We start from the raw sequence: 57,671 nt of genomic DNA, 5'->3' as shown, positions 1-57,671 counted from the left end.
CATACCGTGTGCAAGCATCAATTTACCTTTCAGGTTTTTTGCGTAGTTCTGATTTGCCTGTGCTTCGTAATTTGATTTTCCATCAGGACCGGTAGTAAGCAAGCCGATATATCTTTCACCCCAGTCATCTTCGTAGTTGCGATTTTCATGGTTACCCGACTCGGAGATACCCACTTTAAAGAACTCAGGAAAGCGGAACATTGCTGCGGCGGTTGCGTAACCACCACCAGAGTGACCCCATATACCAACTTTATCAAGATCTATGTAAGGATATTTTGCAGCCAATTGTTTCATGCCGGTAATTTGATCGGGCAACGTATTCTCTGCCATATTTCCATAGCACACGTCATGGAAACTTTTTGAACGCAAGGGATTACAACTACCTTCAATAGCTACCACCACAAAACCCAATTCTGCAAGTGCCTGGTTATCTCCGTTGGCCACTTCAAAAGACCAACTACGGATACTTCCTCCTTGCGGTCCCGGATAGATATAATTAATAATAGGATATTTTTTATTGGGGTCAAGGTTTGACGGCGTAAACATTAGCCCGTATAAATCTGTCTGCCCATCTTTCGCCTTTACAACAATTGGAGTTGGCGGCTTCCAGCCTGTTGCTGTTAATCGGGAAATATCTGCTTTCTCAAGGTGCGATACCAGTTTACCATCAGTATTTCGTAACACGATTACCGGAGGTACATCCTGCTTCGAATAGTTGTCGACGAAATAGCGACCGGAAGGGGATAAAGTAACCTGGTGGTTTCCATCCTCTGGCGTCAGTAACGTAAGCCCTTTGCCATCGAACTTCACTTTGTATAAATGACTAAAATATGGGTTTCGCCCCTGTTCTCTTCCACCTGCTAAAAAGTAAAGTGTTCTATTTTTTTCATCCACTTTAAGCAACCTGGTTATCGTCCAATCGCCTTTTGTAACCTGGTTTTTTAGTTTGCCCGTTGCCGCATCATACAAGTAAAGGTGTCCCCAATTATCACGCTCCGAATACCAAATAATTTCGTTTGAAGCAGCAAGAAATCGCCAGTTACTGCTGCCTTGTCCGGATTCAAATTGAGTTGCTACCCTTTCCTGGAAAACTTCCCGAAGATTACCTGTTGCCGCATCTGCTATAAAAAGCTTTTCTTCCTTGTGATCGCGCGAAGTAGAGACGAAAGCCAAACGGGTAGCATCGCTATTCCATTCTACATCACCAAATTCATTTCCCGCACACGAGATGTCATCGCAAAGTGTACCACGGTGAGGGTCAGGTGGTAGCTTAAGACGAATTACTTTAGGATTGTCAATTTCAATAATTACTCTATGAATGGTGGCAACGTCCTTATCCCCCGGAAGCGGGTACTTCCATGCTTCCAGTTTTGGCTTGCCTACATTCGTAGTCACCAAATACATATCACTTACATTTCTTTCATCCTGTTGATAAGTCGCAATCTTTTTCGAGTCCGGCGACCAGGCAACAATCGGGCTCTCACTCCTTTTCCATCCTGCATTATCTGTAGCATACCCAAAGTTTTTTATCCCATCTGTAGTCAGCTGGGTTTCTTTGCTTGTCTCCATGTCGCGTACCCATAAATTATAGTTTCGGATAAAAGCTGCCCGTTTTCCGTCTGGTGACAACGACATTGCGCTAGATCTTCCTGAGCGGGTGGTGGCGGCTTCAACCGGAGCACTATTTACGGCAACAGTATTAGTTTCAGGATTATATGTCCAATTTTTCCTGGCTGCTGAAAAGGTGATCGACTTTCCGCCGGGTAAATAGTTAATGGTTGAAAACGGAAGGCGCCAGGCTTCAAACTTTTCTCCGGAAGCAGCAGAAAGTGCAGCGGCAAGTTTCTGGTGATCAAAAGCAGCACTTCGGGTACCGCGAGCAGGATCGACGATCACAAATTCACTTCCTTGTGCGGTTAACACCCTATACCAAAATCGTTCACCTGGCAGCCAGTTTGGTCGTACGTTGTTGTGATCAACCAGAGGGCTTGTATTGTAAGCCATCATTTTTTCTGCGCGCTGATAGTCTGCGGCGGTTAAGACTTTTGTGGTCGATGGTTGAGCTGAGCTGGTGATGTCAGAAAATAAAAACAAAACCAGCACTAAGAAACCTGGTCGAAAAAATGTAAGCATAAAGTATTATTACCTGAACGGATAAAGAAGTTTGATATAACTTTTAAAATGAGACAAGTTGAAATAATGCTGGTTTGAACTTGGGTAAGCTCACCAATTTATTTTCTTCTCAGCCATTGTTCGGGGTTTAGGAAAACACTATGTTCATTGGTTACCATAAACACCACCTCACCTTCACCCTCATCGTTAGATGCAGCACGCCCTATAACAGTTCCGGACTTTATTTCCTGGTCCTTGTTTACATTCACAGAAGATAAATGGCTATAAGAAGTAAAGTATTTACCATGTCTAACAGTAACCACCTGTTCGCCACCCAGGTCGAAAACAGAAGAAACCTCCCCATCAGCAACAGCTTTTACTGAAGCACCTAACGGAACTGCAATCGTTAAACCGTCGCTCTTACCTCTCAATTGCGTTCCGGGAATGGTATAAGATCCAAAATGTATCGTGGGCACACCTGCGTCTACCGGCCATGGTAAACTTCCGCGGCGCCCTTCAAAATTTATTGACAATGCTCTTCCCTCGTCAGTAGTTTCAAGATCACTATATACACGGTTAGTCTTTGGCTTAGTGGTAACCACTCCAACCGAGGGGTCATCGGCAGCCTCGGATTGAGCAGCTGGAGCTTTTGTACCAGCAGTATTACTACCATTGTTAGCCGCTGCCTGCTGTCTGGCCAACCGCTCCTGTCTTTGCTGTTCTGCCACTCTTTTTCTCCGCTCATCTTCGGCAGCTCGCTTTTGTTTTGCAAGCGCCTCAGCCTTCTTTCTTGCTTCAGCAAGTTCACGTTTGATAATTGCACTTATAGCAGCCTGCATTTGCCTCCTGTCATTTTCTCTTTTCCTGATCTCTTTGGCAAATTCATTCTCCTTTGTCTTCAGCTTGTTAACTTCCTCGTTCTGCTCTTTCTTATCAACTTCCAAATCTTTCAACTGGTTGTTTTGAACCTGCAGAGCCATGCTCTTTTCATTTTTTGTAGAATTTAAAGTAGCTATCTTATCACTAATTAAGTCCTGGGTTTTCTCGATGTTGGCAACCTGCTGCTCCCTGTATTGACGGTAACTTTTTAAATAAGTGATTCTCTTAATAGCATCATTAAAAGTTGATGCAGAGAAAATAAAATTGAGGTAATCGTAATTACTCCTGTTTTTATATGCAAAAAGAAGGCTTCTTGCATACTCCCTTTTTAGCGTATCCAGCTCTTTTCTAAGGCGGCTTATCTCAAGTGTATTTTTATAAATGTTATTATCCAGTATCCGCAGATCTTTATTAATATTTTGTATCAGTTCTTCACGGGCTGCAATTTTTCTTTTTACAAGATTATAATTAGCTAAAGACCGGTTTTTGTTATTCCTGATATTTTTTAAACTCGCATTTAAATCCCTGATCTCTTTCAATAAGTCCTGCTGTTTTCGCTGCAATTCTTCCTTGGTTTGTTGAGCAAACGACAGTACAGAAAATAAAGAGAAAAGAAACAGGAAAATTACTTTTTTGATCATGCCTAATTTTTTTTATTCCAGGTTTAACAATATAAAAAACCTACAATTATATCCTTTTATAGTTTCTAGGAATATTAAATGGAAAAGTCAAAGATTGATTAAATGAATATTGTTTGAAATCAAGATTGATCTCTAGCTTTGATTGTGCTGCAACCGATATTTTTCTTACAGTAGAAAACCAACCGCCTGTATCGTTTTTATAGTCACTATAGGTTATATCACAAGATCGGTTTCTATTGGCCACATTATCATCTAGCTTACTATGAAGTATTTTTAAGTCACTACTGTCAAGAGAAAGTAAGTGCTTAAAAATTCTCCCATTCATTAATATTTCTAGTTCGTTGTTTGCATTTACTTTGTTAGATACAATATTGCTATCAATAAAAATGGGGTTGCCAACAATAAGATCTTGAAGCGTAACAAAGTCTAAAGGAATTCCGCTAATTTCCTCCAGGTAGTTAATGCTTCTGTAAGCAATATTCTTCTTCTGAAAATTCATCATCTTAATGCTATCTCTCGTTATTAAGATTCGCGCGCCTTCTATACCGAGCGTAAACCGCAACGAAAGCCAAATAGTCGAATCTTTCTTTATGCGGATAAAAGCGGTTGCATTGCCGCCCTCTTTACCCTGTTGAAATTCGGCGCTTGCTTTTGCGCTAAAAGTGGAGAAGTCGATATTGTTTTTTAAAACCTTTTCAAAAACATCTTTTGTGGTTGCTACAGCCTCCGGTTTAATTACCGGCTTATGCGCTGGTTTTGTTTCTGCTTCAACAGCTACAGTTGTATCAACCTTTACAGCAGGTTGTTCAATATTTTGAACTTTTCGTGCAGTTCCACACGCACACATTATTATTGATAGAAAAAGAAAAATTGGTACAAGTCTCATTTTGCTGTTTTACTGTTTACCTGTATGTCCAAAGCCTCCCTCACCCCTTACTGTTGAGCTTATTTCATCTACCTCTGTCAACCGGGCAATCTCAACTTTCTGAATAACCATCTGAGCGATGCGGTCACCGTTGCAAATAGTTTGAGGCTCATTTGAAAGATTGATTAATACCACTTTCAATTCTCCCCTATAATCAGCGTCAACGGTACCAGGACTGTTGAGACAAGTAATCCCTTGCTTTATAGCAAGGCCACTTCTTGGGCGCACCTGCGCTTCGTAGCCTAACGGCAATTCAATAAATAAACCTGTCGGCACCAATGTCCGTTCCAAAGGGTTTAAAACTATTTCTTCTTCAATATTGGCTCTTAAATCCATCCCCGAAGACCCTTCTGTTGCGTAAGATGGTAGTGGGTTGGCAGACCTGTTGATTATGTTAATTGAAACTTTATGCACTTGAGGCAAATGTAATTACTGAGATTAAGAGATGATTTGTAAGTTATACAGCAGAATGTTAAAAATCAGCCTTACGAAGCAAGGCTGTGGCATAAGCAACCACCCCTTCTTCTCTGCCAACAAACCCCATTTTTTCAGTCGTTGTGGCTTTAATAGAAACATCTTTTTCTGTAACCTGTAATATTTCGGCTATTACTTTCTGCATGTCGCCAACATAAGGTTTTATTTTGGGAGCCTCCAGCGTAAGGGTAGTATCAACGTTTACCAGTCGATATCCTTCTATCAATATAAGGTCATAGGTACGTTTCAATAAAATCTTACTATCAATATTTTTGAATTCAGAAGACGTATCGGGAAAATGTACACCAATATCACCGAGGCATAACGCGCCCAACAAGGCATCGCAGATGGCATGTAACAAAACATCTGCATCGCTATGGCCTAGTGCGCCTTTTGTGTGAGGAATTAAAACACCACCAAGCCAAAATTCTCTGCCCTCAACTAATTGATGAAAATCTATTCCTGATCCTATTCTAAACATGTCTCCAATTTTTTAAAATTCACCCAATATCGTTTTTTTGCCAAAACCCTTAACCAAGGGGACTTTTTTAGCCCTTAGCTATCGCCTGCTATTAAGCTTCGGTTGCGTCGCACTCTTGTACTTTTTTTTCTTTCCCGGTCTTTTTTAAAAAGCCTTTACAATTTGCACAAACAAAAAAAGCGAAGGTAATGTACCCTCGCTTTTATGGTTGCGAATTTTATTTCATCAGTTATTGAGGCGTCGTAGTTGCGCTTCCGTTAGTATTGTTATCAAGATCAAATACAAGACTAAAACGTAAGGTGTTCGACAATGGGTTACGATTAACACCGTTACCAGACGGTACGAGATAAGAGAAATTTAAACCAAAAACATTGTATTTAAGACCTGCCCCAAGGGTAAAATATTTACGATTTCCTTTTAGTTTGTCCTCGTAGAAATAACCTGCGCGCAAAGAAAACTGGTCATTGTAGGTATATTCACCACCCACTGAGATCTGGTATTCTTTCAATTCGTTGCTAAAACCACCTGCATCACCAAAGCTGCTGAACCAACTTGATAGCACCGCTTTATTTCTGTAGATCTGTAATGAGCTGTCAGGATTATTAGATGCCTGTGGCGGTGTAGGAACCATTAATTTATTAATATCAAGACCTGCTGTAAACCTGCTCGTTTCATCAAGTACCCAGGTGTAAGCGGCACCGACGCCGAGGTTTGCAGGTATATAATCTTTTTGTTGTGCATCACTGGTATACGAAATTTTAGAACCGAGGTTACTTAAAGTAACTCCCCAGTTTAGTCCTTGTCCAGCGGTGTTTAACCCATTATGAAACAGTGAAAAGTCTGCGGCAACAGCATTACCTGTTTTATAAGAAACTCCATTTACCGCCTGCCCGCCTGCCAGGTTGCTGTTGATATAACGCAAGGCCACGCCTACCCCTAATTTTTCACTAAGTTTTCTGCTATAACCAAAATCGACGGAGAACTCTCGCGGACGAAATGACTGCAAATCGTTTCCGGCAAAGTCAGTAAACTGGATATTGCCAAGGCTGAAATAACGGATAGATGCTGATATAGCATTCTCGTCATCTATCTTATGATAACCCGCAAGAGATGCCAAATACACATCATTTAAGCCAAGGTCTTTTAACCAGGGAGTATAGGTGGTAGATACACTTGTACGGCTTGCGGCAAAAGGTGTTTTTGCAAGGTTCCAGAAGGCAGAATTAGCATCGGGCGTAGTTGCGATACCTACATCGCCCATACCACCTGCACGTGCGTCAGGAGAAATGCGTAAAAAAGGTACGGCTGAAGTAACTACATTAATTGTATTGTCAGTTTGAGACTTTGCTTTGGTAGCTAAGGAAAGAGCAAGTAATAGAACGACAGAAATTCTAAGCGTTTTTGGTTTCATCCCCACAGAATGTTTAAATTATTAATTGTAAAAATAGAAGAATATTCTAAACGTTGAAATAAATGTGCTTGTTATGCCAATGCCGCAAAACACATCATCGCATCTTTAAAATAAAAATCTTGAGTAACCTTCTATTACATACTTCTCTTAATTCGTTATTTAAACATCTAAACCCAAAAACGACCACCAATTAAGCTTGACGGAGAACCAAGTTTCAATCAGAAATCGAACAATAGTGTGGTAAAGACCCCATATATCCCGATACCGCTGCTTCAAATAAATTTTAATCCGTCTCTGGCAGCTCGTTTCAACGGTTGTTAATGAGCAAACATGAAACAAAGACGAGTAAAAATAAATAAGTACAAGCGAGTGACACAACGATGGCGCTGCATGTTATATTGCCTATGCCCAAAAAAGACATTTAAAAAAAAACTTATTTTTTAAAAAATTTATTGCCCGCTTTCCTTGTTTGTAAACATCAAATCTTTGTATTTATTATAAAGAAAAGAAGCCAGCAAAAGTAGTATTCCTAAAAGCACCAATACAATTGTTTTTGAGATGGTGGATAAAGAAGCCAGGTCGTAAAAAAATAATTTTAACAGCGTTGCGGCAAACAAAATGATGGCAGAGATGCGCAGGTGTTTTTTATTTTTTTTCATACCGATGAAAAGTAATGCCAGGGCATAGCCTCCACAAATAAGGCTGAGGCCCAGCTTGTATTGGTTCTGGTAGCCTGCCAGGTCCATCCAATGAATGAATTCGTTTGAAATAATAGCAAGTAGCATTACATTAAACACAGTGGAAAAGCCTCTCTCTAAATTGTTTGAAGGTTTGAACACTTTTAAAGCATCTTTTGCACTTAGCCACAGCCCCGCAACACAGGCAAAAGAGAGATACCGGATAATAAGAAGTGTTTTTGAAGCGCTCTCACCATTTGCGATATAAATCGTTCTAAGCTCACCAATATTACCGAGCCCGCCTAAAAGAAAGGCTACGCCGGGAAACAATGCTAACACTAATAACAGGTGATGAAAGTTTTCTCTTTTTACCTTTCTGCTATTAACAAAAAACCAGCAAGAAAGATATATGCATGAGAACATGATAAGTGTAAGAGACTGATAATGCAAAGAAGCTTTGTCGTTAGGGGTTATTGCTTTATCCCACGCAAAATGAACTTCGTTGTAAAAGGTAAAATATAGAATAGCCAAAAAAGCAAGCGGTAAAGCTTCTGAAAAAAACTTACCAGTAAAAGCACTTGCATCAGGTTTAAATCTAATAATTCTAAAACTCATAAAACCGAAACAGGCGCAAACAAAGAGTGAAAGCGAGAAGTTGACATTTACAAAAGGAGTTTTGTTATATGTGGCACTGTTTACAACAGAGGTTTGAATGAAAGGATAATTTTGAGACCAGTCCTGCAACAGACTTATTACTGAAATAATAACTACAGGCAGCGCAATTTCTAAGTACAAACCACGATGGGTGTTTGTTGCAACAAAAAGTAAAGCAGTGGCTTCAATTGTCCATAGAATAGTGACCCAATTTCCATCCAACTCTATTGGAATAGCGACTGTAATAAATAAAAGACCGAGACCTAAAATAAATTGAAAAACACTTTCATCTACTAAACGCAGCCGGTAAATAAAATAACCTACCGCCAAATGTATTACTGCATTAGCAATAGTGAACCACGTAAGACCGTGAACATTTTTAAATTCCTGCTGTATTAGAAATGCACCAATAAAGAAAAAAAGCAACGCGTTTAACAGCAATACGCCGATCTCGCGTACCTGGTACAATTCCTTTTTAAAAATTTTGTAGGAAAGAAAGGCAACATAAAAAGTAAAAAAGTTAATGGCTAAGAAAGCCATTCCGGCAGCAAAGCTTGCATCGGCTTTATCGTCTACTACTATTGAAAACAGGTAAACAAGCGCCGTTAAAAAAAAAGCGAGATGGTATATCAACTTCCAATCTTTCCGGAATGACAATAGTAAAAGGCCGAAATTAATAACAGAGATATAGGCCAATAAAATAAAAACATTACCATCCCCATTGCTCAACAAAAACGGGATGGCATAGGCGGCTACCTGGCCCAGAAATGCTATAACCCTTTGATTGTACCATAAGGCAATGGCAACAGCAACAGCAGTTGTTATTACCATTAACGCAAAGGCCGCAGCTACCGGAAACAATGCGTAAAAGCTATAGGCTATGTATGTAATAAAATAGGTAACGGCGAGTCCACCTCCAATTAAGACCGAACTGAAATATTCATATTTCTTCTTTAATCGAAAAGCAATAAAAATCAATACTCCTGCAGAAAGATACCCTGCCATTATTCGCATTAACGGGCTAATCAGCTCATTATCGATCGCGTACTTTGCGCCAATAAAAACACCTATGATAGTTACCAGGATACCGACTTTACTAATAACGTTGGTCCCTATAAAATCCTCCATTTCGTGGTTCACATGGTATGACTTCTTCTGCGGCAGTTTTTTCTTTTCCTCAATTTCGTGCGTAACCTGAAGTATGTACGGTGTCTGCGGCTCTGGCTCAAAAACCGGAGGTGTAAAAACAGTTTCACCCGGCTCTCGACTTTCTGTAGTTTCAAATAACGCTGCCCTTAACCCCTGCAATTTTTTTTCGGCCGAAACCATTTCCGTATTCATCTGCATTTGCCGGCTCCTCAGTTCCTGCAATTGGTTTGTCAGCTCGTCTAATTGCCTTTCCAGCTCAGTCATTAGTTTCGATTTTAAAAATCCGGTAGCTCATCAAGCCATTCAAATTTCCCTTGTTGAATATACAATCCAAAAGTTGATTTCCCATTCGTGATTACAAGATATTCAACCTGCAACGCGATGTTATAATTCAGAATTTGCTTTATAACCGCCTCGCTCAACTCCACGTTCATTTCCTTGCATTCGACTATCATCCATGGAGCAGCGTTTTTAAAAACAACAATGTCAAAACGTTTTTTTGTGTCACCAAGTGTTATCTCCCGTTCGACTGCAATTAATGAGCACGGATATTTTTTAACCTGCATCAAATACTGCAAAAAATTCTGACGAACCCATTCTTCCGGCGTTAACAAAACCCAAAGCTTCCGACATTCGTCGAAGATGGCCTCCTTCCCCTGTTCATCTTTTATCTTGAAAGTAGGGGTTGGATAGTTTATAGTAATCATTGAACAAAAGTATTTGCTAAATTTACAGAATCGGTTCTTTGGCCTTAGCATGGATAAAGATTGAAATCTGAAAAGAAATAATTATGAAGACTAAAAAAGACATTGTAGAAAACTGGTTACCGCGGTACACAGGCGAAAAACTCGCAAATTTTGGGAAATATATTTTGCTCACTAATTTCTCGAACTATGTAAAAATGTTTGCGTTTTTACACGATGTGGAGGTAGTAGGTCACGACAGGCCGATGCAATGTGCAACTGCCAACGGCATCACCATTATAAATTTTGGCATGGGAAGTCCGGGAGCCGCAACTGTGATGGACCTTCTTTCTGCCATTGAACCTGAGGCTGTTTTATTTCTGGGCAAGTGCGGTGGCCTGAAAAAACGAAACAAAATCGGGGATTTAATTTTGCCGATAGCAGCAATCAGGGGTGAGGGTACTTCAGACGATTACTTTCCGCCCGAGGTTCCCGCGCTGCCGGCATTTGCACTGCAGAAAGCTATCTCTACCACCATTCGTGAGTACGAAGTTGACTATTGGACCGGCACTGTTTATACTATGAACCGGCGTGTTTGGGAACACGATACAGAATTTAAAGAATATCTTTTACGCATCAGGGCTTATGCAATTGATATGGAGACAGCCACCATTTTTACAGTTGGGTTCTTTAATAAAATTCCTACCGGCGCATTGCTACTCGTTAGCGACCAACCTATGGTTCCCGAGGGTGTAAAGACCGAGAAAAGCGATGAGGCTGTTACGCAAAATTTTGTAGACAAACACCTGAATATCGGTATCTCGTCTCTAAAGCAACTGCAAAACGGCGGGTTAACGGTGAGGCATCTGAGGTTTTAGTGGCCGGCCCTAAACGTTGTTTATATAAATTTTGGGGGACCAGCCCAAAAACTATATTCGACATTGTTGTGTCACTCACTTGTACTTGTAGATCTAATATTCTACTCTTTAACGAGTAACAGAAGCCTTCCCACATTTCTAAAATAATCAACACCTTCCTTCATTTTATAATAAGCAATGATTGAACTTCTCTCCATACAAAATCTTCAAATTGACTTTACCTCGGACGGAATAATAACCACTGCCGTAAAGGATGTTTCTGTTGATGTGCAAAGAGGTGAAATTGTAGCCATCGTTGGAGAGTCGGGGTCGGGAAAATCAGTTACATCATTATCAATACTTCAACTGCTTCCCTCGCCACCCGCAGTCTTTCCGAAAGGCGAGATTTGGTTTACTGACAAAGAAGGCCGAAAAATAAATTTGCTGAAAGCTTCTAATGAAACCATCAGGAAGATAAGGGGAAATGAGATTGCGATGATCTTCCAGGAGCCAATGACTTCCTTAAATCCTGTGCATACCTGTGGTCACCAGGTAATGGAAGCAATTTTGCTGCACCAGCAGATACCAGCCGAAGAGGCAAAGAAAAGAACGATAGAATTATTTGAAAGCGTACAACTGCCTAATCCTTCCCTCCTTTATAGCCGCTATCCTTACCAGTTGAGTGGCGGACAGAAGCAACGGGTTATGATTGCAATGGCAATGAGCTGTAATCCATCACTGCTTATTTGCGATGAACCTACCACAGCCCTTGATGTAACAGTGCAGAAAACAATACTTCAGTTGATTAAAAATCTTCAGCAGCAAAAAAACATCGGAGTAATTTTTATCTCTCACGACTTAGGTGTTGTTGCGGAAGTAGCTGATAAGGTAATTGTGATGTACAAAGGCAGCATTGTTGAAGAAGGACCGGCTGCAGAATTATATAAAAATCCAACACATGCATATACCAAAGCCTTACTTGCTTGTCGCCCTGCCCTACACGCAAAAGGTGAACGACTACCTGTAGTTAGTGACTTTATAGATGGAAAACTTAAGGACGTACATGACAAGCTGGAAATACGAGAACAAGTGCGGAGATCCGAAATTATAAACCGCGACCATCCGTTACTATCAGTACAAAATGTAAAAGTTTGGTTTCCGGCGAAGTCGAAGTTATTTGGAAAGCCAACCGAATTTATTAAAGCAGTTGATGACGTAAGCTTCGATTTATTTGAGGGAGAAACGGTGGGGCTTGTAGGTGAGTCTGGTTGTGGAAAAAGCACTCTAGGGCGAAGTATACTGCAATTGATAAAACCTACAGAAGGAAGCATCTTTTTTAAAGGGCAAGACTTAGCAAAAGCACCGCAGGATCTATTGAGGAGTATGCGAAAAGACATGCAGATTATTTTCCAGGATCCCTACTCATCGTTGAACCCGAGAATGACAATTGGAGAAGCAATTGGTGAACCGATACAGGTACATCGGCTTGCCCTCAATAACCGCGGGAAGCAAGAAAAAGTGATGGAATTACTTGAAAAAGTACATCTAAAACCAGAACATTATAACCGTTACCCTCACGAATTTAGCGGCGGACAGCGGCAACGAATAGTTATAGCACGGGCCCTGGCCCTTCATCCTGCATTTGTGATTTGTGATGAAAGTGTATCTGCACTAGATGTAAGTGTACAGGCACAGGTTCTGAACTTATTAAACGACTTGAAGAAGGAATTTAAATTTACTTCCATATTTATATCACACGACTTGTCTGTAGTCAGGTATATCAGTGACAGAATAATGGTAATGAACAAAGGCAAGATTGTAGAGACAGGTAATGCTGAAGACGTATATCTACATCCCAAATCAACTTATACCCAAAACTTGATAGCAAGTATACCCAAAGGCATTGTAGGAGAAGTTCAATAACCTCGCTTTAGTAAATAAGTAGTGATTATATGAGGCTTTGTGATGCTAAAAGAGGGGCAGATGAAGTGCTTGCGACGCAACAATGATGCTATAGAAAACAAAGGCCGGTATCTCAACCAAAGAAATTTCCATAAACACTATAAACAGTAGGGTACGGTTAAAAACATCAACTACTCTTCTGAATTGTGGTATCCTAAACTCCACGAATTAGAACGTTCAAAAAATCTTCGTCCGCTTTTATGTTGTGCAAAAAGAATTCTTTTTACCTGCTCGTCAAACTGCGCTGATTCATTCTCATAGGGTTTTAGCTTTTTCTCTGTCAGCTTCACTAAATTCCCTGTCGTACTAACCTCTTTTAGGTTTAATGGTTGCAGTCCGCTAATACCGATCTTCCAATCATCGTCGGGTTTTATTTTATATTTAAACAGGTACAGGTGGCCATGTATGCCTTTTGACTGTAGTACTTTTTTTTCGACCATCTTTATTGCTGCAAACTCCTTGTAATTTTTATCGCGGAGTAGTAATGCTCTTGCAATAATTTCCTGATTTTTATATTTCTGCGGAAAAAGGTCTGTTCTGTTTATCTTTTTCAGCATCGAATACAACTTTGCCCTGTACTTATCCTGCCTGGCAAGGGAAGCAAAAAGCGTGTCGGGTATTTTTTTATTTTTCTCCGTCATTAACCTCGCTGCTATTAACTGAACATTGACATCTTTAGATTGCAACAGCTTCTCGAAGTATTTGGCCACAGATGGAACTTTATCGTAAAACGGCATAAGTAAAACGGCATAATCTTCAAGCGAAGAAGCAGTTGATTTAGCGCGGTTCCTTGCATAAATAGCTTTGTACTCCTCTTCATCATCCTCAACCTCTAAATCATCGTTGTCAATATCCAATAACTTTTCATCTTTATTTTGCTGCTTTTTCAACTCAATTTTTGCATCGAAATACAACTTGCTAAAATAATCTTCGTAGTCATTTCCTTTTATATAACCGCTGTCAACCATTGCTTTTAAAAGCCGGTTTATTAGTGGCCTGTAATCTTCCAGTGCTGCCAATTGCAGTATATCCGGAAAAAGGGTCTGGGCTAATAATAGGGTATCTGAAAAACGGGAAAAAATGCGTGCGTACTCGTAACTGTCATCAAAAACCGGGGGATCTTGTACCAATAACTTTTTAAGTAAGTTATAAGATTCACGGGTCTGTAGTCGGGCTAAGGCAGTTAAGACGGGGTTCTGAAAATAACTGGTATCTGAACTTTTATCATAGAGTTCTTTCAAATAGGTTATAACCTTTTTGTTTACTGAAGTATCGTTGATATAACCCAGTTCTGTTATAAACTTCGCTTTGGTTTCAAAATATTCTTTATCACCAAACTTTAATTTATTGATGGCAGACATTATTCTTTCAACGCCATCTTTGCCAAAGTAAATACTGGAAATTGCCTCGTTGGCGTATTTGGTAATAGCAGAGTCTTTGCTTGAGTAATCAGCAAAGAACACGTCTAGCTTAGTGTTGAAAACAGAAGTACCTGTTTTTTTATCGAGAGGCTTTGCAGTGGCAAAAAAGGATTTTAAAAATTCACTCTCGTGGGTTGTAGTGTCAGATAAAGTGGAGAATTTATATAAATTATTTCCTTTCAAATAATAAGTAGATTTTATGCAGCGGGACGAATTTGTATCCGTTAAAACAACATAGTATCCGCACGCGGAGTCGTTCACTTTAAAAAATTCTTTCCTTCTGAAAACCATGTCTTTTCCAGTTTCTTTCTCATCCAGTTTTTCACGCCAGAACTTGGAGGAATCGCGACTATGATAGTATTTAGGAAAATTTTGAACAGTCACTAAAATACTTTCACCCGTTGAGTCACTCTTAAATACTCCCGTTTTATTTTTCGGCCAACCGGAATAGGAATTCTCCGATGCTGGCATCGCCTCACTTCCTGCTTTTTCCATCCACGATCTTAAAACATTATCAACATTAGGTTTAACGGGAGTAACAACTTCGAGCTTTAAAGTAGAGTCGATATAACGTTCGGGTTTGGAGTATTTGAAACTGGTGAACCGGAATGAATTAAAAAACTCCTCAAAATCATTCTTTCTATCCTTGCATTTAACCGCCAACAAATAATAATGCGGACCTTTTATGAAAGCCTTGCAAGTAATATAAGATCCATCTTTTAAAGAAAATTTACTTTCAAGAAATCGAACACCTTTTTGCGTGCCGGCTTTCCTGAATATTTGTTTGTCTATTATTCCTGAGCTTTTAAAACTTTCGGCTACCAAAGCAAGATCGAAAGTGTCTTCTTCAATAAAATTGAAATTATGCAGGCTTTTCTTCCAAAGCATATAAGCATTGCCATTGTTGTTATCGATCGACTCGTACTCCCACCTGCCGGTTCCATCTCCCGAGTTTCTATTATAGGCTTCATTTGCTGTTTTAGGAAAATCAACTGTAAAACCTCCTTGCGTTGGTTCAAATGCAGCCCATTTGTTACCAGGCAAGGGCATTATTTTAATTGAGTTGAAAAACATATCGGCTTCCTTGCCTTCCACATAATTGTCACTTCCACTCACTTTAAAAACGAGCACTTCAAACGGTGTTACTAATAATTGGTAACGTTGTATGTCGCCGCGTCGCGTACGGTTGGTAATATCAAACCCCTGGTAACCGTTCTTATTTATTGCAGTCTTCTTTATAATGCGGCCAGGAATATTTTCATACAGCATGCTGTCCACCTTGCCGAGTACCACCTTTTCGCTATGCCCTAGCATTGCAGCATGAGTTCGAACCCTTGTAAGCATGTAATAAGAGCCGTTATTCATATCAGCATATTGCCAACTTTCATTTCCCCTTACTTCTTCCCTTTTATACAATTTTCCCGGCAATTGCAGTTCAATTTTTCCATCCTGGGTTGTCTGTGTCCTAAAGGTTACCGGCACTTTCAACTTATCTATCTCATCTTTTTGCGAGGCATCTCTATCCTGCATAAAGATTGGCCGTAGTTTGTATCCTTTTTTGCGCAACAATTCTATCACACCGCGCGGACCTGGTAAATGAGCGGCGCCAACACCTACAAAAAGGCTTCTCTTTTTTAGAATTGTATCAATTGAATTGGCCTGTATGTGGTTGCGCACGTACAAAAACTTTTCAGAAAAAGCTGTTGAACCGCTGGTCATACTTTGAAGCGAATCCATCAAGTCGAGGTCGCCATTTCTATAGGCCTGTTGAATCTTCTTTTGTATATCAAACATCGATTCGCCATCATTGTCAAAACGTCTCTTATTTTTATCACGCGCCATATCCTGGTATGCCTCCATCATTAAGCGCTCCGACTCGAGGTAGTTTTCTACGCCCGCAGCCTGCTTACCCAACTTTCGGCCGGTTTGGTATATGTACAAATCGAGGTACGTATTTTCTTCGAAGTCTGCCGAAGGCTGGTAAGACCGGTACAAGAGATTATTTACAACAGTAGGCTCTTCAATCAACGCCCGTTTTATATCATCTTCATACTTGTCTAACCTAAACGAACTTTGCTTTAAGTAATCGTTCATCTTTCCCAGCGAAAAATGAGCAAGACTCATCTGTGCTTTTTGAAAGCGGAACATTTCATCCTGCCATATTTCGGGGTTAAGCTCAAGCGCCACGGCGTCTGTGTTGCGCATCGCATAATAAAAGGAATCACTTAAGTGAAAAACCATCTTACTGCTAACATGCATTGTTCCGAACAAGTATGAAGGCTTTTTCAAACCGTTTCCTGTTATTTCCCAAAACAGGCTTGGATATTTTTTAATGGTTGTTCGTTTTTGTGCGGTAGAGGCAGAAAAAAAAAGCAGGAATAATAAAAAAGGGGAAAGTAAAAATCGTCTCATCAAAGTCTTAATAGAACCTGTAAGTTATCAAATAAATACCGAAAATATATTTAACAAGTACCAGAAATAGAAAATTATTCGCAGGAAAATTATTCGTTTTATAAATGGTTAAAACGCAGACTTTTAAAGAATTTACACCAGCCGCAAAAGGTTTACGCGAAAGTAAAATTTAAATAATAAAAAGCTTTTATCTTACCTTAGCCAACTTTCAAATCATGCTGTTCCAACGCCCTTGCCTCCAACAGGGCCACTGTACGAACTATGAAAACAATGAATCAATAGCAAATGAAATTATCTCAGTTTGTATTTGACCTCCCTCTAAATCTTATTGCCCAACAACCTGCAAAAAAAAGAGAAGACAGCCGTATGATGGTCGTCCATCGAAAGACAGGCCAGATTGAAGACAAATACTTTCGCGACATACTTGAATATTTTGACGACAAAGACGTATTTGTTGTAAACAATACAAAAGTCTTTCCTGCCCGTATGTATGGCCGCAAGGAAAAAACGGGGGCAAAAATTGAAGTGTTCCTGCTGCGGGAATTAAGTAAAACAAACCGCTTATGGGATGTGATAGTGGAACCGGCAAGGAAAATTCGCGTTGGAAATAAGCTATATTTTGGAGACTCCGACGAGCTGATAGCTGAAGTAATTGACAATACCACCAGCCGCGGCCGTACAATTAAGTTTCAATGGGAAGGAGCAGAAGAAGACTTTAAAGTACAATTAGAGGCATTGGGAGAAACCCCCTTACCAAAATACATTAAGCGTAAACCAGACGAAGAAGACCGCGAAAGATACCAGACAGTTTACGCCAAGCATGAGGGCGCGGTGGCTGCTCCAACGGCCGGCTTGCATTTTAGCAGAGAACTAATCAAGCGTTGCGAAATTAAAGGGATACGTTTTGCAGAGGTCACTTTGCATACCGGCCTCGGCACTTTTCGCCCCATAGAAGTTGAAGATTTAAGCAAGCATAAAATGGATGCCGAATATTACAATGTAGATGAAGCTGCATGTAAAATTGTAAACAAAGCCAAAGAAACCAACCACCGTATTTGTTCTATAGGCACCACCACAATGCGCGCCATGGAGACAAGCTTTACTGCGAAGAAACTGCTGAAACCAAGCGAAGGGTGGACAAGTACTTTTATACACCCCCCACACGATTTTAATGTCGCCGACTGCCTTGTCACCAATTTCAATTTACCTAAGTCAAGCCTTCTTATCATGACGTGCGCATTTGCTGGTTATGAGCTTGCAATGGAAGCATACAAAAAGGCAATTAAAGACAAATACCGCTTCTTTAGTTATGGCGACGCAATGCTGGTATTATAAATAATAAATAAATTTTTAAGGAGCTTCATGTAATGGAGCTCCTTTTAATTATAATATTTTTTATGTAGCCCGCATTTGAATAACTATTAGAAATTCTTGCGTCGCACACTTGTACATTAGTGTTGGTGTGTGGGCGGAAAACAAATCTCAATTATGATGGATGTTTTGGGAAAAGCTATATCAGACTTCTATACCAGGCAACCTTACAACAAGCTTTGGATCCATAACAAATATGGGAAAAAGGAAGAAATGCCTATCGCTACTTATTTCCGTAATGTGGCAGACATGCCTGACCTTGAACTAATAGCCCTACAAAATTGCACCGGTAAAATTTTAGACATAGGTGCAGGTGCAGGTAGTCATGCCCTGGAATTACAAGATAAAGGCTTTGACGTAACCGCACTTGAAATATCAGAAAAAGCCGCAGAGGTATTGAGGTTACGCGGAGTTAAAAAAATTAATTGTACAGACATTTTTTCATTTGATGGAGAACGGTTTGATACCTTATTGCTGCTGATGAACGGCATCGGGTTAACAGGAAATATTGCCGGATTAAAGTCTTTTCTACAACATGCTAAAAAACTCATTGATCCGTTGGGTCAGTTAATTTTCGATTCGTCAGATGTGGCCTATTTGTATGATCACGATATACCCGAGATGGACCACTACTATGGAGAGATCAGGTATCGTTACGAATACAAAAAACAAAAAACGGAATGGTTTACCTGGCTGTACATCGACCAAAAGATGTTGACAAAGACCGCCGAAGAAGAGGGATGGAAAACAGAGATAATTTTTCAGGATGAATTTGATCAATACCTGGCAAAGTTGGTTTTAAAGGCATAATCAACCGAAAGATCCTTTCACCCCGGACGTGCCTCACCGTGACTGCTACCGTGAGGATACCTACTTCCTTCAATGACCCCGGCACATCTGCCAGGCAGTGCAAAGAAAAAGGTTGTTGTGTTGAGGTTCTATAGGAACGGTTGGTGCAGAATGAAACCTGTATTGAAGCACCAGACGTGCCAAACGGTGACGTTAAAAACAAAACAGTCTTCAAACTTCTACCCGCTAAATATTGCTGCGCAACATTTACATCTGTATCAGGAAAATGGCCCCTCATGGTAGTCTTGATGGTGTGACACACCTGCAACGAAACGCAGCAAAGCATGAGGGCCTCATAGAATTGCTGCCGATAAACGGAATGCGACGCAACAATGATGAACCGGATTACTAGAGCTGGTACCAAAAATCAAGAACCCATTAGAATTAAAAAGTGTATTTGAAGACATAACAGCACAGCAGCACCAATAATTGAAAAAAAGGTATCATCAAACTGTAAATGTGTGAATGTTACAACCTAATACAGTTAAGGTGTAACAATTATAACGTCAAGTAAAACGTTCTTTGTTGTGTGAAAATGTATTCACGCTTCATCCAATGTTAATGAAAATTAAATTTCTACACTTTGCAGTAGCCGCGGCTACTTTATTATCTATTCCAACTATAAATTTTGCCCAGGGACCCAATTTAGGCACCGCAGCTAATTTTGTATTGTTTACTACAGTGGGCGCAGTAGGCAATACAGGAATTTCTCACCTTACCGGCAATGTAGGTAGCAACAGCGGCTCCACAACTGGTTTTGGTAATGTAAATGGGGTGATGCACAATAATAATGGCGCCACCTCACAGGCCGCACAAGATTTATTGTTCGCTTATAACGAAATTAACGGCACTCCCCACACATTCAGCCATGCGCCTTTGCTAGGTAATGGCGATACGCTTATTGCCGGGGTTTATGCTATTAACGGGTTGACTACGCTGGCCGGAAATCTTATTCTGGATGCGCGGGGAAATTCTAATGCAGTGTTTATCTTCAAAATCGGTGCTGCCTTTTCAACACAGGCAGAATCAAAAGTAAAATTGATAAATGGAGCAATGGCTTGCAATGTATATTGGAAAGTAGAAGGCATGGTAGGCATGGCCGCAGGCACTTCATTCAAAGGAAACTTGATTGTAAATAATGCAGCAATCAACATGAGCACACGTGATACTCTTGAAGGAAGAGCACTTTCTACTACCGGTGCAGTTAACATTACCGGTACGATGGCTTATACCCCCGTTGGTTGCGGCAGCGCCCTACTTAAAGGGCCGGCAGCACCAAACCTTGCTACTACCGCCTGTTACGCAATTTTTTCAGGTAATGGTTCGGTAGCAAACGCTGGTGTGTCGCATGCAACAGGAGATATTGGATCGAACGTTGGCTTAACAACGGGTTTTGATCCATTATTGGTTAAGGGTCAAATACATCCTATTCCTGATGGGTCTACATCGGCCTGTGCAGCAGATTTACTAAATGTCTATTCATATCTCAATACCTTAACTGATGATATTGAATTATTATATCCCGCACAATTTGGACATAACCTGGTTCTTACGCCACATACCTATGTCATGAAATCTGCAACATCTTTTACAGACACACTTTACTTGAATGGACAAGGTAACCCCGACGCAGTATTCGTTATTAAGATAACAGGAGCTTTAGGCACAAGTACAAATGCGAAGGTTATACTAACAAATGGCACCCAGGCAAAAAATGTGTTCTGGAAAGTAGACGGAGCAATTAGTATAAGCGACAATTCAGAAATGAAAGGAACGTTCATCGCCAACAATGCAGCTATTGATTTAAAAACCGGGGTTATCATAGACGGAAGAGCACTTACCACCAATGGCGCTTTAAGCACCGCTGCAGTTACGGTCACCGTTCCGGCTGGTACCTGTGGCACCCTGATGCCTCTTACCTGGATGCACTTCCGCGGTAATAATGTACAGGAAAATGTTTTGCTTGAGTGGGGAATCACAAATGAAGTAAATAATGGCTTCTTCAAAATTGAAAAAAGCAGGGATGGTAAACAGTTTGAAACATTGGCTACCATTGATGCGGAAACCGGAAAGACACAAGCCAATTATTCCTTCACCGACCTACACCCTTTTATACTTAATTACTATCGTATTTCACAAACCGATAACGATGGACGAAAAAGCTACTCTGCTACTATCCAGGTAAAGCGAAATATGAATAAAAGTCAAAAACCTGTTATTAATGTTCAGGCGGGCTACATTTATGTTCAAACTGCAGCTTCAACAGCAGGTAAGGGCTCTCTCGAACTTTATAGCATAGAAGGTAGAAAAGTTTCTTCTCAAAAAATAGTACTGACTAAAGAAGTAAGTCTTTATAAAATAGAGAAGCCTGCGCAAACGGGCACATACTTACTTCAGATATTAAATAATGGAGTAAAAATGTACGCCGGAAAAGTAATGGTTTTTTAATACAAGATTTACTAAGGCAAAAAGCAGGTGAAGCAAAAATTCAACTGAACGTAAGAAGCTAAAAAACAATAAAAAGGGATGCTGTCAAAAGCATCCCTTTTTTATTGCTTAATTTACCAGGTACATTTATAGAAAATGTCTCCACTGTTATGTTACAACACCCCTTACCCAAAACAATGTGGCCACATTTGCACAAACAGTGCATTCTTTCTTTACCTAAAAGGATTGCTCTTGTCCTGTCCTATTATAAGGCACTTTCTCCGCAAAACGGTAATGGAGACGGGTTAATAGAGCACGACAGTAAGTATTGGTACAAGTATTAAAGTACTTGTAATGCGGAATAGGCGCTTTTTTCAGGCGGAAGTAAGATGGAAGCAACCAACCGGCGAGCATTAAAAAGTACAAGGGGCTAATAAATTTAAAGCCGTACTTACACTATGTGGGTATGCTCAACATTATTTAGCGTAACAGTTTCTTCCTCACTTGTCATCCCGTTCACTTTGCATTTGAAGGTACGAACGCCACTTCCAGCGTAAAGTCTTCTGTGTCGTCAATTTTTATCTGGCCTGCTTCAACGCCATCTACCAGCACCGTAAAAGTGTGCCGACCATTTACAACACTTCACTTACCCGTTAATATTAATTTTGCTGCCTTAAAAATTTATAGATTAAACAACCCTTTATTTAATGCCTGTAAAGTTTTTGTTTTATACTCTGCAGGAATTAGCAAAGAAACATTGTGCTTGCTACCGCCATAACTTACCATCCTAACAGGAATGTTGTCGATAGCATCAAACAACCGCATCATTACTTGTGGGGTTTGTACAATTTGATTTCCGACTACGGACACAATAGTCTGATTTTCGTCTACTTCAACTGTTCCAAACGCTTCAAGCTCCTGTATAATGTCGGCAAGGTTTTCTTTGTTGTCAATTGTAAGTGAAACAGCCACCTCTGAGGTAGTAATCATGTCAATGGAAGTCCGATACTTTTCAAAAACTTCAAAAACCTTCCGCAAAAAGCCATAGGCCAGCAACATGCGGCTACTCTTAATCTTGATGGCTACAATTCCATCTTTGGCAGCTACAGCTTTTACCCCCACGCTACCTGCATCTTCTACAATCAGTGTACCTTTTGCAGATGGCTCCATCGTGTTAAGCAGCTTAACAGGAATATTATAATGTTGGGCAGGCCAAATAGAAGCCGGGTGCAAAATCTTAGCTCCGAAATAAGCCAGCTCTGCCGCTTCATCAAAACTCATTTGCTCCACTGCTACGGTTTTGTCAACCATGCGCGGATCGTTGTTATGCATACCATCAATATCTGTCCATATCTCGCATACCTCCGCATTAACGGCAGCAGCAATTAATGACGCACTATAGTCACTTCCACCGCGCTTCAGGTTATCTACTTCACCCTTGCTGTTGCGGCAGATATAACCTTGCGTAACAAATATCTTCTTATCCTGGTGGTGCTTTATTTGTTGGGTAAGCTTTACTCTAATGTTGCCGATCAACGGTTCTTCATAAGCATCAATCTGCATAAACTCAAGGGCCGGTAACAGTTCATGATCTATGCCTACTTCTGTCAGGTAAGCCGAAAACAATTTTGTACTCATCAACTCGCCTTGTGCAAGAATGTCCTTATTCAAAGCCTCACTAAAAGAAATCTTAAGAATGATATTTAAAAATTCGAAGTGCTCAGATATCATTTTTAATGCCTTCTGTTGCGCTTCTTCAGTTTTTAATAATGTGCTTATAAACTGTTTATAGTGCTGCTCAAGTTTGTCTATGGCATGTTTTGAAAAATTACGATCGCGATTAGATAAACCATTACTTATCTCAACCAAAGCGTTAGTAGTTCCGCTAAGGGCACTTAATACCACAATTTTTGGTTCATCATCTCTTGTTATCAGCTCCGCCACCTGGTGCATCCTCTCCGCCTTACCAACACTGGTTCCACCAAACTTCATTACTTTCATTAGTACACTTTTTTAAATGTGGTGCAAATATAATTGTAGCAGGGCACAATTGTCATCTCTCAAATTTTTGTGGTTTAGTTCCTCATTATTAAACACTCTTGTAACTAGGTTTAAAATACATTTGTCACAAATAATTGAATAGCAGATGAGAAATATCATTTTTGTTTCATTTTTATTACTCTGGGTTGGGGTAAATGCGCAGAACAAAACTGCAAGTATTGCTAAGTTGGCAAGGCCCAAATTAGTTGTAGGCATTGTTATAGACCAAATGCGGTGGGACTATTTGTACCGGTACGCTGACCGCTATTCGCCTAATGGCTTTAAACGATTATTAAACGATGGATTTAGTTGCGAAAACACTTTTATCCCTTACACTCCCACCGTAACTGCCGCCGGCCATACTTGTGTTTACACCGGCTCGGTGCCTGCTATCCATGGCATTCTTGGTAACAGCTGGTATAGAAGAGACCTCAACAGAAGTTGGTACTGCACAGAAGATTCAACAGTTAAAACTGTAGGCAGTACATCTGATGCGGGAGAAATGTCGCCATCGAGTATGTGGACTACCACTGTAACAGACGAACTGAGACTGGCTACTAATTTCAGGTCAAAAGTTATTGGCATTGCTTTAAAAGATCGCGGGGCTATTTTGCCTGCCGGCCATTCAGCTAATGGCGCTTATTGGTTCGACAATGCAAACGGTGCTTTCATTTCCAGTACCTACTATATGAAAGACTTACCTGATTGGGTTAAGCAATTCAACAACAAAAAATTGCCCGACCAGTATCTGCAGCAAAACTGGAACACCCTCTACCCTATTAATACTTACGTTCAAAGTACGGCAGACGATAAAACTTATGAAGGCAGCCTCGAAGACAATACTTTCCCGCACATAACTGCAAACATTACCAGGGATAAATACAACGCCCTCCGCACTACTCCATCAGGAAATACATTGACTTTCGAAATGGCAAAAGCTGCCATTGAAGGCGAACGTCTTGGACAAACTGCAAATACCGATTTTCTTGCAGTCAGTTTTTCCTCTCCCGATTATATCGGCCACACCTTCGGGCCTAATTCAATCGAGGTTGAAGACAACTACCTCCGCCTCGATAATGAGTTGGCTCAATTTCTCAACTTCCTGGATGGTAAAATTGGCAAGGGTCAATACACTGTTTTTATAACTGCCGATCACGCTGTAGCACATGTTCCCGATCAATTAAAAGAGAATAAAATACCAGCGGGCCTGCTGGGTGAAACTGGCTTGCAATCCACCTTAAATAATATGATTGAACAGCGCTTTAAAATTAAAAATGCCGTTTCTTCTGTAAGCAATTACCAGGTGTATTTAAACAAAGCTGTTATTGAAAACGAACAAAAGATAAAAGAAGCAATAATTGACCGCTTACTTGAGTTTCCGATTATTGTAAACGCTTTTGACGTTAGAGAACTAAATAAGATAGCCCTGCCGGTTGGCATAAAAAATATGGTTGCTAATGGCTACAATCAAAAATTAAGTGGCGACATTCAGTTCATTTACAAACCTCAATACTTTTCGGGTGGAAACAAGGGCACAACGCACGGCTCGTGGAATCCCTACGACTCTCATATCCCTTTGCTCTGGTATGGCTGGGGAATTAAAAAAGGAAAGACAAATCGTGAAACTTATATGACCGATATTTCACCCACTCTTTCGGCTTTGCTGCATATACAAATGCCTAGTGGCAATATTGGCCAGGTGATAGAAGAGGTGATACAATAGTTTTGGTAGCAGGCTTTTTCCGCTTTTTGCAACTACTCTTGCGTCGCACTCTTGTACTTTTTTTCTTTATTCTACAAATTGTATATAAAAAAGTGAAGCCGCAGTTTATCCGGCTTCACTTTTTTTTGTCTGTTTTCTTATGCAGGTTAGCCGAAACAGGTAGTGCTGCAGTTGGTACAGAAGTAACCTAACCCTTCGTATCTTAAATTGCCATTGCCGCACTCAGGCAGCCGTTTCAGCCCGGCTTACAATAATTGCTTTCTTAGGCTCCGGCGCAAAACTCACAAGTATTACTCCTGCAAGAATTACTATCAAAGCAAGAATTTGCTGAATGGTAATTTGCTCGTCTAATATCAGCCACCCCAGAAAAACAGCAACAACAGGATTTACATAAGCATACGTACCCACAACCGAAGCGGGGCGTACACTTAATAACCATATGTAAGACATGTAACCAATTAAAGAACCCATAATAATCAGGTATAACATTGCAGCAAAAGAACTCCCTGAAATTTGGGTAAGAGAAAAGTGGTTTTGCTCACCCCCTATTAAGCCGGCTGGTACCGAAATTACTCCAGCAGCCAACATTTGAACCGCTGCCTTCATAGTAACCGATGCTTCTACTTTCTTATATTTCGAATATAACGAACCCGTTGCCCAGGCAATAGTACCAACAAGCAGCACAAAAAAACTAATCAGCTTCATTTTATCTCCTAAAAAGTCAGTTGAACCTTTTCCGGCAAATAATAACAGAACTCCCGAAAAGCCAACAAGAAACCCCAGGATAATTATTTTATTAGAAAAATGAAATTTCCACTGGCCTTTGTCGAGCAGCACAAACCAAAGAGGCACAGTTGCTACTATAATGGCAGCTATTCCACTTGGTAAATATTGCTCAGCCCACGACACTGCTCCGTTGCCCATAAACAACATTAAAAAACCACCTACGCTTATTGTGCTAATTACTTTTAAAGAAGGCACTTTTTCGCCTTTAAACAAACACCACGCAAATAAAATCGCTCCTGCTACAAGAAACCTGCATGCTACAAGAAAAAAGGGTGGAATTGTTTTAATACTAATCCGGATGCCTAAATAGGTTGATCCCCATATAATATATAATGCTGCAAATGCAGCAAGCACTAATAATTTCGACGGCTCCTTATTTATTGCAAGCTTTGACATAGTAGAAATGTGTGGATGTTTTTAAAAAGCATGAGCTTTTCGTGCCAGGCTTGCAATACGTTTTACCATTCAAAGATAACAAAAACGAGCGGCAGGTTATAAAGCCGATAAGGAGCGTACGTTAAAACTGGTCTTAAATAAATATTTCCTGCTCGTCTGTATAATAAGTCACTCCCCCTTTCTTGTCTGCCTTTATTTCAGCTCCTGTCGGGCTTTTATCCTTTTTTGAATTATGTATTTTAAGAAAATCGCGCACCTCACCTGCTATAATACCAGGGTGTGATTTTGAAATTTCTTTTTCTGCATTTTCAAGAACCGCTTTTATTGCTGCAGCCAACGTCTTTATCTTATCATCAGGAATTTTGTTCGATACTGATTGCGGCGCTATTTTAGCCTCCCATAGTATTTCATCGGCATATGCATTTCCAATACCTCTTATTACGTCCTGGTTTGTAATGCGTGTCTTGATGTTTGACTTTGATTGTAATGCTTTTTTCAAATAAGCAAAATCCAGTTCTTTCGATAATGTATCTATCCCTTTTTTGTCTTCAGGGTTTAGTTTTACGTTTGCATACCCCTGGTAATCCGTCAACGCTAACCCCTTACCCTCAAAATAAAGCTCGATTAAAGTATTTTTATTTTCATTTGTTTCATTAAACTCGTACAATTTTCCGTGAAGCATTAAATGCATTCCAAGCACTAATTTGTTTGAAAACTGAAACCTTAATTCTTTGCCTGACCGGTAAACTGCTACAAGTTTATGACCTTTCAAATTTGCGTCCAGCGCAGTGGCATCACCTTTTGAACTCTTTGCATTTACAATCTTTATCTCCGCTAATTTCCTGCCTGCAAAAAGCTTATTTAAATTTTTAGCGAACACTTCAAGATCAGGAGCCTCGGGCATATTTGATAATTTTTTTTGTTCAGGCAAGTTATCATTTTTCAACATTGTTGTGTCACTCACTTGTACTTTCTATTTTTTATGCTGCTTTTTACGCCTTTTATTATTTATCATATACAAGCTATAAAGCGATAGAAGTTCTAAGACCTGAATTGCTGAATTAAAAAAAACAGCACAAGCGTGCGACGCAACCGAAGCTGAATAAAGAAATTAGGTACAGGTAAAAAAAGAATTAATTTGTTAAGCAATAACTTAAGAAAAAGCGGGCAACTTAAACAGGTGGTGTTTACCAATGGTATAGTTAAGCCTACTTTCAATTATTAGTTTTGCACCATACAAATGAGAGCTTTATTCTGCATTATACTTTTACTGCTTTTTGCCAAAGTCTCGCAGGCACAACGATTTACTTTTACCCATATTACCACCGATGATGGTATTGGCCTTGCCAGCAACCACGTTACAAGTCTTCACCAGGACGACAAAGGATTTATGTGGATAGGGACGGCTAATGGTTTACAAAGGTTCGACGGCAGTAAGTTTATACAAATTAGTACATCAAAAACAGATGGTGATAAATTGATGTACCCCCGCATATCTCAAATGGTACCGGCCGACAGCGGTAAATTTATCTTAGGAATGTTTACTCTTCGTCAATTTGGAATATTTGATCCATCTACATTCATTTATAGAAAAATTGCTCTAAAGCCAGATAAAAAAATTCCCGCCTCTTCAGAATACCGGATGTGGAAAGACTCCCGGGGAGAGATTTACCTGAATGTGCAGGACTATGGCATTTTGCACTTTAATAAAAAAGACAACTCTTTTGTTGATGACAAGCCTTTTCCCTTTCCTAAGGGTTGGGTGATAAATACACTTGGTGCTTACGAGAACCACGCGAAACAACAATACTGGTTTGCCTGCGATAGCGGGTTATGTATTTATGATATAGGAAGCCGGCAAATGTGGTATAAAAGAAACAATCCAAATAATCTTCCCATACTAAATAACTTAAAAATACAAACAGGCCTTAGCAGAATTTATATTGACCGCCAACACAGAATTTGGTTGTTTGGTTATCCCAAAGGAAGCATTGGCCCCCAATACAGGTTCTGCCTTGATAGTACAGGCAGCAACTATTTAAATAAAGACACTACCGGGTTAAATTATGGTCAACGCGGATCAACCGACTACCGACAGATTTATGAAACTAAAAAGGGTGATCTATGGGTTTATGGATTGAATGCTCTTTTAAACTTTGATAGAAGCACCCATCGTTTTGATTATATAAAAAGTGTTACGGGAAACGATAATATATCGATAGACTACGAATCAGTTTTCCAGGTATTAGAAGATAAAGAAGGTAATATTTGGCTGGCTACCAACCAGGGCATTTACTACACTGCAACAGGAAGTGGCAACTCGTCTGTAGTAAACGTAACTTTTAACGATAAAAGCGGCCCTACGTCTATTAACGATATTATAGAACTGCCTAACGGTAATCTTCTATTTGCTTCCGGTAGGCAAGGCGTAACTGTTACAGATCAATTTCTACGTAAAATTGATCTTCCGTGGCCCCTGCAACCACCACCTGCTAACTGGTCGCAAACCTTAAAAGACGCTGCCTACCAAACCTGGAGCCTTTGCCGCCAAAGCACTACCGGTAACATTTGGACAGGTTGCAATAATGGCGTACTGATGATACATAACATTGAAAAGAAAACGCACGATTATTTACACCGGGCCGAATTTAATAATAGCAGGATCCAATATATAACAGAAGATAAGCAGGGACAAATGTGGCTGGCCACCCAAGGTGGCCGTTTAATTAAATATGCGGACAATAAATTTTCTGTGGTTCTTGATATAGGCACTATTATCTACAAAATTTTTATTGACAGACAAGGGTGGATGTGGCTGGCAACCAAGGAAAGCGGACTATATGCAATTGACCCGATTAGCGGTAACATATTACAACATTATACAGAGCATGGTGGTCTGAATAGCCTGTACAGTAATACAGGGTACGATATAGAACAATTGCAAAATGACCAGATCGTATTGGCAGGAGGAGCGCTTCACTTTATCGATAAAAAAACGCGAACGGTGTTAAGAGTTCAATATGAAGATGGACTTCCTTCTAATACCGTTTTAAGGTTAAGAACAGACGAAAAAGGTTTTTTATGGATTGTTACCAGTAATGGTCTGTGCCGCTATAATCCTAATAATAATCATATCACTCCTTATGGACGAAGAGACGGAGTGGTATTGGCAGAACTAACGATCGCTGCCGATTTTAGTACCAGTAAGGGTAAAATTATATTTGGAGGAAGCAATTCGGTGATTATGTTTAATCCTGCAATTTTCTCAACCATTCAACCTCCCCCCGATGTTACCATTACCGATTTTAGATTATTTAATCAATATCTGCCGGTAGACTCATTGTTATCGATACCAAGAGTAAGTCTAAAAAACGATGAAAACTCCTTAAGCATTTATTTCGCCTCGCTCAGTTACCGGCAACGGGATAAACTTACCTACTTCTACAAAATGGAAGGGATTGATAAAGACTGGGTAAAAGCAGATCGTTCGTATTTTGTAAACTACTCTTTGTTGCCACCGGGCAAATATTCCTTTAAAATATATTGCGAGAATATAGAAGGAATGCGTTGTTCTAACATTACCGACCTAAATATTTATATAAAGCCTCCATACTATAAAACGTGGTGGTTTAGGAGCTTTTTGCTATTCGTAGTGGCCTTGCTGATATATGCAGTTCACGATATAAGAGTAAAACGGTTGCTTGCAGTAGAATTGTTGAGAACGAGGGTTGCAAGAGATCTGCACGATGATATGGGTAGCACCTTGAGTACCATCAATATCCTCAGTTCGATGGCCAAGAATAAAGTGCAGGTTGACAATAACAAAACAACGGAATATTTAGGCAAAATAAGTGAATACAGTGAACGGATGATGGACGCTATGGACGACATTGTTTGGAGTATAAAGCCAAGTAATGACAGTATGCATAAAATAACTGCGCGTATGAGAGAATTTGCTACGAATGTTTTGGAGGCAAAAGAAATAGATTTTGAATTTACTATAGATGAAAGTGTGTACGAGGTAAAACTAAATATGGAAGCAAGAAGAGATTTCTTTTTAATCTTTAAGGAAGCTGTTAATAACGCAGCCAAATATTCCAAAGCAAAACACCTGGTGATACGGTTAACAATGAAAAACCGAAAATTAGTGTTGATTGTAAAAGATGATGGAGTAGGGTTTAATTTAGTAGAAGCAGACGGAAATGGCCTTGGAAATATGCAAAAAAGAGCAGACCAGCTCAACGGCTATATAACAATTGAGTCGCAAAAAGGAGACGGCACGTGTGTTAATCTTACTATTCCTGCTTTATAGCACCTCGGTGTCTTCAAATATTTCCCCATACTTATCCAACAAAGAGTAATTTTTCTACACCGTTTATATCCTTTGTAAGCAATAGTGAAATTTTGTGGTTCGGATAGATATGAATGTAGCAGGAAGCAGCTCACTAAAAATTAAAGATGAATCATTTCCTTAGTCAAAAGTTCAAATTTTACTCCTTTGTATCAATATCATTGTTATTGTATGTTCACGGGTACAACCTGCACGAGACATATTTAACTCCTTACAGCACCGTACAAGAACCGCTGACTTTTACCACTTTCATAGAGTACTTTTTCGCAAACGGAGCATTGCGCTTTCGCATACCACTATTGTTTATGATATCGGGTTATATATTTACGCTTCACAGTAAGAGACCGTATGCTGCAAGAATAAAAAGACGTTTTGCTACGCTAATAGTTCCTTTTTTATTTTGGAGCGCAGTTGGCATCCTTATTACTTACCTCTGGCAGCAATCTACTGTGACAGCTCAGGCAGTAAAAGATGCAGCGATAGACCAGTTAGGCGACAACCGCCCGTACAACGAAATTGGTTGGCTTGGGGTGCTGTATCGTTGGCTAGTTAAGCCGGTTTCTTTTCACCTGTGGTTTATAAGAAGCTTGTTTATTTACAACCTGCTTTATCCGGTAATTAGCTGGTTTATTTCAAAAGCTCCCACTATTTGGTTCGCACTTGTTTTTTTGTTTTGGCATACTATATTTAATTTTTCCTTTATCGAGGGACAGGGGCTATTCTTTTTTTCGTTGGGCATACTAATTAATACAAGTAATTATCCAATACATAAAAAACCGCTCTGGTTCAGTGACTACCTTAGCTGGTTGTTTTTTTTGGGTATAAGCGTTATTAAAACTTTTATGGCCTTCGAGCTTGAACCCAACAACCCGGCAACGCCGCTGATACTCTACGCGCTACACGATACTTCCATCGGGGCGGGTATTCTCGCAGTCTGGTTTGGAGCAGATCCCATTGTAAAGTGGTGTATGGATAAAAAATGGTTTCAATGGGTGGCTTCATTCTCGTTTATCATTTTTGCTTTCCATGTTCCGCTTGTTCACTATACAACCAGGCTTGCTTTTATTTACTGGAACCATTTACCTAATTACCGCCTGCTGACCTACCTTATAGTACCGGTTTTTATATTCTTTTTTTGCGTTGTTACAGGTGTGATATTTAGAAAAGTCTTTCCAAAAGCATATCGGTTTGCTACCGGCGGTCGCGGATTGTAAAGCAGACTATGAGGATGCGAGGGCGAAGAGAGGCTGCTTGTACACATTTATTAATTATTAAGGGTAAAGGCCCGCCGCATATCTTTATAACTCTTAAACCCTTAAAAAAAATGCTACTGATTCTACTTGGCCTTGCCGCTTTTTTAGCGGCCGGTTCGCTTCGTAAAATGCAAACTCCCTTTCCAGCTTATACGGGTGTTATTCGCCTAGTGGCTTCTATTATGATCGTTATTGGTATACTCACCTCGTGCGTTGTGCAGATAGATGCTGGCGAAGTGGGAGTTCAATCACTTTTTGGTAAAGTTCAAAATAACGTCTTAACGAGCGGTCTTCATTTTATTAATCCATTTGCTAAGGTAAACAGGATAGATGTACGCACTGAAAATTACACTATGAGTGGTGTTCACGACGAAGGAGATAAATCAGGAGATGATGCAATCAGGGTATTAACTTCTGACGGGCTCGAAGTGATAATTGACCTTACAGTTTTATACCGGGTTCAGGCCAGCGAGGCGCCCCGACTGGTTAGACAAACAGGATTAGATTTTAGGGACAAAATTGTGCGGCCGGTAACCCGTACAAAAATTCGCGATAACTCTGTATACTACACAGCTATCGATCTTTATAGCACCAAACGTGACGAATTTCAAACAAGAATTTATAAAACAATCGAGGATAATTTTAGGGCCCGCGGTCTCCAACTCGAACAATTACTTGTAAGAAATATCACGTTGCCAAACAGGGTAAAAGCAGCAATTGAAGAAAAAATAAACGCAGAACAGGAAGCGCAAAAGATGTTCTTTGTTTTACAGAAAGAAAAACAGGAAGCCGAACGCAAAAGAGTGGAAGCGCAGGGTATAGCAGATTATCAAAGAATTATCAATACGGGCCTAACCGAAAATCAACTGCAATACGAACAGATAAAAGCGATGAAAGAGATTGCAACATCAGCAAACGCTAAGGTTATAATAATGGGTAGTAAAACGCCTGTAATAATTGACGGAAAAAATTAACATTCCCCCTTTTTAGCCGATTGCTTTAACATCCTCAAGCTTTCATCTTTCGTACTTTTGCGACTATGGAAGAAATTATTGCGCAAATACTACAGAACCTAAAAATAGAAAAGCTGAATGAAATGCAGCTTGCTTCACTAGAGGCAAACGAGAAACCGAACGATGTTATCTTGCTTTCTTCTACCGGTTCAGGAAAAACACTTGCATTTTTATTACCCGTACTACAGAAACTAAATAAAACCAATAACAAGACACAGGCGCTGGTAGTGGTTCCTTCAAGAGAACTGGCTTTACAGATAGAGCAGGTTTTTAAGACTATGGGTACTGGTTTTAAAGTTACGTGTTGCTATGGCGGACACAAGCGCGAGATTGAAGAGAACAACCTGTTACAAGCCCCAGCTTTGATAATCGGAACCCCAGGCCGTATCGGCGACCACTTTCGCCGGGGAAACATTCAGGTAGATAGTATAGAAACACTGGTGCTTGATGAATTTGATAAGTCACTTGAATTAGGTTTTCAGGAAGAAATGGCGTTTATAATCGATTCAGTAAAAAATCTTAAGAAAAGGATTTTAACCTCAGCTACTGAAGCCGCAGAAATTCCTGAGTTTATTCAACTTAACGAACCTTTAAGACTGAACTTTTTAACTGGCGAAAAAGAAGCAGCACTCGAGGTAAAAGTGGTAATGAGCGATGATAAAGACAAGTCTGATACGCTCTTTAGACTGGTCTGTTATTTCGGCAACAGATCAACCATTATTTTTTGTAACCACCGTGAGGCAGTTGAACGTACAAGTGCCTTACTGGCCGACAAAGGAATTGTAAACGTATATTATCACGGTGCGCTTGAGCAACACGAACGCGAAAGTGCTTTAGCGAAATTTAGAAACGGTACGTCTAATATTTTAGTCACTACCGATTTGGCATCGCGGGGTTTGGATATTCCTAACATCCGTTACATCATCCATTATCACTTACCGGCTACTGAAGACGTATTTACACACCGAAACGGAAGAACTGCCCGTATGGAAGCAAGTGGCACAGCCATTTTGATTATTGGCCCTGAAGAAAAGACTCCTGCCTATATACCTGACGAACCTTCGGAGATAGATTTGCCCGAAACCAACGAGTTGCCCGAAAAGCCAAAGTGGTCTACACTTTTTATCGCCGCAGGTAAAAAAGACAAAGTAAACAAAATTGATATAGTAGGTTTCCTTACAAACAAAGGACAATTGAAAAAGGAGGATATCGGGCTTATTGAAGTAAAAGACTTTTTTTCATTCGTTGCTGTTAGAAAGGTTAAAGTCAGCAACATTCTTGTAAATATTAAAGACGAGAAAATCAAAAATAAAAAGGTCAAGATTGATATAGCTAAATAAGCCTTTTGTATTTTATTGGCATTTCGCAATAAATTATAAAAACCCTTTTTGAACAAGCTTCACTTCTTTGTGCAGCTTTGGTTGTGTCACTCACGTGTACGGGTAATATTAATTCAGCCGTTCATGTTATTATGTTTAGACTAACTGAAACAACTTTTGCTGTTTCAGTTAGTACTTTATAATGGTTAAATTATAATGCCTTCTTCTTGCGTATTAATAGTAAAACTATCTTTCCTATAATACTTACGGTACTTCTCACTAACTTCTTTGGGCTGCTTTTTGTCATTTATATATAAATCGCCCCCTTTCACTTCAATCTTGTAAGGCTTCAACTTATCAATCAATCCATCGCTTTCAAGCGCATTAGTAAAATCGCGGAGACCTTTCATTTCTACTTTTATCTTCTTCATTGACTCCCTGGCACTTTTCATTGCCTTCTCTGTATTTCTCCTTATTTTTTTCATATCAATGTCAGGAACGGTAAAATTCATATCAAATTTCTGCCTTTGTAATTCCGCCCTAACCTTTGCCATTTCTTTCTTCACCTCCGTCAATTTCACTTTATCAACTTGTGCCACGGCATCGTTCATCTGGTCACCCATCTTTTCCCAATCGATCGTTTTCAATGACTCATTTACCTCTGCGACAATCTTCTGCTTATCTATTTTTTGCAATGCTTTCTCTAACTGCAGCTTCATTTTACTCATATCAACCTGTTTCATCTGCTGATCGAGTTTGTGCATTTGTAGATCCAATTGCTTCATCTGTAAATCTAACTTGTCTAAATTGCCTTCCTGGTTTTTTGGCGCTTTAAAATTTTCCTTTAATTGTTGTTCTTTCTTAGCAGATTGGCTAAAAGCTGAAAAGCCAATAATAGTAGCTATAAGCGCTAACAGATAAACAATTCTAGCGAAGGATGAACTTTTTTCCATGACATGCTGGTTTTAATACTTTAAGTACGAATAATTTCGTATCAAATATACGATCTACTTCGTATTTCTTTAACAATTCGTAACCTTGTTACTAATTTTAACAATTGTTCGTTTTTATATCCTGTTTCTTTACCCTGTTTTTATGATACCAGCCTTTTGTTGTTTAATTCAATCTTAGGGGTTATGGTCTGAATATGGCTTCATAACAAGATGCAGTACAAGGGAGTGACACAACCGAAGTATCACAAAAGATCAGGTGCCCGTTAAAAAGAACCTATCAAGGCAGTATTTTTGATTTAAACTAAAGTAAAAAAGATGAGGCGCTTATTTATTGTTCTAGGTATGCTTTCTTTGACTGTTTCAACCTTTGCCCAGGATGAAGAAGAAGAAAAAACGCATAAATTCAGAAGAGACAACATTTTTATTGGTGCCGCTATTGGTCTTGGATTAAGTAGCGGTGGATTTAGCGGAGGAGCAAACCCTGAAATAGGTTACAGCGTGGCCCAATGGCTTGATGCCGGCATTTCAACCAATTTAAACTATAACTCATATTCCGCAGAATATAATGGCGGAACAAGGCAAAGAAGTTTTAATTACGGTGCGGGTATGTTTGTAAGGGTTTTTCCTATAAGAAGCGTTTTCTTACAGGTTTTACCAGAGTATAACAGGATAAATACAAACCTCAGAGATGTGTATTCGGGGCAAGAAGTAACTTATAAACAACAGGCTCCGAGCCTGCTACTTGGGGTAGGTTATGCAAGCAGGGAAGTAGGCAGAAGTAGTTTTTACACTGTAATTATGTTTGATGCAGGTAACAACGAAGACTCTCCTTACATAGGTCACCTTGGCTCGAAACGGCCCATATTGCGGACTGGGTTTAACTTTTACCTTCGTTCAAGAAGGAGATAATTTGTTGTACAGTATCGACAACTAAAATGCGATCCCGCCAATCTTCGTATAAAAAGTCACACTGCTGCATATGGCTGATATGACTGATTAAGTGATTATAAAATCCTGCTGAATTAAGCAGGATTATTTTTTTGTTGTGGATTTTAAGTGTGTTCCAGGTAAGCATTTCAAACATCTCATCGAGTGTACCATGCCCTCCGGGTAGAATGATAGCAGCATCGCAGAGATCGTACATAATCTTTTTACGGGCGTGCATGTCGGCTACTACCTGCAGGTCTGTTATACCGGTATGTTGATGCTCCCACCCTATCAAAATCTCAGGGATAATGCCTGTAACCTTGCCCCCGCTTTTCATTGCAGAATCTGCCACCGCTCCCATTAATCCTTTTTTACCCCCGCCATAAATCAACGTTATGTTGTTTCTGCCCATGTACCCGCCTAACTCAGTTGCATGTTGCACAAATATGGGATCAGAACCATTTTGAGAGCCACAGAAGACCGCTATAGAAGTCAAATTCATGTAGTTGCTTTTAACACCGCAATATTAGGTCATTATTTTTTCCTACTTTTCGCCCTCTATAACCTTACATTAATATTATATTGACCTATGTCTCCAACGCTGTTATTTACGTTTGTTTTCGGATACTTTTTTCTTTTGTTAGGTGTGGCATGGTATACCAGCCGAAACAGCAATAACGATACTTTTTTTATAGGAAATCGCAGTAGCAACTGGATGCTTGTTGCGTTTGGTATGATAGGCACTTCACTTAGTGGTGTTACGTTCGTAAGCGTTCCGGGAACAGTTGGGGTTGGTAGCTTTGGTTATTTCCAGGTTGTTATTGGCTATTTTTTGGGATATTTTGTTGTTGCATTTGTGCTGCTTCCACTCTACTACCGAATGAATCTGACTTCCATTTATACTTATTTGTTACAGAGGCTCGGTGTTTCATCTTATAAAACCGGCGCGCTGTTTTTTATTATCTCACGAACCTTTGGGGCTACAGCCAGGCTTTACCTGGTTATTAATGTGCTTCAGATTTTCATCCTCGATGACATGGGTGTTCCTTTCTGGTTAACCACATTCGTCATCTTGTTAATGATTATTCTGTACACTTTTAAGGGAGGGGTAAAAACGATTGTGTTTACAGACACTTTACAAACTTCGTTTATACTGATCGGCTTGTTGATCTGTGTTGGTTATATCATGAATTCTTTAAACCTCGATTTTGGTAGTACATGGGGTGAGTTGAAATCGCATAACTATTTACACTTGCTCAATACAGATTATAAAAGTTCGGGGTATTTTTTAAAATCTATTATTGGTGGTGCATTCATCACGATTGCTATGACCGGCCTCGACCAGGAAATGATGCAAAAAAATATCAGCGTTCGTACGCTTGGCGACTCGCAAAAAAACATGTTGACCTTAAGTCTTTTACAAGGCGTTGTTGTCTTTATCTTCCTGGTTTTAGGAGGTCTTTTATATTTATTTGCTATTAATAAAGGTGGCGCATTTCAGCAAGTGTTGGTGGATGGAAAGCAACAGATGCAGTTTTTACTGGATGGAAAAAATATTATTGGCGACAATATTTTTCCACAGATCGCATTCAATTACTTGCCACCTGTTATCGGTATTATTTTTATCCTGGGATTAATCTCTGCGCTCTTTCCCAGCGCTGACGGTGCTTTAACAGCTTTAACCTCTTCTTTTTGTATTGATATAATTGGCTTAAAAAGAAACGAAGTATGGACTGAAAATAAAAAGAAGAATATCAGGATAACCATACATATGATATTCGCACTGATCTTCTTTTTATGCGTGTTAGTTTTTAAGTGGATAGATAACAAGTCGATTATCGACATTATTTTAAAACTTGCCGGTTATACCTATGGTCCCTTGTTAGGTTTATTTGCCTTCGGAATTTTGACAAAGCGAAAGATATCTGACGGACCTTTCGTTCCGATCATCTGCTTAATAGCTCCTGCTATCTGTTATTATATCAGTGAATATTCAGCGACCTGGTTTAACGGTTATCAAATTGGAGTAGAGCTATTAATTCTAAACGGGCTGCTAACCTTCATCGGATTAATTTTTATTTCTAAAGGCAAGGGTAACGAAACAGGCGCTGTACTATAACAAAGAGGTAAGCGCGTATTAGAACTAGCAGTTTAAAAACCAGTGATACAGTTCTAACTTAGGGAAGTATTATTTTACAAGTGGAACAGAACCTTTTCAGGAACTGTATAAGAATAATTGAATAAATAGTAAAGGCTGTCCTCATCGGACAGCCTTTACTATTTATTCAATTATTCTTTCTATTCTGCCCCTAAATTTAAAGGATAACCATAGCTACCTTCATAGCCTGGGTACATTCCCTCTAACTTAACGTTGTTTCCTTTGTTTTTTTCCAATGCAACCTGTAAATCGTCTATGCTTTTTACGACAATTCCATTTACGCTCGTAATAACAAAACCATCTTGCATTTTTGTTTTGCTTAAAGCACCACTTCCAATTTTTCTTACCACAACTCCCCCTGGCACGTCATATGCCGCCGCCGCTTTCTTATCAAGGTTTTCAAACGTACCACCCAGTTTTTCAAGAATAGTAGCATTTTTTACAACGTTTGTATTACCTGAACGATTCTTTAATGTAAGCGTGGCCGTGTTTTCTTTACCGTCTCTTAGGTAAGTCACAGTAATTTTATCGCCGGGCTTGTAGCGAGTTACCTGCTCAACCATTTCTGGTCCTGTAGTAACTTTTACTTCATTTATTTTAGTTACGATGTCACCCTTTCTTATACCTGCAACGCTGGCTGCTCCTCCTGTAGGTACATCTGTTACCACAACGCCCTCACCGTCTCTTAAGCCGTACTCTTTCTTCTCTTCTTCTGTAGGTTCCCCCATCGAATATTGAATACCGAGATAAGCTCTCTGAACTGTTCCGAACTTCATTAAATCGTTGACAACTTTCTTAACGATGTTTACAGGCACCGCATAAGAATAACCCGCATAGCTACCGGTAGGTGAAGCAATTGCTGAGTTAATGCCGATTAGCTGTCCCTCAGGATTAATTAATGCACCACCACTATTGCCTGGATTAACAGCAGCATCAGTTTGAAGAAAACTTTCTATTGGAGTTTCGCTCTGCCTGCGATTAATACCTATCGATCTTGCTTTGGCACTGATAATACCAGCAGTTACAGTTACATCCAAAGTAAGCGGGTAGCCTACTGCCAATACCCATTGACCCAGTTTTACATCGTCGCTATTTCCATACACGAGGTAAGGAAAACTTTTACCTTCAATTTTAAGAACAGCAATATCGGTACTTGGGTCTGCACCTATTAAGGTTGCTTTGTAAGAACGTTTGTTGTTTAAGGTAATATTTATATCGTCAGCACCGTCTATCACGTGATTGTTGGTAACGATAAAACCGTCGTTGCTAATCAAAACGCCACTACCACTCGCACGTTGTTCAGGTATTGTTTGTGATTGAGGACCTCCAAACAGGTCGCCAAAATCGTCGCCAAAAAGATCTGAAAAAGGGTTGCGCCCTCGGCCACGAGGTAAGTTATTGGTTACCTGCCGGGCTTTTGTTTTTGTTTTTATGTGAACCACCGCAGGCGTTGCTGAGGTAGAAGCTGCCGTGAAATCAATGGCTCCCGCAGCTCTCTGACCATCAAAAAAACCTGCATAATTCACAGGTAATTTACCCGGTTCCTGCACTCCTGCTGTCTGCTTCTCCTCCCATCGGTTGTAGCCCCACACACTTAAAAAGGAAGTGGCAGCACTGATGAGAATCACCAAAAGAACATTCTTAAGTTTCATCATCTATTTTTTTATTAAAGTTGTCAAATAATATGCCTATGAACACCAAACTAATAAAACTGTTTAAATCGTTGATTATCAGAAGAACCATTTAACAAAAAATTGACGAAGGTTGTCGTAGATCAGTTAAAAAGTCAGAACCATAAGTGACATCGTAAATTCGTCGTGACGGAAAGACATTTAAGCATTACCAGTCGAATAAATTTCACCATCCCCGATTCCTATTCGGTCCTTGCCAAGCACGCAAACTACAAAGAAACAGCAAACTTCATTGTATCAACTCGGTCTGCATAATCAGCTAAAGAGGGTTGTTGAGCTTGTCCAAAAGGGAGTGCATGGTGGCCAACAATGCACTGCACATCGGCATTATTTTTCAACGATTCAAGTTCTTCTGTATTGCTATAAAATTCGTAATTCACTTGGCTTACTGCAGTAAAGAATGATTCATTTTTTGAGAGCAAGACAGTTCCATTGGTCATGTAGAACTTATTACCCATCATTAATAATGCAAGTTGATAATCGTAATTGTGCTTGTATTTATGAAAATCCTCATAATGCGCATACTTGTTTAAAGCTGCCAAAAGCGGTGAAAAATTATAGTCAGGAGGCACATATAACTTTGTTACATTACGACATCCCAGGCCAAAGTATGTTTGTATATCATCGGCTAACTTTTCGAGTTCCTCCGTAGTTTCTGATCCGTCTAATATAGCTACACTGGTACGATTTCGCCTGATAATGTGAGGATACTTTCCAAAGTAATAATCAAAATATCTTCCTGAGTTATTGCTACCGGTAGCTATATAAGCGTCACAACCCTTTAATTGTTCAGCTATTAAAATTAAATCGCCTATCTCCGGCGCCCATTTTTTCAACAACAACACCAGGTGTTCTATTAAAACCTCATCCTTCGAAGAGAGCTTTATTTTTGAAATATGCCCTGTAATAAAAATACAGAGTAAGTCGTGAAAGCCTACCATTGGAATATTTCCTGCCATCACAATTCCCACAGTTACAGGTTGGTTGTTTTCAGCAGGCACCCTGTAATCTTTCACCCAGTTATCGAGCTTATCTTTTTGTAAAAAAGCATTCCCAATGTTATTGGTAGCCATCTCAATAAATTCGGGAACAAACCAGGGGTTTTTTCGGTTCGCCTGTTCCTTAACATGCTGCCATTCGTCGTCATTTCTTTGCACATATTCTCCCAGTCTCACTAATAGTTCGATTCGTTGTTGTAAAGTCATCTCTCAAACCTTATTTTTGCTGGGCAAAAGTACATTGAATAACACTATTTAAACCGAAAACAAAATGGCCATAAAAATAACCGATGAATGTATCAACTGCGGAGCATGCGAACCGGAATGCCCAAACAATGCTATATATGAAGGAGGAGTTGAATGGTCAATGAGTGATGGAACTGCTGTAAAAGGTACATTTACTTTATTAGACGGGTCAGTAGTATCTGCTGACCAAAGAATGGCACCCGTTGCAGTAGATACGTACTATATTACTCCAAACAAGTGTACCGAATGCCAGGGCTTTCACGAGGAACCACAATGTGCCGCAGTTTGCCCCGTTGACTGTTGTGTACCCGATGAAATGTACGTGGAAACGGTTGAGGAACTTATGTCTAAAAAAGAGCGTATGCATTAATCAATTCAATAATTTTATGATTGCAACTATAGACCTGATTTTTTAGGGGTAAGTTTTTCTTCACCCCTTTTTTTATTCCGAAAAGTCATGTTGATACTTCCCATTTTAATTTTGACCCCGTAGCAATAAAATTTAAATGTACATATAATATTACCCCAGTCTCAGTTCTCTCCAGTAAATCAACTTAAATCTTTTGTAATTCTAACCATGCAGTCAATTGTTGTAATTTGCATATTTATACATCTATGTCAAAAGAACTACGACGAGAGCAGGCACTGGAATACCACTCCAAAGGAAGACCGGGGAAAATAGAGGTTATACCAACAAAGGAAGCAAAAACACAACGGGACCTCTCACTTGCATACAGCCCGGGAGTCGCAGAACCATGCAAAGAAATTGCTGCAAATAAAGAGAATGCATACAAGTACACTGCAAAAGGAAACCTGGTTGCTGTTATAAGTAATGGTACAGCAGTACTCGGTTTAGGCGACATCGGCCCCGAGGCCAGCAAACCTGTTATGGAAGGAAAAGGCGTGTTGTTCAAAATCTTTGCCGACATCGACGTCTTTGATATTGAAATAAATGAAAAAGATCCCCAAAAGTTTGTTGACATAGTTGCATCACTTGAGCCCACGTTTGGAGGTATCAACCTGGAAGATATAAAAGCACCTGAGTGTTTTGAAATAGAGACAAAGCTTCGTGAAAGATTGAAAATACCAGTAATGCACGACGACCAGCATGGCACTGCCATCATTAGTAGTGCAGCTTTGCTTAATGCCCTTGAATTACAACGGAAAAAAATAGAAAAAGTAGAATTTGTGGTTAATGGCGCAGGGGCTGCTGCTATGGCTTGTGTAAGATTGTATATTTCTCTGGGTGCTCGTTACGAAAATTTTATTCTGTTTGATAAAGACGGAGTGCTTCACAGAGGCCGCACCGATCTGGATGATGAGAAAAGAAAATTTGCAGTAAACCGAACCGATTGGACGCTTGAAAAAGCAATGAAAGATGCAGACGTTTTTTTGGGTTTAAGTGTTGGCAACGTAGTAACTGCTGATATGGTAAAAAGCATGGCAAAAAATCCTATTGTTTTTGCCATGGCCAATCCTGACCCTGAGATTCCATATGAGCTTGCAGTTGAAGCCAGGAAAGATGTAATAATGGCTACCGGAAGGTCTGATTACCCCAATCAGGTTAACAATGTACTGGGCTTTCCTTATATATTTAGAGGGGCACTGGATGTAAGAGCTACTCAGATAAATGAAGCAATGAAACTGGCAGCAGTAAAAGCCCTTGCAGAAATGGCTAAGACCGCTGTGCCTGATATTGTAAACTTAGCCTACAATGAAAAAAACATTGTTTTTGGCCCAGAGTATATTATCCCTAAGCCACTCGATCCGAGATTACTATGCACCGTAGCACCTGCTGTAGCAAAAGCTGCTATGGAAAGCGGTGTGGCACAATATCCGATTTTAGATTGGAACGCTTATAAGGTAGAGCTTAACAAACGTCTGGGTTTAGATAATCAATTACTGCGTGTAATAGGTGCAAAAGCACGAAACAATCCTAAAAGAGTTGTGTTTGCAGATGCTGATAATTTAAAAATCCTCAAGGCTGCCCAAATTCTCTTTGACGAAGGAATAGCTTATCCAATATTATTGGGAAATACTAAAAAGATACAGGCTATTGCTGCGCAAAACAGCATTGATCTTACAGAGCTTCCTATTATAGATCCTTTAAGTGATGAGACCGAGGAAAAACGAAATACTTATGCGGCCTTGTTTTTTGATAAGAGAAAGCGTAAAGGAGTTAATTTTTACGAGAGTAAGAAGATGATGAGAGACCGCAATTATTACGGAAGCATGATGGTAGAAACAGGTGACGCAGATGCAATGATTTCTGGTCTCCTAAAAAATTATCCCGATGCTATTCGTCCTGCTTTACAAATTATAGGCAAAGAAGAGTCGGTAAAGAAAATTGCAGGCATGTATATAATGATCACAAAAAAGGGTCCCTTGTTTCTTGCCGATACTACCGTTAATTTTAATCCAAGTGCAGAAGAGCTCGCCGACATCACAATTATGGTAGCGAGAGAAGTCAGTAACTTCAACATCACACCAAGGATTGCTATGTTAAGTTATTCAAATTTTGGTAGCAGCAATTCAGCAGAAGCTCAAATGGTTGCAAAGGCTACGGCTATTGTAAAACAACGAAACCCAAAGTTGATTGTTGATGGAGAAATGCAAGCGAGTCTTGCATTCAACAAAGAGGTGGTAAAGGATAATTACCCCTTTAGCGAACTTGCCGAACACGAGGTAAATACCCTCATTTTTCCTAACCTTGCTGCAGGTAATATCGCTTACAACCTACTTAAAGAGGTTGGCGGAGCAGACGCTATTGGCCCGATTTTATTAGGTTTAAAGAAACCTGTTCATGTTCTTCAACTGGGAAGCAGTGTAAGAAATATTATAAACATGACACTGGTAGCCGTAATTGATGCACAAATGAAATCTAAGAACAACACTGGCGACGCAGTTAACAAAAGTCCCTGGTGGAAGAGAAGAAAGAATTCACCCACAAATAAAACAGTTTAGGCTATTACATGAAGTTTTTTACCAAATTCGGTCAATACCTGCTGATGCTTAAGGGCATGTTTAGCCGTCCGGAAAACCCTAAGATGTATTGGAAAGAATTTATGCACCAATGTGTCGAAATTGGAATAGGTTCTTTGCCAATTGTCGTTATTATCTCCTTGTTTTTAGGCGCTGTAACTACAGTTCAGACTGCTTACCAGTTGGTAAGCCCGTTGGTACCCGCCAGCACCATTGGCCAGATAGTAAGAGACAGTATGATCCTCGAACTGTCGCCTACCGTAGTTAGCATTGTATTGGCAGGGGTTGTTGGAAGTAAAATAGCGAGCGAGCTCGGCAACATGAGAATTAGTGAACAAATTGATGCTTTGGAAATCATGGGCATTAATACGAAGACTTACCTGGTTCTGCCAAAAATTCTTGCTGCGCTATTAATGATCCCGTGCTTGATTACTTTATCAGCCTTTTTAGGAATATGGGGTGGAAGAATGGCCGCTAATATGTCTGGTATTGTAGCCTCAGATATTTTTGACATAGGACTTCGCTCTAATTTTTTACCAAAGAATGTTTGGTTTGCACTCAGCAAAGCCTACACTTTCGCGTTTATAGTTAGCAGCATACCTGCTTATTTTGGTTACTTTGTTACGGGTGGCTCACTGGAAATAGGGCGTTCAAGTACAACATCTGTGGTAGTAAGTTGTATCCTAATCCTTGTAGCTGATTACGCCCTTGCAGCCTTGTTACTATAAATTATCATTATGATTGAAGTCAAGAATTTAAAGAAAAGTTTCGGGGACAAAACAATTTTGAACGATGTTAACCTTGTTATGGAAACAGGGAAATCGAATCTAATTATAGGCTCAAGCGGTAGTGGTAAAACGGTATTGCTAAAATGTATTATAGGCCTTTTTTCTCCTGATGAAGGAAAGGTAGTATTTGACGGTGTAAGCATGATTGACGCAACAAAAGATGAAAAAAAGGATTTACGTCAGCAAATAGGAATGCTGTTTCAAGGATCGGCGCTGTTTGATAGTATGACTGTTGAAAAGAATATTAAATTCCCACTCGACATGTTTACAACACTTACCTCGGGTGAAAAGATGAAGAAGGTAAACGAAGTACTTGCCAGGGTAAACATGCAAGGCGCAAATAAAAAACTTCCTTCAGAAATTAGCGGCGGTATGAAAAAAAGAGTAGGGATTGCCAGGGCAATTGTATTAAATCCAAAATACCTGTTCTGCGATGAACCTAACTCCGGACTAGATCCGCAAACTTCGCTTGTTATAGACCGCCTTATTCGTGATATAACTGTTGAATACAACATTACCACGGTAGTAGTTACACACGACATGAACAGTGTTATGGAAATTGGAGATCATATCTTCTACATGTACCAGGGCCACAAACAGTGGGAAGGCTCTAACAAAGAGATTATTCGCAGCACCGATGAAAAGCTGAATGAATTTATTTTTGCTTCTAATTTTCTTCAGGACGCCAAGCAAATGCGAATGATGCAGGAAGGGCAGGAAGAAAAAGAGCAGGTGAATGTGAATGCATAGACTCCTGCCACAACTAAAACTCGCGCCAGTATTTAAGAATATGCTCATTTTTGTTCCACCAGTAGTATTTTAATCGGCATGGTTGCGTCGCACACTTGTACGTAAACTCGTTATTCATCTTCCAACAATTCTTTACAGTATACCTGGTTCTATCAATGCGTAGCTTTATACACCTAGCAATTAAATAGTAATTTAAGCAGCACTTGTTTTAGTCCCTAAATAAACCTTTCATTACTGATAGCGTTAGTACTGGGTAAATGAAAAAAAATGTCTAAAGTTTATTCGCTAAAAACAGTTCAAAATATTCCAACAACCTTACAGGCAGCCTGGGCTTTTTTTAGCAGACCTGATAACTTAAAAGACATTACTCCTGCTTATATGGGATTTACCATACGAAGTAAACATCATGGCGGGGTGATGTATGAAGGACAAATTATAGAATACACAGTCAAGCCTCTTTTTGGCATTCCCATTTATTGGATGACAGAAATTACCCACGTACACGATAGCAATTATTTTATTGATGAACAAAGGTTTGGTCCATACAGCTTATGGCATCATCAGCACCATTTTAGAGAAGTAAAAGGCGGTGTAGAAATGACAGACATTGTACACTACAAAATTCCTTTTTGGGTACTGGGAGATCTTGCAAACACATTATTTATACAAAAACAGCTAAGACAAATATTTGACTTTCGATATCAATCCGTAGTTAGCAGATTTGGAGAATGGAAGCTATAAAGAGGATTGATGTTTTCAGCACTACCACGAATAGGCTTCGCGCAATTACCGCCGATGGTTTAATTAATGTCTGGTCAGCTTTTGCGGAACAAAGAAACAACAGTATAAGTGTGCGACGCAACTATGTTTAATCGGTATTTCTAAAGCTGGTGCACATAGAATTTCAATTGAACGGTCAGTTTTATTAGCAGTAATTTAGTAGCATTACGGCCTCAAGATTCTTCTTGTATTTCCTTCTTTCATATTATCTTTCACTTACCTCATTATTCTTCAATAAAAACTACTGTATGTGTAAAAGCCACTTCACTCCCATTCAATGTATTTTACCTCCTTACCTTACTGACAAGTTAGTAGACTCGCAAGATAAAAACTTATCTAAAATTGCTGTAAACACAAAATTCAGAAGCTTTAGATTGAGAAGTGACCGGGAATTTTTTAAGAACACAAGCCCGACAGAACAGGCTATATTATGTGCTGTTGCAAGAAAACCAACTAAGATACCCGCTTTAAAAATGGAAGTATATAGCTGTAATAAAAAGGCAAGCACTACCGATGCAAAGCTTTTATGGAACAGCTCATCTCCTAAACTTCCAACGGACAAGGATGCCAAAAACGTTATAAACGCAGGTACAGGAACATGGAAATTTTACTACGATCTTTTTGGCCGCAACTCGATAGACAACCTGGGATTGACAATACAGCAGTACATTCATTATGATAAAAAATATGATAACGCTTTTTGGGATGGAAGAAGAATGATTTTTGGCGATGGTGACGGCACAATTTTCGGGAGCTTTACGACCGATATTGATGTGATAGGTCACGAGCTTACCCATGGCGTAACGCAATACGAAGCAAACCTTGAATACCATTTGCAGTCGGGTGCACTCAACGAGTCTTTCTCTGATGTTTTTGGTATACTGATAAAGCAAAGAATGCTAAACGAGGACGTAAAACAATCGAACTGGCTGATTGGCGAAAATGTTTTGTTAGGAAATAAATATGCGCTAAGAAGTATGAAAGAGCCAGGAACAGGGTATAGAAACCATCCTGAATTAGGTGACGACCCTCAGCCGGGAACGATGGACGAATTTGTAAAACTACCGGATACGGCATCGGGAGATTGGGGAGGTGTACATTATAATTCCGGAATTTCAAATTTCGCCTTTTATGTTGCAGCTTTTAATATGGGAGGTTTTGCATGGGAAAAAGCTGGAAAAATTTGGTACGCAGCATTAACAGACAAAGCCAGTTTAAAGAAGAACGCTACGTTTAGCGATTTAAGAAAGCTTACTATAAAAATTGCGGGTCAACTGTATGGGGTCAAAAGCCTTGAGACCAAAGCTGTCAAAGATGGTTGGAACGCTGCAAAAGTCAAGTAAAATAATATGCGGATTACATTATTAAGAACAGGTGGAATTATACCGGTGACAAAAAAAGCCGAAAAAAATGTGGACTGGACGAGCGATGAATTAAGCGAATTAATAAAAGTGATAAAAAACGAAGAAGGCGCTGGGCAAAAAAGAGACGCAACAGGATATCAGTTAAAGTACAATGCCGGAACTTTTTCCATTGATTGGGAAAAAATTCCGGCAAAATATAAAAAGACATTTGAAGAGTTGAAAGACGATCTGGCAATAGTGAAACCCTAAGCTTAAATGATACCACTCGCTCTTGCGCGTTCACGTTCAACAGATTGCCCCGGCCTTATCCCGGCATTCTTGAAATGTATTTTTCAATTTCCTTTATCTGGTCAGTAACTTGTTTGGTAGTTGGTTTTAAAGCTTTTGCTTTTCTGAAATAATCTTTCGCTGCCCTGAATTCTCTCTTATTCATAAATATCTGGCACATACTTAAAAAGGCAACTGCCTGGCTTTCCTTATCAGCGATGCCGGCACGAATTGCTTGTCGCACGTAGCTTTCGCCTGTTTTCATATCCCCTTTTTGCAACGCCATCATACCAAGCTGAAGTTTGTTTGCACCTTCGGCCTCCGCCATTGGTGAACCCAGGGAAAGACTCTTTTTCATGTGCTTTTCAGCAGAATCAAAGTCCTGGTCCATCATTGCCAGGTTGCCCTTCAGCGTGTAGTAGGTTGAACGGATGGGCTTGTACAAAAGGTTTGGAAACCAGATAGAAGCTATTATCTTCTGCACTTCTTCCATCCTACCCTGTTCCATAGGTTCCTGTATGAGGCGAAGAGGGCCAATAAAAAAATGACTTGCTAAGCCAATTACTGCAAGGAAATAAAGAATAAAAGCAGGCCAAAAGCCGGCAGTAACATTCACAATTATAGCAAGTAGAAGAGCAACTATACTTAAGTAAAAACGATACTTTATTATTAAGTTATAAAACTTCATATTTTAAAAATTGGCCGCAAAGATAAGCGGGAATTCAAGACAACAATTTTCGATTGTGAACTGCTGTTAATACTTATCATCGTTTACTTCAACCCAATAATTTTCGGGATCCTTGAAATAAACCTGCTTAACCCCATCTACCCTTGTTGTAATAGCATTTGCCTTTCCAGGCCAATCTTCGTAGTGAATACCAGCAGCAATCAAACGTTTTACAAAATCATCAACAGAACTTACAGTAAAACATAAATGTGAATTTTTGTCGTGTGGTGTTGTTTCTTTTGCTCCTTTGATAAAGTGTAGCTGACTATGCCCACCAATAGGAAACCACGTGTGCTTGCCATCATGAAAAGGTTCTGGCATAGTATCTATACCAACAATAGTTCTATAAAAATCAGTCATTACTTGTAGATCTTTAACGTATACTGCTATATGGTTTAGCATAACAGTCGTTTTTGTTTGTGCTTCAGTTTGAAGAGCAGCCGTAATAAAAACAATCAGAAATAATAGATGCCTTGGCAATCTCTTTATCATAAAAATAGTTTAGAGGAAAAATAGCTATAATTCGAATGCGAGAAACTATTATTTTTGCTCGAATTGAACGGCCTTGTAGTTCAATGGATAGAATAGAAGTTTCCTAAACTTTAGATACAGGTTCGATTCCTGTCAAGGCTACAACACCAATTTTTAAACCCATGCAACCTCCTTTGTGTTTCATGGGTTTTTTGTTTTTTATTGCCCTGCAACCGGAGACTTTAAATATAGAATTAAGTAAAACTTACTGTTAGTAGAACCACAACAAGCATGAATTGAAACTTCTCACACTCTTTACAAACTTTTACAGGATTTGAATATTGGTACCAGCGCAAAAAGCCAACCGGATGCGTCAGTTATATTACCAAGCAAGTTTGCAACCCTTTGAACTAGGTCTTCATCTTTAAATAGGTCTATAGCTGTATTAAAAAAGACACGATTTAATAGTCGTGTCTTTTGAAGAATTTATAGACCACTTTCAAGATAACAAAACATGCCCTTCTCGTTGTAGCGGGTTCCAAAAAAACTTTCCCTATGATCTTACATGTTACGATCTCTGCTATGTTTGTTTCAGGCGTTACAATGATATGTTACTTTAACTATCTCGCTGCTGCAAGTAAAAAAGAAGTAAAAAGTTCAACGATGCAAAACAAGTTTAAGGAACCCTCTCAAAATTTAAAGGAAGAAGATATAGAAAAGCGAGTGGTAGCTTAACTTTTTTTCCCTATTATGAAGTTTTAGGACGACGGGCGTTTATAGGGTTAATGTAGCAGTCAACCTACTACCTTAATTAAGTTGCGGCACCCTCCACCACTCTTTTAAACTTACCAATACACGCAACGTGTAACGCTTTCAGAATTACTTCCCCCGGATGTTAATTAAAATTATTAAAAAGGATTTCACTTTTTCTTCTTTTTTCGCTGCTTGTAAAACTGTTAAAGTTTTACCAATGAATTAGTGTCTCTTCAATTGCCCAACGTCTTTATTTCAATTTTCTCCTAGTTTTGACTCAATGCCTTTTGAAATAATCTCAGCTCTGGCGGAAGCATACGTTGATAAATTCACAAGTGAAGAAGATGAGCTATTACAAAAAATAAATAAAAAAACAGTAAAAAGCCATCCGCGTGCGCATATGCTAAGTGGTCATGTACAAGGAAAATTGTTAACTTTTTTTAGCAAAATTCTTCTGCCAAAGTATATTTTGGACATCGGGACGTTTACAGGCTATAGTGCTTTATGTATGCTAAAAGGGATTGCCGAAAATGGAGAGTTGCACACAATCGAGATTAGACAGGAAGACGCAGATACGGCATTAGAGAATTTTAAGCTTGCTGAAAACAATAATCTCATTACTTTACACGTAGGTAATGCAAAAAACATTATTCCAACATTATCACGTGAATGGGATCTTGTTTTTATAGACGCCGATAAAGTAAGTTACATTGAGTATTATGAACTTGTTTTACCACACCTTTCAAAAAGAGGAATTATTATAGCCGATAACGTGCTATTTCATGGGCAAGTACTTGACCCACCAGTTAAAGGAAAAAATGCACTTGCTATTGATGCCTTTAATAAACATGTTTACAGTGACTCTAGAGTAGAGCAAGTAATGCTATCTGTTAGAGACGGACTATTGTTAATAAAAAAAATATAATGATAAAATTACCTAAGCTTATCACAATCCTGCTTTCAGCAATCTTATTATTATGCTCTTCTGCTGCTTTTAGCCAATCTGATAAATTTCGTATACAGTCCTACGTGAACAGTTACAAAGAACTTGCCATCACTGAAATGTTACGTACTGGTGTTCCGGCATCTGTTACACTTGCCCAGGGAATACTTGAAACCGGCGGCGGTCAAAGCGACCTCGCTTCAATGGCTAATAATCATTTTGGAATAAAATGTAAATCAGAATGGACAGGCGAAACAATGCGTCACGATGACGACGCTAAGAATGAATGTTTTAGGAAATATTCGTCTGTTGAAGACTCGTACAAAGACCATTCGGATTTTCTTAGGACGCGCCCAATGTATGCCTTTCTTTTCAAGCTCGATCCTACTGACTATGAGGGTTGGGCTAAGGGATTAAGAAAAGCTGGTTACGCTACCAACCCGGCTTATGCACAACAACTTATAAGAATAATTGTTGAGAACAATCTACAATCATATACCCTTCTTGCAATGCAGGGCCAGGAGTCGAGGGAGGATTTATTTGTTACAGGAAGTATCAATCAAAAACAATTAGAAGAAGCGAACAATGAGACTAGGATGAAAAATGCGCCCATTTTTGTTTCAACAAACTCAGGTAAGGAAAAATTAAAAAATTTAAAATATCCCCTTAATTCGGTTTTCAATATAAATGAGGCGAAAGTTGTTTATGCTGAAGCTGGAACTTCGTTACTGGCACTGGCAAACAATTATAACGTGGGCTTAAAAAAGTTAATAGAGTTTAATGAATTAGAGCAGACAGATATTCTTTCCTCAAACCAGCTAATCTTCTTGCAGAAAAAACAAAAAAAAGGAACTACAGATCTGCATATCGTAGAGGAGAACGAATCCTTGCACGACATAGCACAAAAGGAAGGTATACAACTATCAACGATCATGGAGTTTAATGGTTTACAAAAAGGAATGCAACCAGCTATCGGTGAAAAGATTTACCTTAAATACCCTGCCCCTTCTTCTCCAAGATTAGCTTCAGCAGCTTCTTATAAAAGCGGATCCAATATGTAATTAGACTTATCTTGTGTCGCAAAAAATGCCCGATGTCTACAATACATGTTCATGATAAATCTTTTATACCTTATTTATCTGAAGAAGAAATCATTGAAAAAGTGAAGCAACTGGCAAAAAAGATCAGCACTGATTACAATAATAAAAGACCCCTTTTTATTTCTATTCTCAATGGTTCGTTCATGTTTTCTGCTGACCTCTTTAAATATCTTACCATTGAGGCTGAAATTTGTTTTATAAAACTAGCGTCTTATAAAGGCACAAAAAGTTCAGGACAAGTTATTACTGCTATTGGTCTTGATACAGATATATCCGGTCGGGATATCATCATTTTAGAGGATATCATAGACACCGGTAAAACACTCAGTCAATTTCTTCCGCAAGTATTTAATCAACAACCTGCCTCATTAAAAATTGCAGTATTGCTTCATAAGCCTGATGCAACAGTGCATCCTGTTAACATTGACTATACTTGCTTTTCCATTCCGAATAAATTTGTAGTTGGTTATGGTCTTGACTATAATGGACTAGGCAGAAACTTTTCGCAACTATACCAGCTTAAAGAAGAGTAGTCGGGTTACTACGGGCTGACAACAAATAAAACATTATTTTTATTGTCATCTTAAACCTCTTAACTGTGCGGTTACTTGCATTAATTATATTTTTATTGCTAATAACGGCAACTGCCCAGTCGCAATATTATCTGAGGGGTGAGTTGAAGGATGAAAAAGGTACAGGATTACAAGGTGCCCGAATTACCCTTTTTTCAAAAGGCACCTATCCTTTCATTACCGGAAGTTCAGGTACTTTCGGAATACCCACAAGTCTTAAGGTTGATACCATAACTTTTTATTTACCAGGTTATGATACTTTAAAGACAGCCGTTGTTACAACTGAATATGGCCATTTTACTTTAAAAAGTACTACCAGGAAAGCTACCTCTACCACTCTCCAGTTGGCTTCGTTTACAAAAAATCTTCATCCTTCAAATATCGAGGTAAGCCTGGGGGATGGTGAAACGTATTCTTCCACTATAGAAAACCCATTTGTTCCTACTAAAAGCTCTCCGGAAACAGGTTTTGCAATTCACGTTAATAGGGCTAGTTACAGTAATATAAGAAGATTTTTAAATCAGAAAGAAAAACCACCCGCTGATGCTGTAAGAATTGAAGAAATGCTGAATTACTTTAACCTGAGAACAAAGGGAGAAATCAATCAAGAACAAACTTTCTCATTTAACTCAAACGTTACAGAATGCCCGTGGAATAAGAATAACCGTCTATTGTTTATAAACCTGAAGGCAAAAAAAATAAATCTCGATAATACCCCACCTGCAAATCTTATTTTTTTGATTGATGTTTCTGCTAGCATGGACATGCCTAACCGCTTACCGTTACTAAAAAGCGCCTTTAAACTCTTGAGTGAAAATCTTAGAACGAAGGATCAGGTTTCTATTGTTACTTATGGAGACCAGGTAACAGAACTTCTACAGGCAACGTCGGGCCTTTATAAACAACAGATTATTGAAGCAATTGAAGGTTTAAGACCTCACGGATCAACACCGGGTGCATCGGCTATTCGTACTGCCTACAAGCTTGCAAAAAGAACTTTTATACCCAATGGAAATAATAGGGTGATTTTAGCAACTGATGGTGATTTTAACGTAGGTCAAACCAGCGAAAAAGACCTCGAAGATCTGATAAGCCAGGAGAGCAAAGCAGGCATTTATCTTACCTGTCTCGGTGTCGGGATGGGTAACTATAAAGACAGTAAATTAGAATTGTTAGCAAAAAAAGGTCACGGAAATTTTGCCTACTTAGACAATGAGAGTGAAGCCGAAAAAGTGCTGGTAGAAGAATTTGCGCAAACAATATACACTGTAGCAAACAATGTTTTTTTAATTGCCACGTTCGATGCTAACCTTGTTGAAAAATACAGGTTGATAGGATTTGATAACAAAAAAAGCGCGGTAGCAGACAAGGCTACAGTGCTTCAAGGTGGAGAGGTTGGAAGTGGGCATTCTTTGTTAGCAGTCTTTGAAATAGTCCTAAATCCTTCTAAAGCTACAGATGGTAAAGGCATAAATGAACTTCCCCTGACCTCTTTGCAGCTATCGTATAAAGTACCCGGAAACAATGAAACTATAAAAGAAAAATACAATGCTGTTTTTAACTATCAAACTGCAGATAGTTGTTTGCGGTTTGCCTCTTCCGTTATCATGTTCGGAATATTACTAAAACAGTCCGAGTTTTCTAATTCGTATTCCTGGGACGATTTGTATAACCTCGCCACCTCTTCTGCAAATCGAAAAGATCTGTTACAAATGGAATTTGTTGATTTGATCTCGAAGGCAAAAAAACTTTATCCCAAAACAACCAAAAAGAAAAGCACCAACACCAAGCCGTAGTACTATTGCAATAGCCTCAAAAATTCTTACATCTCTTCGCCATAAATAAAACGCCGAATACTTTTTTGCATTCGGCGTTTTATATTTCAATAACCTGTTTATTATTCAACAACCTCTGCTTAACTAAATGCTTCCTTTAACTTTTCGAAAAAGCTCTTATCGTTTTTATCAGGATGAGGTTTAAAATTATTGCTGTCATTCATCCTCTCCAACATCGATCTTTCCTCGCTACTTACGTTTTGAGGAGTCCAAACGTTGACATGAATTAGTTGATCACCTTTAGAGTAACCATTCACTTCAGGAAACCCCTTGCCTTTTAACCTAAAAATTTTACCACTCTGAGTTCCCGCCGGTATTTTAATTTTTGCCTTACCATCAATTGTTGGCACCTCTACATTAGTACCAAAGACAGCATCGGGAAACGTTACAAACAATTCAAAAGCCACGTTTAATCCGTCGCGATGCAAATGTGGATGCGCTTCTTCTTCGATCAATATTATAAGATCTCCATTTGCTCCGCCTCTTTCACCCGCATTGCCCTTGCCACTAAGGCTCAACTGCATACCTTCCTGCACCCCTGCTGGTATATCAAGGCTAACCATTTCCTCACCGTATACCCGTCCCTCACCTTTGCAAGACTGGCATTTAGCAGTAATAGTGGCTCCCTCTCCGTTACAAGTTGGGCAAGTGGTAACAGTCTGCATTTGTCCAAGAAAAGTGTTTTGAACTTTTCTAACCTGACCGCTACCATTACAGCTGCTGCAGGTCTGCATGCTACCTTTATCCTTAGCACCACTACCCGTGCAAGTATTACAACTTACATACTTTTTAACCTTTATATTTTTTGTAACTCCCTTCGAAATTTCTTCAAAGTTCAATTTCAATTTTACCCTTAAGTTACTTCCACGCTGTCCCGTTGCTCTTCTTCCACCACCACGGCTTCTTCCGCCCCCTTGTCCGCCAAAAAAGTCGCCAAAAATGTCCTCGCCAAAAATGTCTCCAAACTGGCTGAAAATATCTTGCATATTAGAAGCATGCCCCCCACCAAATCCACCACTTCCAGGCGCAAAGGCCTGGTGACCGAACCTGTCATACTTCGCCTTTTTCTCTGCGTCGCTTAGTACTTCGTAAGCTTCAGCAGCTTCCTTAAACTTCTCTTCAGCTTCATTGTCCCCGGGATTGCGGTCCGGGTGATACTGCATTGCAACCTTACGATATGCCTTTTTAATTTCATCGGCGCCAGCACTCCTTCCTACGCCCAGCACCTCGTAATAATCTCTTTTTGTTGACATAAATATTTAACCGCTCTTTTAAAGAAGTATTATTTTATTGATAAACATTTTTTCTTACTTCGGCATCGTTGTGTCACTCCCTTGTACTTTACCACTGAGATCAACTTAAGCCTTACATTCAGATCCCCTTATTTAACGCCTTAGCGTACTGTTTATTGAAACTCACTTGCAAATACTTCCACATAGAATAAACTACCCTAACCAGCAAGTTTCGCCTATAAGTGCCCACCCTAAGTATCACTGTAAAGTATGTAGCGCTGTAGTAGTTTCCTCTTTCTTCCCAGCCTCTATCTTCGGGGCGCCCTTTTTCCAAAACCCTTTCACTTACCTACTACCACTTTAGCAAAACGTATCAACTTATCATTCAGGTAATATCCTCTCGTTACCTCATCCACTACCTTACCTTTTAAATCTTCGGTGGGAGCTGGAATTTCAGTAATTGCTTCGTGCTTTTCAACATCAAAATCAGTCTTAACGCTTTCCATTGCCCTTAAGCCCTTGCTTTGTAAAGTTGCCCGTAACTTGTTAAACACAAGTTGAACCCCTTCTTTAATCTGGCTTAAATCGGTTGTTGACTGTAATTGTTTTTCCGCCCGGTCACAATCATCTAACACGTCAAGCATAGAAGCAATAACTTCTTTACCTGCTGTTTGCATCAGCTCAATCCTTTCTTTAGCAGTGCGCCTCTTGTAATTATCAAACTCAGCAAAAAGCCTCAGATATTTATCCTTCTGTTCTTCCAGCTCTCCCTTTAGTTTATCTGTTTCACTATCATCAGTTAAAGTATCACTTAAGTGAGAAGTTCCAGGTATATTTTCGTCAGAATTTATGTCAACTCCTTCCATTGATTGACTGTTAGTTTGCTGTGTTTCTTGATCTGCCATACTTTTCATTTTTTCGCAAAGGTAAAGGTCAAACACTTTGCCAAAGAGGTTTTAAGGTCAAATTGACATTCTGAAAAAACAGTCGAAGACAATTTGTAAAATTATCTTTGCAACATGGCAAATGTTATTTTACAGAAAAAGATCAGTCAGAGAGTGGCAAACGGACATCCCTGGATTTTTTCAAACGAAATCGATAGAATTGAAGGCGACACCAAACCCGGTGATATTATAGAAGCATATACGTTCGACAAAAAGTTTATAGGAAGAGGATATATTAATCCAAAATCTCAAATCACCGTAAGGCTATTGACCCGAGATAAAAATGAACCAATAAACGAGCAGTTTATTTTTAACCGAATACAGTCAGCATGGGATTACAGAAAAAAAATAGGGTATACAGAAAACTGCAGACTCATTTTCGGCGAAGCTGATTTTATGCCTGCCTTAATCATCGACAAGTTCAACGACTATTTTGTTTTACAAACGCTTTCATACGGAATGGAGGTTTGGAAATCGACCATCGTAAAAGCTCTGCAATCTATTTTTAACCCTAAAGGCATTTATGAAAGAAATGACGTGCCTGTAAGAGAATTAGAAGGCCTGGAACAAAAAAAAGGTTGGTTGACCGAACCCTTAGACACAAATATTCTCATCACTGAAAACGGGCTGCGTTTTTATGTTGATATAGAAAACGGTCAAAAGACAGGATACTTCCTGGATCAGCAAGACAATAGAAGAGCAATCAAGCATATATCAAAAGGTGCAGACGTCTTAGGCGTTTTTACGTACACAGGTACCTTCGAAATACATGCGGCACATTTTGGAGCAAAAAGTGTATTAGGTTTAGATATTTCAGAAAATGCAGTTCTCCAGGCAACAAAAAATGCTGAACTAAATGGCGTGTCAAGTATTTGCCGTTTCGAAGCCGTTAATGCTTTTGATGTTTTGAAACAATGGGGAAAA

The 57,671-nt window shown here is 39.4% G+C and carries 46 protein-coding genes and 1 tRNA gene (2 of these 47 cut by a window edge); 27 read left to right on the top strand and 20 right to left on the bottom strand.

Translation table 11 applies throughout. The features are described from left to right. The 8 genes from JWR87_RS14500 to JWR87_RS14465 all read right to left on the bottom strand — a co-directional run. Positions 1–2,133, bottom strand: partial view of a DPP IV N-terminal domain-containing protein gene (locus JWR87_RS14500; RefSeq protein ID WP_297821326.1) — the 5' portion only. 231 nt of this gene lie to the left of the window's left edge; the window shows 2,133 of its 2,364 coding nt (coding positions 1–2,133); it begins with the start codon at positions 2,131–2,133; its stop codon lies off the left edge, out of view. A gap of 98 nt (positions 2,134–2,231) precedes the next feature. Next, entirely contained in the window at positions 2,232–3,632 is a 1,401-nt protein-coding gene (locus JWR87_RS14495) for a peptidoglycan DD-metalloendopeptidase family protein (RefSeq protein WP_297821324.1), read from the bottom strand. A 46-nt stretch (positions 3,633–3,678) separates the two neighbouring features. Beyond that, a complete protein-coding gene (locus JWR87_RS14490; protein ID WP_297821322.1) occupies positions 3,679–4,518 on the bottom strand; it encodes a DUF4292 domain-containing protein in 840 nt (279 codons plus the stop codon). 9 nt (positions 4,519–4,527) lie between these two features. Beyond that, positions 4,528–4,971 (bottom strand): dUTP diphosphatase, encoded by a 444-nt coding sequence (gene dut, locus JWR87_RS14485; protein WP_297821320.1) that lies wholly within the window; start codon positions 4,969–4,971, stop codon positions 4,528–4,530. A gap of 58 nt (positions 4,972–5,029) precedes the next feature. Beyond that, positions 5,030–5,512: a 2-C-methyl-D-erythritol 2,4-cyclodiphosphate synthase gene (ispF, locus tag JWR87_RS14480; protein WP_297821319.1), complete on the bottom strand. Its 483-nt coding sequence runs from the start codon at positions 5,510–5,512 to the stop codon at positions 5,030–5,032. Positions 5,513–5,741: 229 nt separating this feature from the next. Beyond that, a complete protein-coding gene (porV, locus tag JWR87_RS14475; protein WP_297821317.1) occupies positions 5,742–6,923 on the bottom strand; it encodes a type IX secretion system outer membrane channel protein PorV in 1,182 nt (393 codons plus the stop codon). 449 nt (positions 6,924–7,372) lie between these two features. Continuing rightward, complete coding sequence (locus JWR87_RS14470; protein WP_297821315.1) at positions 7,373–9,667, bottom strand: DUF2339 domain-containing protein; 2,295 nt, start codon at positions 9,665–9,667, stop codon at positions 7,373–7,375. 11 nt (positions 9,668–9,678) lie between these two features. Beyond that, on the bottom strand, positions 9,679–10,110 hold the full coding sequence (locus JWR87_RS14465) for a type I restriction enzyme HsdR N-terminal domain-containing protein (protein WP_297821313.1): 432 nt from the start codon (positions 10,108–10,110) through the stop codon (positions 9,679–9,681). 83 nt (positions 10,111–10,193) lie between these two features. Here JWR87_RS14465 and JWR87_RS14460 point away from each other — a divergent pair, with 83 nt between their 5' ends. Both JWR87_RS14460 and JWR87_RS14455 read left to right on the top strand, forming a co-directional pair. Then, entirely contained in the window at positions 10,194–10,964 is a 771-nt protein-coding gene (locus JWR87_RS14460; RefSeq protein ID WP_297821311.1) for an AMP nucleosidase, read from the top strand. A gap of 177 nt (positions 10,965–11,141) precedes the next feature. Then, entirely contained in the window at positions 11,142–12,866 is a 1,725-nt protein-coding gene (locus JWR87_RS14455) for an ABC transporter ATP-binding protein (protein WP_297821309.1), read from the top strand. Positions 12,867–13,036: 170 nt separating this feature from the next. Here the strand turns inward: JWR87_RS14455 and JWR87_RS14450 are convergent, their stop codons facing one another. Next, positions 13,037–16,738 carry a TraB/GumN family protein gene (locus tag JWR87_RS14450; protein ID WP_297821307.1) on the bottom strand — a complete coding sequence of 1,234 codons (3,702 nt, stop codon included), beginning with the start codon at positions 16,736–16,738 and terminating at the stop codon, positions 13,037–13,039. Between the two features lie 285 nt (positions 16,739–17,023). Between JWR87_RS14450 and queA the strand changes: the two genes are divergently transcribed. The 4 genes from queA to JWR87_RS14430 all read left to right on the top strand — a co-directional run bounded on the left by queA (position 17,024) and on the right by JWR87_RS14430 (position 21,406). After that, the gene (queA, locus tag JWR87_RS14445; protein WP_297821305.1) at positions 17,024–18,073 is read left to right on the top strand and encodes a tRNA preQ1(34) S-adenosylmethionine ribosyltransferase-isomerase QueA; all 1,050 of its coding nucleotides are present in this window, start codon (positions 17,024–17,026) and stop codon (positions 18,071–18,073) included. A 153-nt stretch (positions 18,074–18,226) separates the two neighbouring features. Next, the gene (locus tag JWR87_RS14440) at positions 18,227–18,919 is read left to right on the top strand and encodes a methyltransferase domain-containing protein (RefSeq protein WP_297821304.1); all 693 of its coding nucleotides are present in this window, start codon (positions 18,227–18,229) and stop codon (positions 18,917–18,919) included. Positions 18,920–19,151: 232 nt separating this feature from the next. Beyond that, entirely contained in the window at positions 19,152–19,310 is a 159-nt protein-coding gene (locus JWR87_RS14435; RefSeq protein WP_297821303.1) for a hypothetical protein, read from the top strand. A 209-nt stretch (positions 19,311–19,519) separates the two neighbouring features. Next, positions 19,520–21,406 (top strand): ice-binding family protein, encoded by a 1,887-nt coding sequence (locus tag JWR87_RS14430; RefSeq protein ID WP_297821302.1) that lies wholly within the window; start codon positions 19,520–19,522, stop codon positions 21,404–21,406. Between the two features lie 660 nt (positions 21,407–22,066). Here JWR87_RS14430 and JWR87_RS14425 read toward each other — a convergent pair. Continuing rightward, complete coding sequence (locus tag JWR87_RS14425) at positions 22,067–23,386, bottom strand: aspartate kinase (RefSeq protein WP_297821300.1); 1,320 nt, start codon at positions 23,384–23,386, stop codon at positions 22,067–22,069. Positions 23,387–23,531: 145 nt separating this feature from the next. On the opposite strand from JWR87_RS14425, the gene pafA reads away from it, so the two are divergent. Then, positions 23,532–25,148 carry an alkaline phosphatase PafA gene (gene pafA, locus JWR87_RS14420; RefSeq protein WP_297821298.1) on the top strand — a complete coding sequence of 539 codons (1,617 nt, stop codon included), beginning with the start codon at positions 23,532–23,534 and terminating at the stop codon, positions 25,146–25,148. A gap of 222 nt (positions 25,149–25,370) precedes the next feature. Here the strand turns inward: pafA and JWR87_RS14415 are convergent, their stop codons facing one another. Both JWR87_RS14415 and JWR87_RS14410 read right to left on the bottom strand, forming a co-directional pair. Beyond that, positions 25,371–26,330: an EamA family transporter gene (locus JWR87_RS14415; RefSeq protein ID WP_297821296.1), complete on the bottom strand. Its 960-nt coding sequence runs from the start codon at positions 26,328–26,330 to the stop codon at positions 25,371–25,373. Positions 26,331–26,463: 133 nt separating this feature from the next. Continuing rightward, the gene (locus tag JWR87_RS14410) at positions 26,464–27,294 is read right to left on the bottom strand and encodes a DNA-formamidopyrimidine glycosylase family protein (RefSeq protein ID WP_297821294.1); all 831 of its coding nucleotides are present in this window, start codon (positions 27,292–27,294) and stop codon (positions 26,464–26,466) included. A 276-nt stretch (positions 27,295–27,570) separates the two neighbouring features. On the opposite strand from JWR87_RS14410, the gene JWR87_RS14405 reads away from it, so the two are divergent. The 4 genes from JWR87_RS14405 (at position 27,571) to JWR87_RS14390 (ending at position 34,287) form a co-directional block, all read left to right on the top strand. Continuing rightward, complete coding sequence (locus JWR87_RS14405) at positions 27,571–30,642, top strand: two-component regulator propeller domain-containing protein (protein ID WP_297821292.1); 3,072 nt, start codon at positions 27,571–27,573, stop codon at positions 30,640–30,642. 146 nt (positions 30,643–30,788) lie between these two features. Then, positions 30,789–31,895: an acyltransferase gene (locus JWR87_RS14400; protein WP_297821290.1), complete on the top strand. Its 1,107-nt coding sequence runs from the start codon at positions 30,789–30,791 to the stop codon at positions 31,893–31,895. A 110-nt stretch (positions 31,896–32,005) separates the two neighbouring features. After that, complete coding sequence (locus JWR87_RS14395; protein ID WP_297821288.1) at positions 32,006–32,908, top strand: prohibitin family protein; 903 nt, start codon at positions 32,006–32,008, stop codon at positions 32,906–32,908. 65 nt (positions 32,909–32,973) lie between these two features. After that, positions 32,974–34,287: a DEAD/DEAH box helicase gene (locus JWR87_RS14390; protein WP_297821286.1), complete on the top strand. Its 1,314-nt coding sequence runs from the start codon at positions 32,974–32,976 to the stop codon at positions 34,285–34,287. 185 nt (positions 34,288–34,472) lie between these two features. Here the strand turns inward: JWR87_RS14390 and JWR87_RS14385 are convergent, their stop codons facing one another. Next, positions 34,473–35,219: a hypothetical protein gene (locus tag JWR87_RS14385; protein WP_297821284.1), complete on the bottom strand. Its 747-nt coding sequence runs from the start codon at positions 35,217–35,219 to the stop codon at positions 34,473–34,475. A gap of 315 nt (positions 35,220–35,534) precedes the next feature. On the opposite strand from JWR87_RS14385, the gene JWR87_RS14380 reads away from it, so the two are divergent. Beyond that, positions 35,535–36,128: a hypothetical protein gene (locus tag JWR87_RS14380; RefSeq protein WP_297821282.1), complete on the top strand. Its 594-nt coding sequence runs from the start codon at positions 35,535–35,537 to the stop codon at positions 36,126–36,128. Here JWR87_RS14380 and JWR87_RS14375 read toward each other — a convergent pair. Continuing rightward, positions 36,097–36,648 carry a TIGR00730 family Rossman fold protein gene (locus tag JWR87_RS14375; protein ID WP_297821280.1) on the bottom strand — a complete coding sequence of 184 codons (552 nt, stop codon included), beginning with the start codon at positions 36,646–36,648 and terminating at the stop codon, positions 36,097–36,099. The genes JWR87_RS14380 and JWR87_RS14375 overlap by 32 nt on opposite strands. A gap of 87 nt (positions 36,649–36,735) precedes the next feature. Here JWR87_RS14375 and JWR87_RS14370 point away from each other — a divergent pair, with 87 nt between their 5' ends. Next, positions 36,736–38,265 carry a sodium:solute symporter gene (locus tag JWR87_RS14370; protein WP_297821278.1) on the top strand — a complete coding sequence of 510 codons (1,530 nt, stop codon included), beginning with the start codon at positions 36,736–36,738 and terminating at the stop codon, positions 38,263–38,265. 179 nt (positions 38,266–38,444) lie between these two features. On the opposite strand, the gene JWR87_RS14365 is transcribed toward JWR87_RS14370, so the two are convergent. Continuing rightward, complete coding sequence (locus JWR87_RS14365) at positions 38,445–39,959, bottom strand: trypsin-like peptidase domain-containing protein (protein ID WP_297821275.1); 1,515 nt, start codon at positions 39,957–39,959, stop codon at positions 38,445–38,447. Between the two features lie 245 nt (positions 39,960–40,204). Continuing rightward, positions 40,205–41,200, bottom strand: coding sequence for an acyl-CoA reductase (locus tag JWR87_RS14360; protein ID WP_297821273.1), 996 nt, complete (start codon positions 41,198–41,200; stop codon positions 40,205–40,207). 64 nt (positions 41,201–41,264) lie between these two features. Between JWR87_RS14360 and JWR87_RS14355 the strand changes: the two genes are divergently transcribed. The 7 genes from JWR87_RS14355 to JWR87_RS14325 all read left to right on the top strand — a co-directional run bounded on the left by JWR87_RS14355 (position 41,265) and on the right by JWR87_RS14325 (position 48,152). Next, positions 41,265–41,609 (top strand): 4Fe-4S dicluster domain-containing protein, encoded by a 345-nt coding sequence (locus tag JWR87_RS14355; RefSeq protein WP_297821271.1) that lies wholly within the window; start codon positions 41,265–41,267, stop codon positions 41,607–41,609. 245 nt (positions 41,610–41,854) lie between these two features. Then, complete coding sequence (locus tag JWR87_RS14350) at positions 41,855–44,203, top strand: NADP-dependent malic enzyme (RefSeq protein ID WP_297821269.1); 2,349 nt, start codon at positions 41,855–41,857, stop codon at positions 44,201–44,203. A gap of 8 nt (positions 44,204–44,211) precedes the next feature. Next, a complete protein-coding gene (locus JWR87_RS14345) occupies positions 44,212–44,949 on the top strand; it encodes an ABC transporter permease (protein ID WP_297821267.1) in 738 nt (245 codons plus the stop codon). A 9-nt stretch (positions 44,950–44,958) separates the two neighbouring features. After that, the gene (locus JWR87_RS14340) at positions 44,959–45,759 is read left to right on the top strand and encodes an ATP-binding cassette domain-containing protein (protein ID WP_297821265.1); all 801 of its coding nucleotides are present in this window, start codon (positions 44,959–44,961) and stop codon (positions 45,757–45,759) included. Between the two features lie 267 nt (positions 45,760–46,026). Then, positions 46,027–46,500 (top strand): SRPBCC family protein, encoded by a 474-nt coding sequence (locus JWR87_RS14335; RefSeq protein ID WP_297821263.1) that lies wholly within the window; start codon positions 46,027–46,029, stop codon positions 46,498–46,500. Positions 46,501–46,787: 287 nt separating this feature from the next. Further along, on the top strand, positions 46,788–47,882 hold the full coding sequence (locus tag JWR87_RS14330; protein ID WP_297821262.1) for a M4 family metallopeptidase: 1,095 nt from the start codon (positions 46,788–46,790) through the stop codon (positions 47,880–47,882). Positions 47,883–47,888: 6 nt separating this feature from the next. Beyond that, the gene (locus JWR87_RS14325) at positions 47,889–48,152 is read left to right on the top strand and encodes a hypothetical protein (RefSeq protein ID WP_297821260.1); all 264 of its coding nucleotides are present in this window, start codon (positions 47,889–47,891) and stop codon (positions 48,150–48,152) included. Positions 48,153–48,207: 55 nt separating this feature from the next. Here the strand turns inward: JWR87_RS14325 and JWR87_RS14320 are convergent, their stop codons facing one another. After that, entirely contained in the window at positions 48,208–48,858 is a 651-nt protein-coding gene (locus JWR87_RS14320) for a hypothetical protein (protein ID WP_297821258.1), read from the bottom strand. Between the two features lie 66 nt (positions 48,859–48,924). Then, positions 48,925–49,389, bottom strand: a complete 465-nt coding sequence (locus JWR87_RS14315) for a VOC family protein (protein WP_297821256.1) — start codon at positions 49,387–49,389, stop codon at positions 48,925–48,927. 69 nt (positions 49,390–49,458) lie between these two features. On the opposite strand from JWR87_RS14315, the gene JWR87_RS14310 reads away from it, so the two are divergent. From JWR87_RS14310 to JWR87_RS14285, 6 genes are all read left to right on the top strand, one after another. Then, positions 49,459–49,530, top strand: a tRNA-Arg gene (locus tag JWR87_RS14310). Between the two features lie 393 nt (positions 49,531–49,923). Then, the gene (locus tag JWR87_RS14305; RefSeq protein ID WP_297821254.1) at positions 49,924–50,103 is read left to right on the top strand and encodes a hypothetical protein; all 180 of its coding nucleotides are present in this window, start codon (positions 49,924–49,926) and stop codon (positions 50,101–50,103) included. Between the two features lie 298 nt (positions 50,104–50,401). Further along, the gene (locus tag JWR87_RS14300; RefSeq protein ID WP_297821252.1) at positions 50,402–51,046 is read left to right on the top strand and encodes an O-methyltransferase; all 645 of its coding nucleotides are present in this window, start codon (positions 50,402–50,404) and stop codon (positions 51,044–51,046) included. Continuing rightward, positions 51,046–52,125 (top strand): glucosaminidase domain-containing protein, encoded by a 1,080-nt coding sequence (locus JWR87_RS14295; RefSeq protein ID WP_297821250.1) that lies wholly within the window; start codon positions 51,046–51,048, stop codon positions 52,123–52,125. The genes JWR87_RS14300 and JWR87_RS14295 overlap by 1 nt, the downstream gene beginning before the upstream one ends. Positions 52,126–52,157: 32 nt before the next feature. After that, a complete protein-coding gene (hpt, locus tag JWR87_RS14290) occupies positions 52,158–52,697 on the top strand; it encodes a hypoxanthine phosphoribosyltransferase (protein ID WP_297821248.1) in 540 nt (179 codons plus the stop codon). A gap of 65 nt (positions 52,698–52,762) precedes the next feature. Further along, the gene (locus tag JWR87_RS14285) at positions 52,763–54,532 is read left to right on the top strand and encodes a von Willebrand factor type A domain-containing protein (RefSeq protein WP_297821245.1); all 1,770 of its coding nucleotides are present in this window, start codon (positions 52,763–52,765) and stop codon (positions 54,530–54,532) included. 119 nt (positions 54,533–54,651) lie between these two features. Here JWR87_RS14285 and dnaJ read toward each other — a convergent pair whose 3' ends face one another. Beyond that, a complete protein-coding gene (gene dnaJ, locus JWR87_RS14280) occupies positions 54,652–55,824 on the bottom strand; it encodes a molecular chaperone DnaJ (RefSeq protein ID WP_297821243.1) in 1,173 nt (390 codons plus the stop codon). A gap of 320 nt (positions 55,825–56,144) precedes the next feature. Beyond that, positions 56,145–56,708 (bottom strand): nucleotide exchange factor GrpE, encoded by a 564-nt coding sequence (locus JWR87_RS14275; RefSeq protein ID WP_297821241.1) that lies wholly within the window; start codon positions 56,706–56,708, stop codon positions 56,145–56,147. A 114-nt stretch (positions 56,709–56,822) separates the two neighbouring features. Between JWR87_RS14275 and JWR87_RS14270 the strand changes: the two genes are divergently transcribed. Continuing rightward, on the top strand, positions 56,823–57,671 hold the 5' portion of the coding sequence (locus JWR87_RS14270; RefSeq protein ID WP_297821239.1) for a class I SAM-dependent rRNA methyltransferase. The gene runs 324 nt beyond the window's last position; the window shows 849 of its 1,173 coding nt (coding positions 1–849); the start codon lies at positions 56,823–56,825; its stop codon lies beyond the right edge, outside the window.

Source organism: Segetibacter sp. (genome assembly GCF_025963695.1).
In the GTDB taxonomy this organism is placed as follows: Bacteria; Bacteroidota; Bacteroidia; order Chitinophagales; family Chitinophagaceae; genus Segetibacter.
Note: the sequence above shows the minus strand (reverse complement) of the source record. Positions and strands in the feature narration are given on the sequence as shown.

Coding starts and splice junctions, on each gene's coding strand:
- JWR87_RS14390 (WP_297821286.1), top strand. CDS start 32,974: ATGGAAGAAATTATTGCGCAAATACTACAGAACCTAAAAATAGAAAAG.
- JWR87_RS14350 (WP_297821269.1), top strand. CDS start 41,855: ATGTCAAAAGAACTACGACGAGAGCAGGCACTGGAATACCACTCCAAA.
- JWR87_RS14455 (WP_297821309.1), top strand. CDS start 11,142: ATGATTGAACTTCTCTCCATACAAAATCTTCAAATTGACTTTACCTCG.
- JWR87_RS14495 (WP_297821324.1), bottom strand. CDS start 3,632: ATGATCAAAAAAGTAATTTTCCTGTTTCTTTTCTCTTTATTTTCTGTA.
- JWR87_RS14465 (WP_297821313.1), bottom strand. CDS start 10,110: ATGATTACTATAAACTATCCAACCCCTACTTTCAAGATAAAAGATGAA.
- hpt (WP_297821248.1), top strand. CDS start 52,158: ATGTCTACAATACATGTTCATGATAAATCTTTTATACCTTATTTATCT.
- JWR87_RS14360 (WP_297821273.1), bottom strand. CDS start 41,200: ATGACTTTACAACAACGAATCGAACTATTAGTGAGACTGGGAGAATAT.
- JWR87_RS14415 (WP_297821296.1), bottom strand. CDS start 26,330: ATGTCAAAGCTTGCAATAAATAAGGAGCCGTCGAAATTATTAGTGCTT.
- JWR87_RS14325 (WP_297821260.1), top strand. CDS start 47,889: ATGCGGATTACATTATTAAGAACAGGTGGAATTATACCGGTGACAAAA.
- JWR87_RS14340 (WP_297821265.1), top strand. CDS start 44,959: ATGATTGAAGTCAAGAATTTAAAGAAAAGTTTCGGGGACAAAACAATT.
- JWR87_RS14275 (WP_297821241.1), bottom strand. CDS start 56,708: ATGGCAGATCAAGAAACACAGCAAACTAACAGTCAATCAATGGAAGGA.
- JWR87_RS14365 (WP_297821275.1), bottom strand. CDS start 39,959: ATGATGAAACTTAAGAATGTTCTTTTGGTGATTCTCATCAGTGCTGCC.
- JWR87_RS14430 (WP_297821302.1), top strand. CDS start 19,520: ATGAAAATTAAATTTCTACACTTTGCAGTAGCCGCGGCTACTTTATTA.
- JWR87_RS14395 (WP_297821288.1), top strand. CDS start 32,006: ATGCTACTGATTCTACTTGGCCTTGCCGCTTTTTTAGCGGCCGGTTCG.
- JWR87_RS14460 (WP_297821311.1), top strand. CDS start 10,194: ATGAAGACTAAAAAAGACATTGTAGAAAACTGGTTACCGCGGTACACA.
- JWR87_RS14400 (WP_297821290.1), top strand. CDS start 30,789: ATGAATCATTTCCTTAGTCAAAAGTTCAAATTTTACTCCTTTGTATCA.
- JWR87_RS14440 (WP_297821304.1), top strand. CDS start 18,227: ATGATGGATGTTTTGGGAAAAGCTATATCAGACTTCTATACCAGGCAA.
- queA (WP_297821305.1), top strand. CDS start 17,024: ATGAAATTATCTCAGTTTGTATTTGACCTCCCTCTAAATCTTATTGCC.
- JWR87_RS14370 (WP_297821278.1), top strand. CDS start 36,736: ATGTCTCCAACGCTGTTATTTACGTTTGTTTTCGGATACTTTTTTCTT.
- JWR87_RS14405 (WP_297821292.1), top strand. CDS start 27,571: ATGAGAGCTTTATTCTGCATTATACTTTTACTGCTTTTTGCCAAAGTC.
- JWR87_RS14330 (WP_297821262.1), top strand. CDS start 46,788: ATGTGTAAAAGCCACTTCACTCCCATTCAATGTATTTTACCTCCTTAC.
- JWR87_RS14355 (WP_297821271.1), top strand. CDS start 41,265: ATGGCCATAAAAATAACCGATGAATGTATCAACTGCGGAGCATGCGAA.
- porV (WP_297821317.1), bottom strand. CDS start 6,923: ATGAAACCAAAAACGCTTAGAATTTCTGTCGTTCTATTACTTGCTCTT.
- JWR87_RS14300 (WP_297821252.1), top strand. CDS start 50,402: ATGCCTTTTGAAATAATCTCAGCTCTGGCGGAAGCATACGTTGATAAA.
- JWR87_RS14375 (WP_297821280.1), bottom strand. CDS start 36,648: ATGAATTTGACTTCTATAGCGGTCTTCTGTGGCTCTCAAAATGGTTCT.
- JWR87_RS14470 (WP_297821315.1), bottom strand. CDS start 9,667: ATGACTGAGCTGGAAAGGCAATTAGACGAGCTGACAAACCAATTGCAG.
- JWR87_RS14315 (WP_297821256.1), bottom strand. CDS start 49,389: ATGATAAAGAGATTGCCAAGGCATCTATTATTTCTGATTGTTTTTATT.
- pafA (WP_297821298.1), top strand. CDS start 23,532: ATGAGAAATATCATTTTTGTTTCATTTTTATTACTCTGGGTTGGGGTA.
- JWR87_RS14425 (WP_297821300.1), bottom strand. CDS start 23,386: ATGAAAGTAATGAAGTTTGGTGGAACCAGTGTTGGTAAGGCGGAGAGG.
- JWR87_RS14380 (WP_297821282.1), top strand. CDS start 35,535: ATGAGGCGCTTATTTATTGTTCTAGGTATGCTTTCTTTGACTGTTTCA.
- JWR87_RS14335 (WP_297821263.1), top strand. CDS start 46,027: ATGTCTAAAGTTTATTCGCTAAAAACAGTTCAAAATATTCCAACAACC.
- JWR87_RS14490 (WP_297821322.1), bottom strand. CDS start 4,518: ATGAGACTTGTACCAATTTTTCTTTTTCTATCAATAATAATGTGTGCG.
- JWR87_RS14305 (WP_297821254.1), top strand. CDS start 49,924: ATGATCTTACATGTTACGATCTCTGCTATGTTTGTTTCAGGCGTTACA.
- JWR87_RS14385 (WP_297821284.1), bottom strand. CDS start 35,219: ATGGAAAAAAGTTCATCCTTCGCTAGAATTGTTTATCTGTTAGCGCTT.
- JWR87_RS14320 (WP_297821258.1), bottom strand. CDS start 48,858: ATGAAGTTTTATAACTTAATAATAAAGTATCGTTTTTACTTAAGTATA.
- ispF (WP_297821319.1), bottom strand. CDS start 5,512: ATGTTTAGAATAGGATCAGGAATAGATTTTCATCAATTAGTTGAGGGC.
- JWR87_RS14295 (WP_297821250.1), top strand. CDS start 51,046: ATGATAAAATTACCTAAGCTTATCACAATCCTGCTTTCAGCAATCTTA.
- JWR87_RS14450 (WP_297821307.1), bottom strand. CDS start 16,738: ATGAGACGATTTTTACTTTCCCCTTTTTTATTATTCCTGCTTTTTTTT.
- JWR87_RS14345 (WP_297821267.1), top strand. CDS start 44,212: ATGAAGTTTTTTACCAAATTCGGTCAATACCTGCTGATGCTTAAGGGC.
- dnaJ (WP_297821243.1), bottom strand. CDS start 55,824: ATGTCAACAAAAAGAGATTATTACGAGGTGCTGGGCGTAGGAAGGAGT.